This is a genomic window from Bacillus kalamii (genome assembly GCF_047238185.1).
Classification (GTDB): domain Bacteria; phylum Bacillota; class Bacilli; order Bacillales; family DSM-1321; genus Bacillus_AD.
In genome coordinates, this window is the sequence record NZ_JBDFMI010000006.1 from 607501 (window position 1) to 665171 (window position 57671).

57 protein-coding genes, 2 tRNA genes and 3 rRNA genes (2 of these 62 only partly in view) are annotated in these 57671 nt (G+C 42.0%); 58 read left to right on the forward strand and 4 right to left on the reverse strand.

Annotated elements, in window-relative coordinates; all coding sequences use genetic code 11:
• The 3 genes from ABC357_RS20720 to csaA all read left to right on the forward strand — a co-directional run.
• Positions 1–1252: ribosomal RNA gene (locus tag ABC357_RS20720) — 23S ribosomal RNA — on the forward strand; it begins 1684 nt to the left of the window's first position.
• 64 nt (positions 1253–1316) lie between these two features.
• A 5S ribosomal RNA gene (rrf, locus tag ABC357_RS20725) occupies positions 1317–1432 on the forward strand.
• Positions 1433–1645: 213 nt separating this feature from the next.
• The gene (gene csaA, locus ABC357_RS20730; protein WP_412889461.1) at positions 1646–1975 is read left to right on the forward strand and encodes a chaperone CsaA; all 330 of its coding nucleotides are present in this window, start codon (positions 1646–1648) and stop codon (positions 1973–1975) included.
• Between the two features lie 79 nt (positions 1976–2054).
• On the opposite strand, the gene ABC357_RS20735 is transcribed toward csaA, so the two are convergent.
• On the reverse strand, positions 2055–2249 hold the full coding sequence (locus tag ABC357_RS20735) for a sigma factor G inhibitor Gin (protein WP_412889462.1): 195 nt from the start codon (positions 2247–2249) through the stop codon (positions 2055–2057).
• 182 nt (positions 2250–2431) lie between these two features.
• Here ABC357_RS20735 and ABC357_RS20740 point away from each other — a divergent pair, with 182 nt between their 5' ends.
• The 10 genes from ABC357_RS20740 to rsmI all read left to right on the forward strand — a co-directional run bounded on the left by ABC357_RS20740 (position 2432) and on the right by rsmI (position 9683).
• Positions 2432–3883: an aminotransferase class I/II-fold pyridoxal phosphate-dependent enzyme gene (locus ABC357_RS20740; RefSeq protein WP_412889463.1), complete on the forward strand. Its 1452-nt coding sequence runs from the start codon at positions 2432–2434 to the stop codon at positions 3881–3883.
• Positions 3884–3940: 57 nt separating this feature from the next.
• The gene (gene tmk / locus ABC357_RS20745) at positions 3941–4582 is read left to right on the forward strand and encodes a dTMP kinase (RefSeq protein ID WP_412889464.1); all 642 of its coding nucleotides are present in this window, start codon (positions 3941–3943) and stop codon (positions 4580–4582) included.
• 75 nt (positions 4583–4657) lie between these two features.
• Positions 4658–4987 carry a cyclic-di-AMP receptor gene (locus tag ABC357_RS20750; RefSeq protein ID WP_412889465.1) on the forward strand — a complete coding sequence of 110 codons (330 nt, stop codon included), beginning with the start codon at positions 4658–4660 and terminating at the stop codon, positions 4985–4987.
• Between the two features lie 20 nt (positions 4988–5007).
• Complete coding sequence (locus ABC357_RS20755; RefSeq protein WP_412889466.1) at positions 5008–5448, forward strand: YaaR family protein; 441 nt, start codon at positions 5008–5010, stop codon at positions 5446–5448.
• A 17-nt stretch (positions 5449–5465) separates the two neighbouring features.
• Positions 5466–6473: a DNA polymerase III subunit delta' gene (gene holB, locus ABC357_RS20760; protein WP_412889467.1), complete on the forward strand. Its 1008-nt coding sequence runs from the start codon at positions 5466–5468 to the stop codon at positions 6471–6473.
• Positions 6466–7296: a PSP1 domain-containing protein gene (locus ABC357_RS20765; RefSeq protein WP_412889468.1), complete on the forward strand. Its 831-nt coding sequence runs from the start codon at positions 6466–6468 to the stop codon at positions 7294–7296. The genes holB and ABC357_RS20765 overlap by 8 nt, the downstream gene beginning before the upstream one ends.
• A gap of 14 nt (positions 7297–7310) precedes the next feature.
• Positions 7311–7682, forward strand: a complete 372-nt coding sequence (yabA, locus tag ABC357_RS20770) for a DNA replication initiation control protein YabA (RefSeq protein WP_412889469.1) — start codon at positions 7311–7313, stop codon at positions 7680–7682.
• A 108-nt stretch (positions 7683–7790) separates the two neighbouring features.
• Complete coding sequence (locus ABC357_RS20775; RefSeq protein ID WP_412889470.1) at positions 7791–8528, forward strand: tRNA1(Val) (adenine(37)-N6)-methyltransferase; 738 nt, start codon at positions 7791–7793, stop codon at positions 8526–8528.
• Positions 8518–8796: a GIY-YIG nuclease family protein gene (locus ABC357_RS20780; protein WP_412889471.1), complete on the forward strand. Its 279-nt coding sequence runs from the start codon at positions 8518–8520 to the stop codon at positions 8794–8796. The genes ABC357_RS20775 and ABC357_RS20780 overlap by 11 nt, the downstream gene beginning before the upstream one ends.
• Positions 8797–8801: 5 nt before the next feature.
• Complete coding sequence (rsmI, locus tag ABC357_RS20785; protein ID WP_412889472.1) at positions 8802–9683, forward strand: 16S rRNA (cytidine(1402)-2'-O)-methyltransferase; 882 nt, start codon at positions 8802–8804, stop codon at positions 9681–9683.
• 52 nt (positions 9684–9735) lie between these two features.
• Here rsmI and abrB read toward each other — a convergent pair whose 3' ends face one another.
• On the reverse strand, positions 9736–10020 hold the full coding sequence (gene abrB, locus ABC357_RS20790; RefSeq protein ID WP_412889473.1) for a transition state genes transcriptional regulator AbrB: 285 nt from the start codon (positions 10018–10020) through the stop codon (positions 9736–9738).
• 579 nt (positions 10021–10599) lie between these two features.
• Between abrB and metG the strand changes: the two genes are divergently transcribed.
• The 25 genes from metG (at position 10600) to ABC357_RS20915 (ending at position 35587) form a co-directional block, all read left to right on the forward strand.
• A complete protein-coding gene (gene metG / locus ABC357_RS20795) occupies positions 10600–12594 on the forward strand; it encodes a methionine--tRNA ligase (RefSeq protein ID WP_412890087.1) in 1995 nt (664 codons plus the stop codon).
• Between the two features lie 238 nt (positions 12595–12832).
• Entirely contained in the window at positions 12833–13600 is a 768-nt protein-coding gene (locus ABC357_RS20800; RefSeq protein ID WP_412889474.1) for a TatD family hydrolase, read from the forward strand.
• A gap of 228 nt (positions 13601–13828) precedes the next feature.
• Positions 13829–15034 (forward strand): ubiquitin-like domain-containing protein, encoded by a 1206-nt coding sequence (locus ABC357_RS20805; protein ID WP_412890088.1) that lies wholly within the window; start codon positions 13829–13831, stop codon positions 15032–15034.
• A gap of 119 nt (positions 15035–15153) precedes the next feature.
• The gene (rnmV, locus tag ABC357_RS20810; protein ID WP_412889475.1) at positions 15154–15714 is read left to right on the forward strand and encodes a ribonuclease M5; all 561 of its coding nucleotides are present in this window, start codon (positions 15154–15156) and stop codon (positions 15712–15714) included.
• On the forward strand, positions 15707–16597 hold the full coding sequence (rsmA, locus tag ABC357_RS20815) for a 16S rRNA (adenine(1518)-N(6)/adenine(1519)-N(6))-dimethyltransferase RsmA (RefSeq protein WP_412889476.1): 891 nt from the start codon (positions 15707–15709) through the stop codon (positions 16595–16597). Before rnmV ends, rsmA begins: the two co-directional genes overlap by 8 nt.
• Before the next feature lie 324 nt (positions 16598–16921).
• Complete coding sequence (gene yabG, locus ABC357_RS20820; RefSeq protein ID WP_412889477.1) at positions 16922–17806, forward strand: sporulation peptidase YabG; 885 nt, start codon at positions 16922–16924, stop codon at positions 17804–17806.
• 201 nt (positions 17807–18007) lie between these two features.
• Positions 18008–18277: a biofilm formation stimulator Veg gene (gene veg / locus ABC357_RS20825; RefSeq protein WP_412889478.1), complete on the forward strand. Its 270-nt coding sequence runs from the start codon at positions 18008–18010 to the stop codon at positions 18275–18277.
• A 124-nt stretch (positions 18278–18401) separates the two neighbouring features.
• Positions 18402–18557, forward strand: a complete 156-nt coding sequence (locus ABC357_RS20830) for a small, acid-soluble spore protein, alpha/beta type (RefSeq protein ID WP_412890089.1) — start codon at positions 18402–18404, stop codon at positions 18555–18557.
• Between the two features lie 260 nt (positions 18558–18817).
• On the forward strand, positions 18818–19687 hold the full coding sequence (ispE, locus tag ABC357_RS20835) for a 4-(cytidine 5'-diphospho)-2-C-methyl-D-erythritol kinase (protein ID WP_412889479.1): 870 nt from the start codon (positions 18818–18820) through the stop codon (positions 19685–19687).
• Positions 19688–19743: 56 nt separating this feature from the next.
• The gene (gene purR / locus ABC357_RS20840) at positions 19744–20571 is read left to right on the forward strand and encodes a pur operon repressor (RefSeq protein WP_412889480.1); all 828 of its coding nucleotides are present in this window, start codon (positions 19744–19746) and stop codon (positions 20569–20571) included.
• Positions 20572–20830: 259 nt separating this feature from the next.
• Positions 20831–21133, forward strand: coding sequence for a septation regulator SpoVG (gene spoVG / locus ABC357_RS20845; protein WP_050613568.1), 303 nt, complete (start codon positions 20831–20833; stop codon positions 21131–21133).
• A 273-nt stretch (positions 21134–21406) separates the two neighbouring features.
• On the forward strand, positions 21407–22780 hold the full coding sequence (gene glmU, locus ABC357_RS20850; protein ID WP_412889481.1) for a bifunctional UDP-N-acetylglucosamine diphosphorylase/glucosamine-1-phosphate N-acetyltransferase GlmU: 1374 nt from the start codon (positions 21407–21409) through the stop codon (positions 22778–22780).
• Between the two features lie 16 nt (positions 22781–22796).
• Positions 22797–23750, forward strand: coding sequence for a ribose-phosphate diphosphokinase (locus ABC357_RS20855; protein WP_412889482.1), 954 nt, complete (start codon positions 22797–22799; stop codon positions 23748–23750).
• A gap of 156 nt (positions 23751–23906) precedes the next feature.
• Positions 23907–24503, forward strand: a complete 597-nt coding sequence (locus ABC357_RS20860) for a 50S ribosomal protein L25/general stress protein Ctc (protein ID WP_412889483.1) — start codon at positions 23907–23909, stop codon at positions 24501–24503.
• Positions 24504–24690: 187 nt separating this feature from the next.
• Positions 24691–25248 carry an aminoacyl-tRNA hydrolase gene (pth, locus tag ABC357_RS20865; RefSeq protein ID WP_412889484.1) on the forward strand — a complete coding sequence of 186 codons (558 nt, stop codon included), beginning with the start codon at positions 24691–24693 and terminating at the stop codon, positions 25246–25248.
• A gap of 78 nt (positions 25249–25326) precedes the next feature.
• The gene (locus tag ABC357_RS20870) at positions 25327–25557 is read left to right on the forward strand and encodes an anti-sigma-F factor Fin (RefSeq protein WP_412889485.1); all 231 of its coding nucleotides are present in this window, start codon (positions 25327–25329) and stop codon (positions 25555–25557) included.
• Positions 25558–25828: 271 nt separating this feature from the next.
• The gene (gene mfd, locus ABC357_RS20875) at positions 25829–29362 is read left to right on the forward strand and encodes a transcription-repair coupling factor (RefSeq protein ID WP_412889486.1); all 3534 of its coding nucleotides are present in this window, start codon (positions 25829–25831) and stop codon (positions 29360–29362) included.
• Positions 29363–29554: 192 nt separating this feature from the next.
• The gene (gene spoVT / locus ABC357_RS20880; protein ID WP_412889487.1) at positions 29555–30091 is read left to right on the forward strand and encodes a stage V sporulation protein T; all 537 of its coding nucleotides are present in this window, start codon (positions 29555–29557) and stop codon (positions 30089–30091) included.
• Between the two features lie 166 nt (positions 30092–30257).
• The gene (locus ABC357_RS20885; RefSeq protein ID WP_412889488.1) at positions 30258–31865 is read left to right on the forward strand and encodes a putative polysaccharide biosynthesis protein; all 1608 of its coding nucleotides are present in this window, start codon (positions 30258–30260) and stop codon (positions 31863–31865) included.
• 9 nt (positions 31866–31874) lie between these two features.
• A complete protein-coding gene (gene yabN / locus ABC357_RS20890; RefSeq protein ID WP_412889489.1) occupies positions 31875–33335 on the forward strand; it encodes a bifunctional methyltransferase/pyrophosphohydrolase YabN in 1461 nt (486 codons plus the stop codon).
• 14 nt (positions 33336–33349) lie between these two features.
• Positions 33350–33619 (forward strand): RNA-binding S4 domain-containing protein, encoded by a 270-nt coding sequence (locus ABC357_RS20895; RefSeq protein ID WP_412889490.1) that lies wholly within the window; start codon positions 33350–33352, stop codon positions 33617–33619.
• Positions 33620–33702: 83 nt separating this feature from the next.
• Positions 33703–34020, forward strand: coding sequence for a sporulation protein YabP (gene yabP, locus ABC357_RS20900; RefSeq protein ID WP_412889491.1), 318 nt, complete (start codon positions 33703–33705; stop codon positions 34018–34020).
• Positions 34017–34664 (forward strand): spore cortex biosynthesis protein YabQ, encoded by a 648-nt coding sequence (gene yabQ / locus ABC357_RS20905; protein WP_412889492.1) that lies wholly within the window; start codon positions 34017–34019, stop codon positions 34662–34664. The genes yabP and yabQ overlap by 4 nt, the downstream gene beginning before the upstream one ends.
• Before the next feature lie 6 nt (positions 34665–34670).
• Positions 34671–35057: an FtsB family cell division protein gene (locus ABC357_RS20910; RefSeq protein WP_412889493.1), complete on the forward strand. Its 387-nt coding sequence runs from the start codon at positions 34671–34673 to the stop codon at positions 35055–35057.
• An 80-nt stretch (positions 35058–35137) separates the two neighbouring features.
• Positions 35138–35587 carry a S1 domain-containing RNA-binding protein gene (locus ABC357_RS20915; protein ID WP_412889494.1) on the forward strand — a complete coding sequence of 150 codons (450 nt, stop codon included), beginning with the start codon at positions 35138–35140 and terminating at the stop codon, positions 35585–35587.
• A 568-nt stretch (positions 35588–36155) separates the two neighbouring features.
• Here ABC357_RS20915 and ABC357_RS20920 read toward each other — a convergent pair.
• Positions 36156–36227 (reverse strand) — tRNA-Glu (locus tag ABC357_RS20920).
• A 12-nt stretch (positions 36228–36239) separates the two neighbouring features.
• Positions 36240–36316 (reverse strand) — tRNA-Met (locus ABC357_RS20925).
• A 357-nt stretch (positions 36317–36673) separates the two neighbouring features.
• Between ABC357_RS20925 and spoIIE the strand changes: the two genes are divergently transcribed.
• The 20 genes from spoIIE to ABC357_RS21025 all read left to right on the forward strand — a co-directional run.
• Positions 36674–39148 carry a stage II sporulation protein E gene (gene spoIIE, locus ABC357_RS20930; RefSeq protein ID WP_412889495.1) on the forward strand — a complete coding sequence of 825 codons (2475 nt, stop codon included), beginning with the start codon at positions 36674–36676 and terminating at the stop codon, positions 39146–39148.
• Between the two features lie 4 nt (positions 39149–39152).
• Positions 39153–39950, forward strand: coding sequence for a vWA domain-containing protein (locus ABC357_RS20935; protein WP_412890090.1), 798 nt, complete (start codon positions 39153–39155; stop codon positions 39948–39950).
• Positions 39916–40887, forward strand: coding sequence for a protein kinase domain-containing protein (locus tag ABC357_RS20940; RefSeq protein WP_412889496.1), 972 nt, complete (start codon positions 39916–39918; stop codon positions 40885–40887). Before ABC357_RS20935 ends, ABC357_RS20940 begins: the two co-directional genes overlap by 35 nt.
• A 169-nt stretch (positions 40888–41056) precedes the next feature.
• Complete coding sequence (gene tilS / locus ABC357_RS20945) at positions 41057–42430, forward strand: tRNA lysidine(34) synthetase TilS (protein ID WP_412889497.1); 1374 nt, start codon at positions 41057–41059, stop codon at positions 42428–42430.
• A 30-nt stretch (positions 42431–42460) separates the two neighbouring features.
• A complete protein-coding gene (gene hpt / locus ABC357_RS20950) occupies positions 42461–43006 on the forward strand; it encodes a hypoxanthine phosphoribosyltransferase (protein WP_412889498.1) in 546 nt (181 codons plus the stop codon).
• Positions 43007–43118: 112 nt separating this feature from the next.
• Positions 43119–45173: an ATP-dependent zinc metalloprotease FtsH gene (gene ftsH, locus ABC357_RS20955; RefSeq protein WP_412889499.1), complete on the forward strand. Its 2055-nt coding sequence runs from the start codon at positions 43119–43121 to the stop codon at positions 45171–45173.
• A gap of 211 nt (positions 45174–45384) precedes the next feature.
• Positions 45385–46170 (forward strand): type III pantothenate kinase, encoded by a 786-nt coding sequence (locus ABC357_RS20960; protein ID WP_412889500.1) that lies wholly within the window; start codon positions 45385–45387, stop codon positions 46168–46170.
• Between the two features lie 19 nt (positions 46171–46189).
• Positions 46190–47068, forward strand: a complete 879-nt coding sequence (hslO, locus tag ABC357_RS20965; RefSeq protein ID WP_412889501.1) for an Hsp33 family molecular chaperone HslO — start codon at positions 46190–46192, stop codon at positions 47066–47068.
• A gap of 44 nt (positions 47069–47112) precedes the next feature.
• Positions 47113–47973 (forward strand): peptidyl-prolyl cis-trans isomerase, encoded by an 861-nt coding sequence (locus ABC357_RS20970; protein WP_412890091.1) that lies wholly within the window; start codon positions 47113–47115, stop codon positions 47971–47973.
• A gap of 205 nt (positions 47974–48178) precedes the next feature.
• Positions 48179–49102, forward strand: a complete 924-nt coding sequence (gene cysK / locus ABC357_RS20975; protein WP_412889502.1) for a cysteine synthase A — start codon at positions 48179–48181, stop codon at positions 49100–49102.
• A gap of 205 nt (positions 49103–49307) precedes the next feature.
• Positions 49308–50744 carry an anthranilate synthase component I family protein gene (locus tag ABC357_RS20980; RefSeq protein ID WP_412890092.1) on the forward strand — a complete coding sequence of 479 codons (1437 nt, stop codon included), beginning with the start codon at positions 49308–49310 and terminating at the stop codon, positions 50742–50744.
• Positions 50725–51321 carry an aminodeoxychorismate/anthranilate synthase component II gene (pabA, locus tag ABC357_RS20985; RefSeq protein ID WP_412889503.1) on the forward strand — a complete coding sequence of 199 codons (597 nt, stop codon included), beginning with the start codon at positions 50725–50727 and terminating at the stop codon, positions 51319–51321. The genes ABC357_RS20980 and pabA overlap by 20 nt, the downstream gene beginning before the upstream one ends.
• Positions 51318–52181, forward strand: coding sequence for an aminodeoxychorismate lyase (pabC, locus tag ABC357_RS20990; protein ID WP_412889504.1), 864 nt, complete (start codon positions 51318–51320; stop codon positions 52179–52181). Before pabA ends, pabC begins: the two co-directional genes overlap by 4 nt.
• 4 nt (positions 52182–52185) lie before the next feature.
• Entirely contained in the window at positions 52186–53043 is an 858-nt protein-coding gene (gene folP / locus ABC357_RS20995; RefSeq protein ID WP_412889505.1) for a dihydropteroate synthase, read from the forward strand.
• Positions 53036–53398, forward strand: coding sequence for a dihydroneopterin aldolase (gene folB / locus ABC357_RS21000; RefSeq protein WP_412889506.1), 363 nt, complete (start codon positions 53036–53038; stop codon positions 53396–53398). The genes folP and folB overlap by 8 nt, the downstream gene beginning before the upstream one ends.
• A complete protein-coding gene (folK, locus tag ABC357_RS21005; protein ID WP_412889507.1) occupies positions 53398–53925 on the forward strand; it encodes a 2-amino-4-hydroxy-6-hydroxymethyldihydropteridine diphosphokinase in 528 nt (175 codons plus the stop codon). The genes folB and folK overlap by 1 nt, the downstream gene beginning before the upstream one ends.
• A complete protein-coding gene (locus ABC357_RS21010) occupies positions 53877–54089 on the forward strand; it encodes a helix-turn-helix domain-containing protein (RefSeq protein ID WP_412889508.1) in 213 nt (70 codons plus the stop codon). The genes folK and ABC357_RS21010 overlap by 49 nt, the downstream gene beginning before the upstream one ends.
• Positions 54090–54147: 58 nt before the next feature.
• Positions 54148–55152 (forward strand): tRNA dihydrouridine synthase DusB, encoded by a 1005-nt coding sequence (gene dusB / locus ABC357_RS21015; protein ID WP_412889509.1) that lies wholly within the window; start codon positions 54148–54150, stop codon positions 55150–55152.
• Positions 55153–55378: 226 nt separating this feature from the next.
• On the forward strand, positions 55379–56863 hold the full coding sequence (gene lysS, locus ABC357_RS21020; protein WP_412889510.1) for a lysine--tRNA ligase: 1485 nt from the start codon (positions 55379–55381) through the stop codon (positions 56861–56863).
• Between the two features lie 649 nt (positions 56864–57512).
• Positions 57513–57671, forward strand: a 16S ribosomal RNA gene (locus ABC357_RS21025); it runs 1392 nt beyond the window's last position.

Below are 57671 nucleotides of genomic sequence, written 5' to 3' on the forward strand. Positions count from 1 at the left end.
GAATCCTAAGGTGTGCGAGAGAACTCTCGTTAAGGAACTCGGCAAAATGACCCCGTAACTTCGGGAGAAGGGGTGCTCTGGTAGGGTGCAAGCCCGAGAGAGCCGCAGTGAATAGGCCCAGGCGACTGTTTAGCAAAAACACAGGTCTCTGCGAAGCCGCAAGGCGAAGTATAGGGGCTGACGCCTGCCCGGTGCTGGAAGGTTAAGAGGAGAGGTTAGCGCAAGCGAAGCTTTGAATCGAAGCCCCAGTAAACGGCGGCCGTAACTATAACGGTCCTAAGGTAGCGAAATTCCTTGTCGGGTAAGTTCCGACCCGCACGAAAGGCGTAACGATCTGGGCACTGTCTCAACGAGAGACTCGGTGAAATTATAGTACCTGTGAAGATGCAGGTTACCCGCGACAGGACGGAAAGACCCCGTGGAGCTTTACTGCAGCCTGATATTGAATTTTGGTACAGCTTGTACAGGATAGGTAGGAGCCTTTGAAGCCGGAGCGCTAGCTTCGGTGGAGGCGTCGGTGGGATACTACCCTGGTTGTATTGAAATTCTAACCCGCACCCCTTATCGGGGTGGGAGACAGTGTCAGGCGGGCAGTTTGACTGGGGCGGTCGCCTCCTAAAATGTAACGGAGGCGCCCAAAGGTTCCCTCAGAATGGTTGGAAATCATTCGTAGAGTGCAAAGGCATAAGGGAGCTTGACTGCGAGACCTACAAGTCGAGCAGGGACGAAAGTCGGGCTTAGTGATCCGGTGGTTCCGCATGGAAGGGCCATCGCTCAACGGATAAAAGCTACCCCGGGGATAACAGGCTTATCTCCCCCAAGAGTCCACATCGACGGGGAGGTTTGGCACCTCGATGTCGGCTCATCGCATCCTGGGGCTGTAGTCGGTCCCAAGGGTTGGGCTGTTCGCCCATTAAAGCGGTACGCGAGCTGGGTTCAGAACGTCGTGAGACAGTTCGGTCCCTATCCGTCGCGGGCGCAGGAAATTTGAGAGGAGCTGTCCTTAGTACGAGAGGACCGGGATGGACGCACCTCTGGTGTACCAGTTGTCTTGCCAAAGGCATCGCTGGGTAGCTATGTGCGGACGGGATAAGTGCTGAAAGCATCTAAGCATGAAGCCCCCCTCAAGATGAGATTTCCCATAGCGTCAAGCTAGTAAGACCCCTGAGAGATGATCAGGTTGATAGGTTCGAGATGGAAGTGTGGCGACACATGGAGTTGACGGATACTAATCGGTCGAGGACTTAACCAAATTGTTGTTTGATTTACTTTTGACTCTGTTATCTAGTTTTGAAGGAATAACATTCCTTTATATGTCTGGTAATGATGGCGAAGAGGCCACACCCGTTCCCATTCCGAACACGGAAGTTAAGCTCTTCAGCGCCGATGGTAGTTGGGGGTTTCCCCCTGTGAGAGTAGGACGTTGCCAGGCAACACAAAGATCAGCGATTGCGCTGGTCTTTTTTTGTTGTTTGGGACATGTAAAACTTGTCCTTTAAGTAAAGCCCTTCTTAAGCCTGTCGAGGATAAGCTTAAGAAGGGCTTTAGGCTATCAACGATATTTAGACAGTAAAATGATTGCATTCCTTTTAAGCGTACAAAAAATACTGTAAAATATCGTAAGAAAAGGAGGCGTATTCCTAGAATGGCTACAATAGAAGACTTCATGAAATTGGATATACGAGTAGGTACAATAGTGGAAGCTGCCGTCTTTCCTGAAGCAAGAGTGCCTGCCATTAAATTGGAAATAGATTTTGGAGACTTTGGAGTTAAACGTTCCTCAGCACAAATTACTAAGAGATATGAGCCTAAGGCACTTATTGGCCGGCAGGTTGCAGCTGTTATCAATTTTCCTCCAAGGAGAATAGCTGGATTTAAATCAGAAGTGCTTGTGCTTGGCGGCATCCCTGGAGAAGGGGACGTAGTATTGCTGAATTTGGATACCTCTGTACCGAATGGAACTCCCATTGGGTAGATACATTACTGAAAAGGATCGTTGCCGGATAATGAACAGACAAAAAATCCCCTGGGTGACCAACAGGGGATTTGCTCAATTATGTGAAGCTTTGTGTATGAGTCACACTCTTTAACTTTTCTAAGTAATATTTATACATGGGGTCAGATGTTTCTGCTGCTAAAATGCCGTTTTCGCACTCATCGCATATGAACGATGTATACAGAAAAAAACCTTGTTTCTTTTCTTCTTCGCATATGATGCAATGTTGAAGAGATTTACCTTTTCTTTTCACAACTCTCCACCTCCATGCTTCTATTCTGTCCATTTCCGAAAAACGAATACACTATTTTGAATAATTAGTCACGTTGAGTTTCCTAAGTATATGTAGCAGCTTCCTTATTTGTGTATGTCTACAATCAACTTAAATTTGATAAACTGTATAGAGATTGAAAAGTAAAGGAAGATGGAAACGGAATGAATCAAGAAAATACACCCCTTTTTGATGGCTTGAAGCAATTTATTGCAAAGCAGCCGATATCTTATCATGTACCCGGCCATAAGAATGGATTGCTGTATGAACATATAGGTGAGGGTATATTCAACGCTTTATTGCAGATGGATGCAACTGAAGTGGAAGGATTGGATGATTTGCATGAGGCTGAAGGAATTATCGAGGAGGCACAGCAGCTTTTAAGCAAAGCATACAATTCAGCTAAAAGTTATTTTTTGGTGAATGGTTCAACAGTCGGGAATTTGGCTATGATTCTTGGTGTTTGCCGGGAGGGCGATACTGTTCTAGTTCAACGGAATTGCCATAAGTCTATTATGAATGCCCTGGCCTTGGTTAAAGCAAAGCCGATATTTTTGAAACCATATTTAAATGAAAAATGGGGAATTGCAGAGGGCGTACCATATAATACAATACAAAAAGCAATTAAGCAGCATCCAGATGCGAAAGCAGTTATTTTAACCTATCCTACCTATTATGGAACTGGAGAAGATATAACGGAGCATATAGCACTTGCCCATGAAAAAGGCATACAAGTATTGGTGGATGAAGCACATGGAGCCCATTTTATTGCGGGAGCCCCCTTTCCCAGAAGCAGCCTTACGATGGGTGCAGATTATGTTGTCCACTCTGCGCACAAAACATTGCCTGCTATGACAATGGGTTCTTATTTACATATGGGGAAGTATAGCCGTGAAAGGGAGCGTGTGCACCATTACCTTCAAATGCTGCAAAGCAGCAGCCCCTCATACCCGATTATGGCTTCACTTGATTTGGCCAGATCCTACATTGCCACTTATTCTAAAAAAGATGCGCAGTACATTGCTGAAATGTCCGCTATTTTCAAGCGGAATTTAAACCAGATTGAATGCATTGCTGTACTTGAAAATACATCTGGTATTAACGATTGTTTAAAAATGGCCATTATGACAGATGGCACTTTTACAGGATTAGCCCTACAGGAAGAGCTGGCTACGTTAGGAGTCTATACAGAATTGGCAGATGTCCATAAAGTCTTGTTCATATTGCCTTTATTGAAGAAGGGGCAGCATTATCCATTTGAACAGACCGTTCAAATCGTCTCAAAAGCAGTCGAACAACTAAAAGAAAAAGAAAATAAACTAGCGGATGAAGCATTCGGATTGGGCGATTATAGCGCTGAAATAGTTTCCTTATCCATCGGCTTCTCTGACATGGAGTCATGCACAAAAGAAATGGTTCCTTTGGCAGCCGCAGCTGGCCGGATAGCGGCAGAAACGATTACTCCATACCCTCCCGGTATCCCTTTATTGTTGAATGGTGAAACGATATCAGAGGGCCATGTTGGGAAGATACAGTCTTTGATTAAGGCGAAGGCACGGTTTCACGGATTTATGGATCCAGAGAAAAAAAGAATAAGAGTATATGGTAAAATGTAAGTCAACGCTATATAAAAATAAACATATAATTGAAATAGATAAATTGGAGGCTCATGCATGAATCGCGGAATATTTATTACAGCTGAAGGTCCTGATGGAGCAGGGAAAACAACCATTTTAAACATGCTATTCCAAAAGTTGAAAGACAGCGGAAAGAAAGTGATGCTTACACGTGAACCAGGCGGGATTGCGATAGCGGAGCAAATACGTGAAGTACTGCTTAATACAGAGAATATAGCAATGGATGAACGGACGGAAGCGCTTCTATATGCTGCTGCAAGAAGACAGCATCTTGTGGAAAAAGTTTTGCCCGCACTGAAAGAAGGTTATATAGTATTATGCGATCGCTTCGTAGATAGTTCTCTTGCTTATCAAGGCTATGCAAGAGGCCTTGGCATGGATGAGGTTCTCAGAATCAATCAATTTGCGATAGAGGATATGATGCCTGATGCTACTCTCTATTTTGATTTAACGCCTGAAGAAGGGCTTAAACGGATTGAGTCGAATAGTAATAGAGAAGTGAACCGGCTGGATGCGGAAGACCTTGCTTTTCATAAAAAAGTCCGTGAAGGCTATCTGAAGCTGGTTGAACAGTTTCCTGAGAGAATCGTGGTGATCGATGCATCGCAAGGCATTCCGGAAGTGCTCGGCGAAACCGAGAAAATGATTGAAAAGATTTGTGAACAAAAGGGTAAATAAGGAATTGAAAGAAAATTCTTTAAGGTGTTGTTATAATAAAGAAAGATAGAAAATAACTCTAGGAGGAAGATTGCCATGAAAATGATTATTGCGGTAGTACAGGATAAGGACAGCAACCGTTTGTCATCAGCTTTAGTAGAGCATAATTTTCGGGCAACAAAGCTGGCAACAACAGGAGGTTTCCTGAAATCGGGAAATACGACGTTCATGATCGGTACCGAAGAGATTAGGGTTAATAAGGCTCTCCAAGTTATTAAGGACAATTGCCAATCAAGGGAACAATTTGTAGCCCCAATATCTCCAATGGGAGGAAATGCAGATTCCTATGTTCCATATCCAGTGGAGGTTCAAGTGGGGGGAGCAACCGTATTTGTCCTTCCAGTCGAACAGTTTCATCAATTTTAATGCAAGAATGAGGGTTCAGTATGAAAATAAATCAAGATCTTCCTATTAAGATGGATCAGTTTAATAAAGAGCCTAAAACTGCCAATCAAGGAAAAGCATCCTTTTCTGGCGTCTATCAAAAGCATGAACAAAAAATGCAATTCGCTGCTTTAAATAAACTTCTTGGCGATATTGAAGGTGCAGGGGAACGGCTCGGGCGTTCTCGCACATTCAAAGATTTGGCTAAGTATAAGAGCCTAGTGAAAAAATTTGTGAAAGAGGCCGTGGAATACGGCATGAATTTACAGCAATCACAAAGCTGGAATCAATATGGGCAAAGCCGTCCATTAAAAACCGTACAGACCATCGATGATAAATTGGTTGAATTGACGGAAGACGTAATGAATCAAGAAAAAGATACCTTGTCTATCCTTGGACAGGTTGGAGAAATTAAAGGACTATTGATTAATTTATATACTTAAGGTAGTGATGGAACGTTATGATGAACACATGGAATGAGCTAAATGAAATACAGCCGCTTGCCTGCAGGATGCTTCAAAACAGTATCCTGAAAAGGCGCGTTGCCCATGCATATCTTTTTGAGGGAGAACGGGCGACCGGAAAAAAAGAGGCAGCCGTTTTATTGGCAAAGAGCCTATATTGTGAACAACCTATAGAAGGCATCCAACCGTGCAACCAATGTGCGAATTGCCGTAGAATCGAAAGCGGAAATCATCCAGATGTTCATATGATCGAACCCGATGGTTTATCTATCAAGAAGGAGCAAATTCAGTACCTTCAAGATGAGTTCTCCAAAAAGGGAGTAGAATCATCACGAAAATTCTATGTTCTTTCAGATGCTGAGAAAATGACGGTCCAAGCTGCAAACAGTTTATTGAAGTTTCTCGAAGAACCATTATCTGAAACGATCGCTATCCTTATAACGGAACAACCGCAACGGATTCTTCCCACTATATTGTCAAGATGCCAGGACATCTCCTTCCAATCGCTTCCTTCCCATCTGCTCGTAAAGAAACTCAGGGAAGAAGGGGCGGAACTTCAGAGCGCCTTGATCGCCTCTCAATTGACCAACAGTTTTGAGGAAGCAAAGGAAATATGTTTTGATGATTGGTTTGCACAAGCTCAGCGAAAAGTGTTAAAATTATATGAAGTACTAAGCCAGGACTACCTGAAAGCACTTATTGACCTTCAGGATGAATGGTTTGGTTTTTTTAAAGAGAAAGATCAGGTTGACCGTGGGTTAGACTTATTACTTCTTATCTATAAGGATTTACTATATATACAGTTAGGCAACGAGGATGCTGTCGTATTCAAGTCTAAGCAATCTGAATTAGAGAGATATGCCCTTCAAAGCCAACAAAGAAAAATTGCCGGGCATATGGAGGCAATTCTTGAGGCGAAAAGAAGACTCATGTCTAATACAAATCCACAACTAGTTATGGAGCAACTAGTGTTGAATTTGCAGGAGGGATCATCCTTTGTTTGATGTAGTAGGAGTCCGCTTTAAGAAAGCGGGTAAAATATACTATTTCGATCCGGGAGATTTCGAAATTCCAAAGGATGAATTTGTAATCGTCGAGACAGCTCGGGGTATCGAATTTGGAAGAGTAGTCATTGCCCGGAAACAAGTAGAAGAAAATGATGTTGTATTGCCGTTGAAGAAAGTTCTGCGCATCGCTGATCCAAAAGATCGCCTAATTGTCGAAGAAAACAAAAAAGCTGCAGCGGAAGCTTATGAAGTGTGCGGCCAAAAAGTGGATGAACATGAATTGGATATGAAACTGATTGATGTTGAATACACATTTGACCGAAATAAAGTCATTTTTTATTTTACAGCCGACGGCCGGGTAGACTTCCGTGAGTTGGTGAAGGATTTGGCCGCTATATTCCGTACGCGGATTGAACTGCGGCAAATAGGGGTCCGAGATGAAGCGAAGATGCTTGGGGGAATAGGGCCTTGCGGAAGAATGCTTTGTTGTTCAACCTACCTTGGGGACTTTGAACCTGTTTCCATCAAGATGGCCAAGGATCAAAATTTATCATTGAACCCAACGAAAATCTCAGGTTTATGCGGCAGATTGATGTGCTGTTTAAAATATGAAAATGATGAATATGAAACAGCAAAAGAACAGCTTCCTGATCTTGGAGAAATGATAAAAACTCCGAATGGAACAGGCAAGGTAGTAGGGCTTAATATTCTAGAAAGAGTACTCCAAGTTGAATTTACTGATCCAGCAAGAGTTCTCGAATTCACTTTGGAAGAAATTCTAAAAGAAGGAGCCGTTTCTATTCAAGCCACAGATTACTGAGGTGGTGAGAGCACATGGATAAGAAAGAAATATTTGATTCTGTCAGCAGCATGGAGGCACAAATCGGTCAATTGTATCAGCAACTGGGTGAATTAAAGGACCATGTTGCTGAGATATTGGAAGAGAACAATTTGCTTACGGTTGAGAATGAACATCTCAGACGCCGTTTGGACCAGCATCTTGCCGATAAGAAACAGAGCATGAATGGTAAAAAGAAAAAGATACAAAATGAATCTAAAGAAGATAAAGGATATGATATCGGCGAAGGTTATGATAACCTTGCCCGCCTTTACCAGGAAGGTTTCCATATTTGCAATTTGCATTTTGGGAGTCCCCGCAAAGAAGGCGACTGTCTATTCTGTCTATCTTTCCTGAATAAAAAATAAAGCCTTCCCTTCATTTGGAAGGTTTTTTTATGGCAGTCAGCCAAATATATGAGTATAAAAAGAGGTTATCCTCTGCTAAGTTAGATCGAAATTGAGGTGCACAGTAGCGTGTTATTACAAGGTGACGAACGATTAGATTATCTTCTTGCTGAAGATTTACGCATAATACAAAGCCCATCGGTATTTTCCTTTTCTTTGGATGCTATCCTGCTGGCCAGATTTGTTTCAGTTCCGATTGTAAAGGGAGATCTGGTTGATTTATGTTCAGGCAATGGAGTTATTCCGTTGATGCTGACTACAAGGACAAGGGGAAAAATTATCGGGGTGGAAATACAGGAACGATTGCATGATATGGCTATCCGAAGCATTGAGTATAATCATTTGAGTGGACAAATAAATATGATACATGGAGACCTGAAGGAAATCGTAAAGGAAATCGGCCATTCGAAATACGATGTGGTCACATGCAACCCTCCTTATTTCCCTACTCCAAAGAAAGACGAGCATAATCGAAATGAGCATTATGCGATTGCCCGACATGAAATCATGTGCAACTTGGAAGATGTCGTTAAGGCTAGCAGCCAATTATTGAAGCAGGGCGGGAAAGCGGCATTTGTCCATAGACCCGGCAGATTAATGGATATACTAACATTAATGAGGAAATATCGGCTTGAGCCCAAACGGTTGCAATTTGTTTATCCTAGCGCTGGAAAAGAAGCGAATACAATTCTAGTGGAAGGGATCAAGGATGGGAATCCTGACCTGAAAGTATTGCCGCCATTTGTTGTTTATAATGAGCAACAAGAATATACAGAGGAAGCAAGAAGGATTTTATATGGCGAATGAACATGTCATGTACGTATTGGAGTGTATTGATGGTACGTATTATACGGGCTATACTAATGACCTCACTCGCAGGGTTCAAATGCATAACGAAGGTAAAGGTGCAAAATATACAAGAGGGCGAACGCCCGTTACACTTCGGTATTCTGTAGTTTATGGGACGAAAGAAGAAGCAATGAAGGCGGAGTACCGTTTTAAACAGCTTCCCCGCAAGAAAAAGGAAGCCATTATGAGACATGCTTTACATATAAAAGAAGAAGGAGGGCTATAAAACATATGTGGCAACAACAGAGTTTTGCCCTTGAAGGCAAAGAAGCAATCCTATATTTAGTGCCGACACCCATCGGCAATTTAGAAGACATGACCTATCGGGCAATAAGGATTTTAAAAGAAGCGGATGTCATTGCAGCTGAAGACACGCGCAATACGAAGAAACTATGCAATTATTTCGGAATTGACACTCCGATTATCAGTTATCATGAACATAATAAAGAGTATAGCGGCAAGCAAGTAGTGGACAGGCTGCTTGGAGGCCAAACAGTCGCTTTAGTCAGCGACGCCGGAATGCCGGCCATTTCCGACCCTGGATTTGAGCTGGTACTGGATGCTCTCAAAGAAAGGGTTACTGTAGTTCCTTTGCCTGGGGCGAATGCAGCAACGACTGCCCTCATCGCTTCTGGTATACAAACACAGCCTTTTTACTTTTATGGTTTTTTGGATAGAAGCCCGAAAGTGAAGAAGAAGCAATTGGAACAATTAAAAACCGTTTGTGCGACTGTCATTTTATATGAATCGCCACATCGTTTGAAAGAAACGCTATCCGTTATACAAACGATTGTCGGAGGACATCGCCAGATTGTTTTATGCCGTGAACTGACAAAGAAATTTGAAGAATTCATAAGGGGAACAATTGATGAAGCTTGCCAGTGGGCAAAGGAGAATGAAGTCCGCGGCGAATTCTGCTTGGTTCTTGAAGGGGCCTCCGAATCTGATATAGCTGAAGAAGAAAATCAGTGGTGGGAAGGTTTAAGCATTGTGGAGCATGTAGATACCTATATGAACGAAAAAGGTATGTCGAATAAAGAAGCTATGAAAGAAGCAGCAAAAGATAGACAATTACATAAACGAGATGTCTATCACGCATATCACATTGAATAGTAATTCACAAAAAAAGAAACAGGTTCTTAAAGATCCTGTTTCTTTTTTTTGCTTATTTAGCTGTTTCGATATGGTCTTGGATTTCTTTAAGAAGTTGCTCAGCGCCTTCTTTGCTTAAAATCAATTTACCGTCAGCTAATGTCATGTTATTGTCGGATACTTCACCAGTAATTTGACAAGTCATGTTAGGTTTGTATTTTTTAAGGATGATGCGCTCGTCATCAACGTAAATTTCTAGAGCGTCCTTTTCTGCAATACCTAGCGTACGGCGAAGTTCAATAGGAATAACTACACGACCAAGTTCATCAACTTTACGAACGATACCTGTAGATTTCATTATGTAACTGCCCCTCTCATTATTAATTGGAATGGGATATAATTTTCGTCATTATTCGACAAAATTTTTATAATAAATTAATAATACCAGCCATTCCCAAATTCGTCAATCTTTTTGTTAAAAACCATAAAAATTTAAATAATTCCTTTAATAACAAGGTTTTACATGCAATTGGATTATAATTCCTTATATGTGGAAGGCGATTATTTATATTTGGAAGGGTGAAAGTATTTTATATTTCGACGGCATTCGACAAATTCCTGTCTATAGTGGAAGGAGTAAATTGAAGTAAGTTGAAAAAATGAAGAAAAAAGGATATTTTTACTAATTATACTACCTTAAGACCAGCTATGCAAAATGGACGCTTGAAGAATATATGAGCAGGATTTATAACGGAAATATTTGATAGACGGAGTATATAGGATACAGGAATGTGGCAATGCTTTGATTATAATGAGAATGGTCCTGCACCATCTGTAGATAGGGAATCTTTTAAGGTGAATTCGCACATTTTCTTGATATAATGTAAGTACGTATTCAACCATTTGGAACGAAAAAGGATATTTGTCATACCCATGGATGCAGCAGTATCCCATCAGGTATGAAGAGGAGGAACTTATGAAAGATAAGAACACATTTTATATTACAACGCCGATTTATTATCCAAGCGGCAATTTGCATATCGGCCATGCGTATACAACGGTTGCAGGAGATGCAATGGCTCGCTATAAACGCATGAGAGGTTTCGATGTTATGTATTTGACCGGTACGGATGAGCATGGTCAAAAAATACAGAGAAAAGCAGAAGAAGAGGGAATTACTCCTCAGGCATATGTCGATAATATTGTATCTGGCATCAAAGATTTATGGAAGAAACTCGATATATCCTACGATGATTTTATCCGGACAACACAGCCGCGGCATAAAGAGATTGTTGAGAAAATTTTTGCCCAGCTGTTGGAACAAGGAGATATCTACTTGGATGAATATGAAGGTTGGTATTGTACACCTTGTGAATCCTTCTTTACAGACCGCCAAGTCGAAAATGGAAACTGCCCTGATTGCGGACGCCCGGTTGAACGCGTAAAGGAAGAATCCTATTTCTTTAAGATGAGCAAATATGTTGATCGCTTATTGAAGTTTTATGAAGAAAACCCAGACTTTATTCAACCAGAATCACGCAAAAATGAAATGATCAATAACTTTATTAAGCCTGGTTTAGAAGATTTGGCTGTATCACGGACAACATTTGATTGGGGAGTTCCTGTTCCAGGAAATCCAAAGCACGTCATCTATGTTTGGATCGATGCTTTATCTAATTATATTACAGCACTTGGCTATGGCACTGCCCATGATGAAAAATATCAAAAATACTGGCCTGCAGATGTGCATTTAGTAGGAAAAGAGATCGTCCGTTTCCATACCATCTATTGGCCTATCATGTTAATGGCTTTGGATTTACCCCTTCCTAAAAAAGTATTTGCCCACGGCTGGCTGTTGATGAAAGACGGTAAGATGTCCAAATCTAAAGGGAATGTGGTGGATCCTGTTACATTGATCGATCGGTACGGATTAGATTCACTTCGCTACTATCTATTGCGTGAAGTTCCTTTTGGCTCAGATGGCGTGTTTACACCAGAAGGATTTGTCGAAAGAATTAATTTCGATTTAGCGAATGATTTGGGTAATCTTCTGAATCGGACAGTAGCTATGATCCAAAAATATTTCGATGGAACTATTCCTGCTTACAAAGGCTCTGAAAATGAATTTGAAAAACAATTGCTTCAAGTAAATAAAGAAACAGTAACCAAATATGAAGAGGCAATGGAGAAAATGGAGTTTTCTGTAGCTCTATCAAGCATTTGGCAGCTGGTGAGCAGAACCAATAAATTTATTGATGAGACTCAACCTTGGGTACTGGCGAAAGAGGATAAAAAAGATGAACTAGGAAGTGTAATGGCCCATCTTGCTGAGTCTTTACGCCGAACGGCTGTCTTATTAAAGCCATTCTTGACAAAGGCGCCCGCAAGCATTTTCCAACAATTGCAAATCACTAACGATGACTTGCAATCATGGGATAGTCTGGAAACTTTTGGCTCCATTCCTGCAGGAACAAAGGTATTGAAAGGCGAACCTATTTTCCCTAGATTAGATGTAGAAGCAGAAGTGGAATTCATTAAAGAAAAGATGCAAGCAAGCGCTGCTCCGGTCGAGGAGAAGAAGGAAGCCATTGCTGAGAAAGAAGAAACTGAAGAAATTACAATTGATGATTTCATGAAAGTAGACCTTCGTGTAGCTGAAGTACTGGAAGTTGAACCAGTGAAAAAGGCGGACAAACTATTAAAGTTGCAATTGGATTTAGGATATGAAAGACGACAAGTGGTTTCAGGCATTGCGCAATACTATAAACCGGAAGAATTGGTAGGCAGAAAAGTAATCTGCGTAACAAACTTAAAACCGGTCAAGTTAAGAGGGGAATTGTCACAAGGCATGATCCTTGCTGGAAGCTTGGATGGCACACTTTCATTAGCCACCATTGCCGAATCCCTGCCAAATGGTTCAAAAGTAAAATAATTCGCTTAATAAAGGAACGTTTCACGTGAAACGCTCCTTTATTTTCTATATTTGCGCACTTTTCCTGAGAAATAAATAGAGAAAAAAGCCGATTTATTAATAATAGAAGAAACTCGGAAATCTGTTTGCAACATTAAGTAATCTATTTGTTCTATTTTTGTAATATAAATGTTACTTAAATGTGAGACATGAAATCTTTTTTCCATAATAAACTAATGCTAGAAAGGACGATTCACAAATGCTTATAGACACACATGTACACCTGAATGCAGAACAATACAATGAAGATTTAACAGAAGTCATCGAGAGAGCAAAGGAACAAGGGGTCGACAAAATGGTTGTTGTCGGGTTCGATGCTGAAACAATCAAGAGGGCAATCGAACTAGTGGAAGAATATCCTTTCTTGTATGCGAGCGTAGGCTGGCATCCGGTAGATGCAATCGATATGACCGAGGAAGATCTTAAATGGTTAGAGGAACTGGCATCTCACCCAAAAGTTGTGGCTTTAGGAGAGATGGGATTGGATTACCATTGGGATAAGTCTCCAAAGGATATTCAGAAGGAGGTATTCAGAAAGCAGATTGCATTGGCAAAGCGCGTGAATTTGCCGATTATTATCCATAATCGGGAAGCTACCCAGGACATTGTGAATATTCTGAAAGAGGAAGGGGCGGATGAAGTCGGCGGAATCATGCATTGCTTCAGCGGCAGTGAAGAAATTGCAGAGGAATGCATGAAAATGAATTTTTACATTTCTTTCGGGGGGCCGGTCACCTTCAAAAATGCCAGAAATGTAAAAGAGGTTGCTGCACAAATACCGCTTGACCGATTGTTGGTAGAAACCGATTGCCCGTATTTAACACCGCATCCATACAGAGGCAAACGAAATGAACCTGGCTATGTAAAGTTGGTTGCGGAAGAGATCGCTTCTCTTAAGGGTCTTCCATTCGAGGAAATTGCTGCAGCCACGACGGAAAATGCAAAAAAATTATTCGGCATAGATTGATAAAGAAAGCTGTCGAATGCAGATGGTGTATGTCTATTTTAGAGCGATTCATCAAGCATTCTACAGCTTTTTTTTCGAAGTATCAGTCTTCTTGTCGAGATACATTTCTTTTCAAAAACGTGGTTGCTATGCATAATAGGAAATACGTTTGGTGAGACAGACTTATTTGACAGCATCTGCCGAAGTCTATATAATCACCGGAGAGAAAGGAGGTTTTTTGTCATCGTGATGAAAACCTTAAAAAATAACACAGCCAAAATATTCAAACGAAGGAGTATGGCTGTATATATTACGAGTTTAATAGTGTTCCTGGCAGCAACTGGAGTACTATTATACGAGGGGACCAAGAAGACGGTCACTCTTACCTTGGATGGTGAGAAAAAAGTCGTCAACACACATGCATCCACTGTTGGAGATCTATTCGATCAATTAGACTTAACTGTAAACAAGCATGATTATATACATCCAGAGAAGAATTCCAAAATTAGTGATGATCTTCGTGTTACATGGAAATCCGCTAAAGAAATTTCCTTGAATCAAGATGGGGAAAAACAGACTGTTTGGACGACATCGGACACTGTGGGAGACTTTTTGAAAGAACAGAACATAGAGATTAATGCGAACGATAAATTATCCCATGCCGGCTCAACCAATATAAAAAATAATATCGAAATAGCCATTAATAAAGCATTTACATTACAACTGGTTGATGGGGGCAATGCAAAAAAGGTGTGGTCAACTTCGACTACGGTCGCTGACTTTTTAAAGAAACAAGGAATTGCTTTAGAGCCGTTAGACCGTGTTGAACCATCATTATACGATTCTGTGAAACCTAACAGCAGCGTAAATGTTGTGAGAGTGAAAAAGGTCACCGATGTAGTGGAAGAACCAATTAATTACAATGTTGTCTCTAAGAAGGACGGAACTTTGCCGAAAGGAAACCAAAAGGTTGTCTCTGAAGGAAAAGAAGGCGTTGCATCTAATGAGTACGCAGTATTCATAGAGAATGGCAAAGAAGTTAAGAGGACCTTAGTTGCAAAAAAAGTAGTGCGGGAAAAACAGGATAAAGTTGTAGCGGTAGGCACAAAAGCAGCAGTGAGCGCTTCAACTTCTTCAGGAAACACATCGTATACCGGCGGAGGCGGACAGGAAATGGTAGTGAATGCAACTGCCTATACAGCCGGCTGCAATGGATGTTCAGGGCTTACAGCTACCGGCTATGACCTGAGAAGCAATCCAAACGCTAAAGTTATAGCCGTTGACCCGAGTGTAATACCTCTTGGTACGAAAGTCTTCGTTGAAGGATATGGATATGCAATTGCTGCCGATACTGGAGGGGCGATTCGCGGAAACAAAATAGATGTATTTTTCTCGAGTAAATCAAAGGCTTATCAATGGGGAAAAAGGTCAGTAAAGATACGAGTCATTCGTTAAGAAAGAAGGCAGGGGAGAAATCCTCTGCTTTTTTTGTTAAAGTGGACAGTATCATGTAAAATGATTCTATATATTAGACGAAGCAGCATTAGAAAAGGTTGCAGGATTCCGGAGGAATTATGAAAATCAAAGAAATAATTGTTGTTGAAGGAAAAGATGATACGACAGCCATAAAGCGTGCTCTGGATGCTGATACGATTGAAACAAATGGTTCGGCAATAGGAGATGCTGTTATAGAAAAAATCCGCCTTGCACAGGAAAAACGGGGGGTTATCATTTTTACAGACCCAGATTATCCTGGTGAACGGATTCGAAGCATTGTTTCCGGGAAAGTTAGCGGATGTAAGCATGCCTTTCTCCCGAAAGCAGAAGCAAGGCCTAAGAACGGAAAGGGCATTGGGGTGGAGCATGCATCGCCAGCAGCAATAAGGGAAGCATTAAGCGAGGCCCAAACGGTAGATGAAGACTTCGAGGAGGTCATTTCACCTGAAGATCTTATGCTATGCGGATTGATCGGCGGCACTGGCTCGAAAGAAAGAAGAGAGAAGCTGGGCATTAAACTGCGAATCGGCTATGCTAACGGAAAGCAGTTGTACAATCGCTTAAATATGTTTCAAATAAGCAAGCAGGCTTTTATGGAAGCCGTCAATGAAATAAACCAGGAGGAACACCATGCATAAAGATATTGCTACACCCATCCGAACGAAAATGATTCTGGAGAAGTACGGCTTTTCGTTCAAGAAAAGTCTTGGCCAGAATTTCCTGATCGATACGAATATTCTTCAACGGATTATCGATTTTGCAGAATTGGATGCAGAGACGAGCGGCGCCATTGAAATCGGGCCCGGGATCGGAGCGTTGACTGAGCAGCTCGCGAAAAACAGTAAAAAGGTTGTGGCTTTTGAAATAGACCAGCGATTATTGCCTATCCTAGCTGATACATTGTCCCCTTATGAACATGTGAAAATTATCCACGAGGATGTTTTGAAGGCGAATGTAGCAGAAGTTATGCAACAGGAATTCACGGGGCTTGATGACGTGATGGTTGTTGCCAATTTGCCGTATTATGTGACTACGCCGATCATCATGAAGCTTCTCGAAGAAAGACTGCCTATCAGAGGGATTGTCTGCATGCTTCAAAAAGAAGTGGCTGACAGAATTGCGGCAAAGCCGGGTACGAAGGAGTATGGATCACTTTCGATTGCAATCCAGTACTATACGAAAGCTGAAACTGTCATGATTGTCCCTAAGACAGTGTTCATTCCGCAACCAAATGTAGATTCGGCGGTTATTCGCCTGACTAAAAGGGACAAACCATTAGTCGAAGTGAAGGATGAAGATTTCTTCTTTACAGTAACTAGAGCCAGCTTTGCACAGAGAAGAAAAACGATCCAAAACAACCTGACCAGCGGTTTGCCGAACGGCAAGGAAAAGAAACCGTTACTATTGGCTGCGCTAGAGCGGGCAGGAATCGACCCACAGCGGCGGGGCGAAACATTATCGATCGAAGAGTTCGGGCGTTTGAGTGATGAACTGTTTGAGGATTTCAAAGCCAATAATTAAAAATGAGAGAGGCGGTCCTTTTGGGGAACGCCTTTTTTAAGTTTGTTTTCTTAAACGTTGTTGTTTCGGATGGGCTGGCATACTGCTCCAGGAAGCTTGCAATCTGTGGGGCAGGGGATAACCTTCCGCAATGCCTTTTGCCAACTGGTCCAATGTGCTAAGAACCTTTTCTAATAACCATCATTGATATAAATAATGGCTGCCTTATATCGCGTGTAGACAGTCGAGCGCTGGGACACCTCACATCTTTCCGGCTGCCAGCATAGGTTAAAAAAGAAAGAAATAGAGACGAAGACATATGCTTTGTCACGAGGTGAAGGAACCATGGATATTGCTGTCCGGGATATAGTCGGGCGAAAGAAATACGGTTGTGACCTATTGTTTCGCGTCATTCAGACAAAAGAGCAAGATGGCGAGCGGGTGGCTATCTTATTTGGAGAGGATTTCAGACTGGCGGCAGATGCCCCGTTTGATGACCTTGTGAAAATAGGTTCTTTGGAAAGAAATGAGTACCAGCGGCAGAACGAATCGGTGGAAATGAGGTCATTGGCGTTATTTTCACAGGAATTGGAACTGCTTGAACAAAAGCGTAAATTTGAGGTGAGCTCAGGATACAGGCAGCAAGGCGACTTTTTTCAAATGCCTGGAAGAGTCCTACATTTAGATGGTGACCCGGCTTACTTGAAGAAGTGTATGGCTATCTATGAAAAAATCGGTGTTCCGGTAACAGGCCTCTACTGCAATGAAAAAGAGATGCCAATGCGTATTTCTTCTCTGCTCGATGCCTACAGGCCTGATATATTGGTGATTACAGGGCACGATGCTTATACCAAGGCCAAAGGAAAAGTGATGGACATTCAAGCTTACCGGCATTCTTGGCACTTCGTTCAGACGGTTAAAGAGGCAAGGAGGAAAATCCCCCAATTAGATCAATTGGTCATCTTTGCAGGTGCATGCCAATCCCATTTTGAATCATTGATTGGTGCAGGCGCTAATTTTGCCAGTTCTCCTTCGAGGGTGAACATCCATGCTTTAGACCCTGTTTATATTGTAGCTAAAATCTGTTTTACGCCTTTTAGCGAACGGATACATGTTTGGGATGCCCTGCGCAATACGATTACTGGTGAAAAAGGGGTGGGCGGCATTGATACGATGGGGGTTTTAAGGACAGGAATGCCGTTCAACCAACTGAATGAGGATCAGTTATAAGAGACGCTCTTCGAAAGGGGTCTCTTTTTTCTTTTCATAAGTTGACATAATTACCGCTAAACTGGGCATGATACAAAATATCATATAAAATTTATTTAAAACCATTGACAAACAAAATTACATATTGATATAATTTTATATTTTGTTTGACGGTTTGTCCCGATATGTGATATACTACACTTAGTGAGGTGGACCGAAAAAATGCCAAAAACTTTAGCTGATATTAAACATGCCCTTGATTCCAATCTTGGAAAAAGGCTCCTTTTAAAAGCGAACGGTGGTAGAAGAAAAACGGTAGAGCGTTTAGGAACGCTAGCAGAAACTTATCCGTCTGTTTTCGTCATTGAGCTTGATCAAGATGAGAACGCATTCGAAAGAGTCTCCTACAGCTATGCAGATGTACTTACAGAAACTGTACAATTAACCTTTTTTGATGAAGCAGCAGGAAAGGTAGCTTTAAGCGGACAGTAAACAATTTGTTTACTGTCTTTTTTCTTGTGCCGTGGCTTTTACATAACAGCTTCATTTTATGCCCATACTAAAGCTGTTGCGGCATGAAAAAAGGAGATGTTTGCTTTTGGCTAGAAGAGGCATCATGTCAGAACAGTTTAAGACTGAACTGGCAAAAGAACTGGGCTTTTATGATGTTGTCCAAAAGGAAGGTTGGGGAGGCATTAAATCTAGGGATGCCGGCAATATGGTGAAAAGGGCGATTGAAATAGCCCAACAGAATCTGGCGAATAAGAATTAACCCTCTGCTTTTATAACAAATAGACCAATTCATTCCGCAACGGGACCGAAGCATTCGCTTCGGCCCTTTTTTCATTGGGGAGTGCACGGTAAAATTGAATGTTTGACAGCGCAGATTGGGGCAATAATACAGGATATATATTCATTCAATCGAGGAAAGCCCGCTCTTTCAATAAGGGGCTTTAAAAAACACCACTTTCAAAAGATAGATATGGTAAAATAGGACAAGAACTTTTAAGAACGTAAAGTAGGTGGATCAAAGTGAAGTTAATGGAAAAGGCACCGGCAAAAATTAACCTTGCTCTAGATGTCCTTTTTAAAAGACCAGATCAATTCCATGAAGTGGAGATGATTATGACCACAGTCGACTTGGCTGATCGAATAGAGCTGGAAGAACTTAAACATAATAGCATCAAAATTTTCTCCCATAATCGGTATGTGCCTGATGACGATCGGAATCTAGCCTATCAGGCAGCCTTATTGCTGAAACAAAGATTCGGCATTAATCAGGGAGTCGGAATAAACATTGAAAAAAATATCCCGGTTGCGGCAGGCCTTGCCGGAGGAAGCAGTGATGCGGCAGCCACATTAAGAGGGTTAAATAGATTATGGAAATTGGGGCTAAGCTTGGATGAGCTAGCCGAAATCGGTTCGGAGATTGGTTCGGATGTTTCGTTTTGCGTGTATGGGGGGACAGCCTTGGCTACAGGGCGCGGTGAAAAGATCCAGCATCTTGCAAGCCCGCCTAAATGCTGGGTAGTCCTTGCGAAGCCAACTATGGGGGTATCTACTGCGGATGTCTATAAGCGCCTTGATTTAAAAAAGGTCCAGCATCCGAATATTCCTCTCATGGTGGAGGCTATTGAGAAACGGGATTATCGCATGGTATGCGACCATGTTGGCAATGTCCTTGAGAGTGTGACGCTGCCGATGTATCCCGAGGTTTCCCATATTAAGAGCCAAATGGAAAAGTTCGGGGCGGATGCTGTCCTAATGAGTGGAAGCGGCCCGACTGTATTCGGTCTGGTTGAGCATGATTCACGCCTGCACCGGGTTTATAACGGTTTGCGAGGATTCTGTGAACAGGTTCATGCGGTCCGATTGCTTGGAGAGCAGTATAGTCTTGAATAAATACGTATATTAGAGTACGATTATAATAATAATATTCGGAATTAGGAGGAGTGACGTTGAAATTTCGTAGAAGTGAACGGCTTGTTGATATGACTAACTATTTGTTAGAACATCCAAGTCAGCTTGTCCCACTCACTTTCTTTGCAGAAAGGTATGGTTCGGCCAAATCTTCCATCAGTGAAGATCTGACGATTATTAAGGAAACCTTCGAGCAGCGGGGGATCGGTTCTTTAATAACCGTACCGGGTGCAGCTGGCGGTGTAAAATATATCGTTCGATCGAATAAGGAAGAAGCAGTTCAATTTATAGAAGAAATGTGTGAAATTATGGCTAAGCCTGACCGATTGCTTCCTGGAGGATATTTGTATATGAATGATATCCTTGGCAATCCACAGGTAATGAAAAAGGTTGGCCGCCTAATCGCTTCTGCTTATGCAGACAGTCAAATTGATGTCATTATGACTATGGCGACTAAGGGAATTCCAATTGCCTATGCCGTTGCAGCCCATTTGAATGTCCCAGTCGTTATTGTAAGGAGAGATAATAAAGTCACGGAAGGCCCGACTGTAAGCATCAACTACATTTCTGGTTCATCCAAGCGCATACAGACAATGCTGTTATCAAAGAGAAGCCTTGCTGTCGGATCACGTGTCCTTGTAGTCGATGATTTCATGAAAGCAGGCGGTACGCTTCATGGAATGACCAGTTTGTTAGAGGAGTTCAATGCAACGGTATCCGGGATTGCTGTTTTTATTGAGTCGGATGATACGGAAGAACGATTAGTGGATAACTATTTATCTCTTCTGAAGCTGGCAGAAGTAGATGTGAAAGATAAAGTAATTACTGTTTCGGAGGGCAATTATTTCGAGCAGTTAAATCAATAATGGATGCTTATCCATATAAGAAAAGTGTTTCTACTTGTAGAGGCGCTTTTTTTTGCCCTAAAAATATTGCTTATTTTTAGAAATGAAGCGCATTTGATGGTAAAATAGGATAATACTTCCTCAAAGGGAGTAATTTTCAGTCAAACTGCCAATTATTTGAAAAAATAAGAAAAATTTTTACAACTTTAGAAGGATTATGAATACGTACTGTTGAATATTGTATTCTAAAGTTTTTTATTAATTAAAGGTGGTGTACAAGATGGAAGTAACAGACGTAAGATTACGCAGAGTCAACACAGATGGCCGAATGAGAGCGATTGCATCCATAACACTTGATAATGAATTTGTTGTGCATGACATTCGAGTAATTGATGGAAACAATGGTTTGTTTGTAGCAATGCCAAGTAAGAGAACGCCAGACGGCGAGTTCCGTGACATTGCACACCCTATTAATTCTTCTACTAGAGGAAAGATTCAAGATTCAGTGTTAGCCGAATATCATCGTCTTGGTGAGGTTGAAGGATTAGAAGCAGTTGAGCTGGAAGAAGCAGGAGCTTCCTAATTCCACCAATCTACCAAAACAAAACAACAGGAGCCTACTTACTTTTTGGTAAGGCTCTTTTTCTTTGCCTACATATCCTCCATCTAACCCCCCCTTATTTCTGCATGCCACCCCCCTTACTGCCAAAATTGTCCGTTAAATTTTTACAATCCGCGATAAATGAAGGTGGATTCTTGAAAACATCAGTTATTTAAGATATATTTTATAAGGATAATTGTGAAAGTAATTTGTAAATATTTGAAAATATAGTGTGTGAAAGCTGGGAGGTACGTCATGAGTAATCGTTACGCCATTGTTTTGGCAGCTGGCCAAGGTACGAGAATGAAGTCCAAGCTGTATAAAGTCCTTCATTCAGTATGCGGAAAACCGATGGTCAAACATGTGTTAGATCATGTTTCTTCATTGAATGTCAAAGAAATTGTGACTATCGTCGGACACGGCGCCGAAACTGTCCAAGCTGAGTTGGGGAATGTTACCGGCTTTGCGTTGCAAGAGGAACAACTAGGTACAGCCCATGCTGTCATGCAGGCTGAAGAATTACTGAACGGAAAACAAGGAACAACACTTGTTATTTGTGGGGATACCCCTTTAATCAAAGCGGAAACGATGCAGGCCCTTATTGAGCAGCATGAAGAATTAGGTGCAAAAGCATCAGTATTGACCGCTTCTATAGAAGATCCTACTGGTTATGGCCGCCTTATCCGCAATGAACAAGGGTTTGTAGAGAAAATTGTTGAGCATAAGGATGCAACCGAAGTTGAGCGTGAAGTAAAGGAAATCAACACTGGTACGTATTGCTTCGATAATGAAGCATTGTTTAACGCATTAAAAAAAGTTTCGAACGACAATGTGCAAGGGGAATATTACTTGCCGGATGTCATAGAAATATTGAAATCTGAGGGAGAAACCGTTACCGCATACCAAACGGAGGATTTTGAGGAAACACTTGGAGTGAATGACCGTGTCGCTTTGGCACAAGCGGAGGCGATTATGCGCGAGCGAATCAACCTTGCCCATATGAGAAACGGTGTGACACTGATTGATCCTAAGAATACATACATCGAAAATGATGTCGTAATCGGACAGGATACCATTGTTTACCCTGGCACTATCATTAAAAGCGGAAGCAAAATCGGTTCCGAGTGCATAATCGGCCCTCATTCTGAGATTGTTAACTGCGAAATAGGGGACTCTACTGTTATACGGCAATCCATCGCTCATGATAGTGTGATTGGTTCAGATGTAGCGGTTGGACCGTTTGCTCATATTAGACCTCAATCTCAATTAAGTGATAAAGTAAAAGTAGGAAACTTTGTCGAAATCAAAAAGACATCCATTGGCGAAGGAAGCAAGGCATCCCATCTGAGCTATTTGGGGGATGCTGAGATTGGCGCCGGAGTCAATGTTGGATGCGGCTCCATTACAGTTAATTATGACGGGAAAAATAAATTCCTGACTAAAATCGGCGATGGTGTTTTTGTAGGTTGCAACTCCAATTTGATTGCACCTGTAAGCGTCGGTGAAGGAGCTTATATCGCAGCAGGCTCTACAATCACTGATGATGTGCCAGGCAATGCCATGGCTATTGCACGTTCACGCCAAACGAATAAAGAGAATTACGCTAGTAAATTAAATTTTAATAAATAAACAATGGAGGTTCATCATGTCAAATCAGTATCTTGATCCGAATTTAAAGGTGTTCTCACTGAATTCAAATCGAGGATTAGCAGAAGAAATCGCAAAATGTATCGGGGTTGAATTAGGGAAGTGTTCAGTCACTCATTTTAGCGATGGGGAAGTTCAGATCAACATTGAAGAAAGTATCCGCGGATGTGATGTATTCGTTATCCAATCAACAAGCCAGCCTGTTAATGAACATTTGATGGAGCTTCTAATCATGATTGATGCTTTAAAACGTGCATCTGCTAAAACAATTAACGTTGTTATGCCATACTACGGTTATGCGAGACAAGACCGTAAAGCGCGTGCCCGTGAACCGATCACTGCCAAACTTGTAGCAAACCTATTGGAAACTGCTGGAGCGTACCGAGTTATCTCACTAGATCTACATGCACCACAAATTCAAGGATTCTTTGATATACTGATTGACCACTTAATGGGTGTTCCTATCCTATCTGATTATTTCGAAAAGAAAAACCTGGATGATATCGTCATTGTTTCTCCGGACCATGGTGGTGTGACGCGTGCCCGTAAGATGGCAGACCGTCTTAAAGCGCCTATCGCAATCATTGATAAACGCCGACCTAGACCTAATGTTGCGGAAGTAATGAATATCGTCGGCAATATTGAAGGCAAAACAGCGATCCTGATCGATGATATCATTGATACTGCCGGTACAATCACATTGGCAGCCAATGCATTGGTTGAAAATGGCGCATCAGAGGTGTATGCATGCTGTACACACCCTGTTCTTTCAGGCCCTGCAATCGAGCGGATTCAAAACTCACAAATCAAGGAATTGGTTGTGACGAATTCAATTGCTCTTCCTGAAGAAAAGAAAATTGATAAAGTAGTTGAATTATCGGTGGCTCCATTGCTGGCTGAAGCAATTGTCAGAGTATATGAAGACCAATCTGTAAGTACACTTTTCGGTTAATAAAAAAAGATCTGCCCCTATGGCAGATCTTTTTTGGTACAAGCATCTGTTATTCTTTTCTTTCATTTTGACAATAAGTGTTTTAAACCTGCCCAATAAAGGGAAGTGCAATAGTATACCATATTCTATACTATTATCAGAAAGGTGTGTCTGGCTATGAGTCAAACATTAAAAGCAAAAGAAAGAAAAGAATTAAAACATTCGAATGTGACGGCTATTCGGGGGAAAGGAAATATTCCTGCGGTTGTTTATGGCGGTAAAGTAGATAGTACACCTATCGAGGTAAACGAGTTGGAATTGATTAAAACCATTCAGGATAATGGACGGAACGGCGTCATTGAATTGGATCTGGAAGGAAAAACACAAAATGTTATGCTGACAGACTATCAGTACGACCATCTAAAAAATGTTTTTATCCATGCCGATTTTCTGGCTGTTAACTTAAGCAAAAAAATTGACGCCGATATATCCATCGTCCTTGAAGGAGAAGCAAAAGGTGTCAAAGAAGAAGGCGGCGTGCTTCAACAAGTTCTCCATGAAATATCTGTGAGTGCAAGACCGAATGATTTGCCTGAAAACGTTGTTGTAGACATTTCTGGTTTAGCAATCGGTGATACGATTACAATCGGCGATATCCGGAAGACTATTTCTGCGGATGTTAATAATGAAGATGATGAAGTGATTGCATCTGTACTTGCACCTCGTTTAGAGCCGGAAACGGAAGATGAAGAGGCTGAAGAAGCGGAAGTGTAATCTCTTAAGAGTGAATCAAGCCATAAAATGTATAATCGTGCTATAATGGGAAAGACGTAACTTTTTTACAGGTTACGTCTTTGTTTCTATCGAGAGAAAGAACCATTCATTGGTATAACTGCCAATGGGTTTGCCATAAACTAAGTAAATAGCCTATTTAATGGATCACTTGGAGTGAATAGAATTTATGAAATTGATAGTAGGATTAGGAAATCCAGGCAAAGATTATGAAAGAACACGCCATAATATCGGCTTTGAAGTCATTGATGAGCTTTCGAAGCGTTGGAATATAACGCTTAGCGAAACGAAGCATAAAGGATTATACGGAGCGGGATATGTGAATGGCCAAAAAGTTATTCTTTTGAAACCATTAACGTATATGAATTTATCCGGCGAAAGTATTCGTGCAGTCATGGATTATTTCAAAATCGATATGGATGACATTGTCATCTTATATGATGATTTGGATTTGGGAGTCGGAAAAATCCGCCTTCGCCAAAAAGGCAGCGCGGGCGGCCACAATGGCATTAAGTCAACGATAGCCCATCTAGGCACACAAGAATTCAACCGTATCCGGATCGGAATCGGACGCCCTCAAAATGGCATGAGCATCACGAACTATGTCCTGGGGCGATTTCTGCCAGAAGAATGGGCCGATTTAGCTCCGGTCATCGACCATTCGGCCAAAGCATGCGAAGCTTTTTTGGAAAAACCTTTTTTACAGGTTATGAATTCGTATAATTAATAATATGGATGAGAATGAATAAAGAACCCCTAAAGAAGCCCATACTATTCATAAAAGACTTTAAAGGGGTTCAAGGGCATGAATATCTATTATTATTGCAGGCATTGCCAAACAACCGTAGGTTCCCTTCCGTTAGAGCATGTGGACCTTGAACAGCTTGGCTTGTCTGTGTTGTCAGATTCTGATCAAAACCTTTTGCTCAGTTCTGATGGCCAAGGACATTTGTATGTGTCTATAACATGTGAGCATTGTGAGGAGTCATTCCTCTCAAATCCTGCTTTGCACGGTTATGATTATATTATTCAATAAGTAAGGGCTTTGGATTTTTTCCAAAGCATTTTTCCGTTTGGAATAGAAGGGAAGCGGGCGGCGATTGGGATCCATGGACTTTCAGTGCAAGGCATCCGCCATAATAATCGCCGCTTGAATGCTGCGATACTGTAGCCATTAGTAAATGATCGAGCATCGGCCGTTTCATGAGCCGGCGTGGAGGTAAGTGCAGGAAGGAACTTTCTGTCTAATGCTAAGACATGCCGGCTATAAAGGCGTTCTATGCTTTTGTTATAGGGGGAAATCAGATATGAATGCATTAAACCAGGTCTTACTGCAAAGTGAAGATATGCAATCCATATTGAACGGACTGGATGAGGGCTTGCACGAACAATTGGTAGCCGGATTATCCGGATCTTCAAGGGCGATGTTTATTTCATCTGTCTATCAAAAAACACATCGTCCCATACTTGTAGTCACATATAATTTATTGCAGGCCCAAAAGCTGTATGAGGATTTGACTACATTCATTTCCGAGGATGAAGTGCTTTTATATCCGGCCAATGAACTGATTGCGGCTGAGTTGAGCGTTGCCAGCCCAGAATTGAAATCGCAGCGGATTCAAGCGTTGAATTATTGGTCGCTGAACTGTAAAGGAATTGTTATTGTTCCTATGGGCGGTTTCCGTAAATTGCTGCCGCCTAAAGAATTGTGGAAGAAATACCAATTATCCTTCAAAGTAGGCGACGAAATCAATTTAGAGGCTATTATTAATGATTTTGTCAGGATGGGTTATATAAGAACAGAAATGATTTCCGCCCCAGGCGAATTCAGCCTGCGAGGAGGGATTATCGATATTTTCCCGCTGACTGAAAATGACCCATTCCGTTTGGAGCTGTTTGATACAGAGATTGATTCAATCAGGACATTTTCAATAGAGACGCAAAAATCGCTTCAAAGGATTGAAGAAGCATTAATCGGCCCTGCTTCTGAGATGATATTAGAACCGGAGCATATATCGCGGATGACCGATTTATTGGACGATGGCCTGAAGAATAGCTTAAATAAAGTTAAAAATGAAAAAACAAAGAACAGTATGCTGCAAAATATTGGTGCAGATATTGAAAAATTGAAATCCGGCATCCGGCTTGATGATATCTTTAAATATATTTCCCTCGCATATGGGCAGCCAGCAAGTTTAATAGATTATTTACCGGAAAGCGGATTGGTTTTTCTTGATGAAATAAGCCGTATACAAGAGATAGCGACTAATTTAGAGAAGGAAGAACTGGAATGGTTCACCAGTTTATTGAGTGAGGGCGAAATGATCCATGATGCCAAGCTGGCATTTTCATTCCAGGAATTAATTACGTCTTCCAAAAAGAAATTAATCTATTTATCACTATTTTTGAGACATGTCCCTCATACAAATCCGCAAAATATCATTAATGTTACATGCAAGCAGATGCAGAATTTCCACGGTCAGATGAACGTATTCAAGACAGAAGTTGAACGGTGGAAGAAAAGTAAATTTTCTGTAGTCATTCTTGGTCCTGATGAAGATCGGATGACCAAGCTGCGCCGTGTATTGGATGATTATGAGGTAGAAGCAGCCGAGCTTGATGAATCAAGCAAAATCCTCATCGGCAAAATCCAAATTGCAAAAGGGAATCTGCATGCCGGATTTGAATTGCCGATGCAGAAGCTGGCCGTCATTACGGAGCAAGAGTTATTCAATAAGAAAACGAAAAAAGTATCACGCAGGCAGAAAATTTCTAATGCTGAACGCATCAAGAGTTACTCGGAGCTGAAGGTTGGCGATTATGTAGTTCACGTCAATCATGGTATCGGGAAATATCTAGGGATTGAGACACTCGACATTAATGGTGTCCATAAAGATTACCTGAATGTTCGCTATCAAGGCTCAGACCAACTGTATGTCCCTGTCGACCAGATTGACCTTGTCCAAAAGTATGTGGCTTCGGAAGGAAAAGAACCAAAGCTCTATAAGCTGGGCGGCAGCGATTGGAAGCGGGTTAAAAGCAAAGTACAATCATCTGTCCAGGATATTGCGGATGACCTCATTAAATTGTATGCCGAAAGGGAAGCGACGAAAGGGTATGCATTCTCTCCTGACGGCGATTTGCAGCGTGAATTTGAGATGGCTTTTGCCTATAAGGAAACGGAAGATCAGCTTCGGTCAATTGAAGAGATTAAAAAAGATATGGAACGGGAAAGACCAATGGACCGACTCCTATGCGGCGATGTCGGTTATGGGAAAACAGAGGTGGCAATCCGGGCTGCTTTTAAAGCGATTGCGGATGGCAAACAGGTAGCATTCCTTGTGCCGACGACCATTTTGGCGCAACAGCACTATGATACGATGCGAGAACGCTTTCAGGATTACCCGATTACTATTGGCCTTTTGAACCGTTTTAAGACGAAAAAACAGCAGACAGAAACGTTGAAAGGACTGAAAGCAGGTACAGTAGACCTAATCGTTGGAACGCACCGTTTGCTTTCAAAGGATATTCAATATAGAGATCTTGGCATGCTTATTATTGATGAGGAACAACGATTTGGCGTGACTCATAAAGAAAAAATTAAGCAGTTGAAGGCAAATATCGATGTTTTGACATTAACAGCGACGCCAATTCCGAGAACGCTGCATATGTCGATGCTGGGGGTAAGGGATTTGTCTGTCATTGAAACACCTCCTGAAAATCGATTCCCTGTACAAACCTATGTCATGGAGTATAATGGCGTACTGGCTAGGGAAGCGATCGAGCGTGAGCTGGCTAGGGACGGGCAGGTTTACTTCCTATACAACCGGGTAGAAGATATAGCAAGAAAAGCAGAAGAAATTTCCATTTTAGTCCCCGATGCCAGAGTTGCATATGCCCATGGGAGAATGACCGAGCAGGAATTGGAAACAGTCATGATAGGCTTCCTTGAAGGAGAATATGATGTGCTTGTCTCAACGACCATCATCGAAACAGGTGTTGATATTCCGAATGTGAATACAATCATTGTCCATGATGCCGATAAGATGGGTCTGTCGCAATTGTATCAGCTTCGCGGCCGGGTAGGGCGTTCGAATCGAGTGGCCTATGCATACTTCACCTACCGGAAGGATAAAGTACTGACAGAAGTGGCTGAGCGCCGTTTGCAGGCGATTAAGGAATTCACCGAACTTGGATCAGGATTTAAGATTGCGATGAGGGATTTATCCATCAGGGGCGCGGGGAACCTTTTAGGTGCGGAACAGCATGGATTTATTGACTCCGTCGGTTTTGACCTTTATTCGCAAATGCTTAAGGAAGCGATTGATGAACGGATGAAGACATCGCCTGAAGAGCATCGTCAGCAGCAAGTGGAGATTGACGTCCAGCTTGATGCGTACATCCCTGATGCCTATATAGCGGATGGGCATCAAAAAATTGAAATGTATAAACGATTCCGCGGTGTTACATCTACTGAGGAAATCGAAGAGTTGAAAGAAGAACTGGTCGACCGCTATGGCGATTATCCAATCGAAGTCGAGTACTTACTGACTGTGGCTTCTATTAAAGTGCATGCTTTCCAAGCCCAAGTGGAATCCATCAAGCAAAATAAGCAGGATATCACTATTCTCATGACAGACGAAGTAAGCAGCAATATAGATGGTTCCAAAGTATTCCAATTAACGAGTAAAGTGGAACGGCGAGCAGGTTTAGGAATGGAAGGGCACCGGTTGAAAATTACGCTGCCTATCCGGAATGTCGACAGTAAACAATGGCTGGAAACGTTGAAAAACCTTGTCAAGGGACTCAAAGATGTAAAAAAGGATAAAGTTAACCAGTAATATTAAATTATGGTTGCAGTGAGAACAAATTCATGTTGAAATATAGATAGGATAAAATATATTAAGAAAATATTTTATCCTCGTGTATAGAACTTAGTGCTTACAAAAATACTAAGTTTACTGAGGTTATGGATGCTTATACTAATAATGGTATTATAACCAAAACAATAGCAGAAAGTGAGGCAACATAAGATGAAAGCAACTGGTATAGTACGTCGTATAGATGATTTAGGACGAGTTGTCATCCCTAAAGAGATCCGTAGAACTCTTCGTATCCGCGAAGGAGATCCGTTGGAAATTTTTGTTGATCGCGACGGAGAAGTTATTTTGAAAAAATATTCACCTATTTCTGAACTAAGCGATTTTGCAAAGGAATATGCAGAAGCCCTATTCGATAGCCTTGGTAACCCAGTCCTAATCTGTGATAGAGATACATACATCACTGTGGCTGGCGGTTCTAAGAAAGACTATTTGAACAGAAGCATTTCCGATTTGCTTGAAAGCATTATGGAAGACCGTAACCCAACGTTAGAAACGCAAAAAGCACAAATTTCTTTAGTGGATGGTTTTACTGAAGAAATTCAATCTTATACAATCGCTCCGATCGTAGCGAATGGAGATCCGATTGGTGCTGTTGTGATTTTCTCTAAAGAAGGCACACTTGGCGAAGTGGAACGCAAAGCTGTTGAAACTGCAGCAGGATTCCTGGCTCGCCAAATGGAATCTTAATATCAGATTCAGTGGAAAGGACGGCGATTGCTGTCCTTTTTGTTATATACCGGCATTAACTTGTCGGCTATTGGCGTGTTTCGCCGGGCTATTGCCCGGGCGGAAAAAGGGGATATGGTATAATACAGGCGAAAGTTTCCTTATAAGGAAAGGAGTCGATCGTTCCTTGAAAAGAGCGCATGACCTTTCCAAAACATTTTTGCGCGGGGCCTTTATTCTCACATTTGCGGCTATTGTAGTGAAACTGCTGAGTGCCGTATACAGAGTGCCGTATCAAAATATTGTTGGAGATGTCGGATTTTATATTTATCAGCAGGTGTATCCGTTCTATTCGCTTGCACTTGTGCTGTCTACATATGGTTTTCCAGTTATTATTTCTAAGCTGTTGGCTGAGAGCAATGTGAAGCAAAGCCGATATTCCAGGTCTGAAGTTGCGCTTGCATCATGGATTTCAACCGGTCTAATCAGTTTGTTGTTGTTTCTTGTTTTTTACTTGGGATCAGACTGGATTGCCACATTGATGAATGATCTGCAGCTAAGCACATCAATCAAATGGATTTCTTATACGTTCTTGCTTATTCCTTTTATCTCCATTCTAAAAGGAGTTTTTCAAAGTGAAGGAGAAATGGTTCCTACTGCTGTTTCCCAAGTAACTGAACAATCCGTTCGGGTAGGGCTTATTTTGGTGGTCGCCTATGTGTATTACCAATATGGCTTAAGTTTATATGAAGTAGCGCAAGGCGCTTTTTTAGGCTCTCTTGCCGGCAGCGCAGTCAGCTGTATGATTTTAGTTTGGTATTACGTAAAGAAGCGGTCGCTTAAGGCAGGAACCGGATTGAAAACATCCCTTTCCACAATGCTTCCTTTAGTCAAAATGATAACAGGCCAAGGGCTGTTATTCGCAGTCAGTTCGTTGATTTTAGTTTTTATCCAATTTTTGGATGCTCTTATTCTTTATCCGGAATTGATTTCCTCAGGAGTGGAAAGCCTGGACGCTAAGCAGCTGAAAGGGATCTATGACCGTGGGCAGCCGCTGCTCCATCTTGGCACTTCGGCGATCATCACCCTCTCATTGACAGTGGTTCCGCTCATATCGAAATATAAGCAGTTAAATGAAAAAGAAGAGGTATGGTACTATAGTGAGCTCACTTTTCGCTTGAGCCTGATGCTTGGCACTGCAGCGGCCATCGGTTTGTTTTGGATTGTGAAACCTGTTAATATTGCGTTATTTACTGATGCCAGCGGCAGTATGGAGCTTTCGGTGCTCGTCTTATCTATTTTGTTTTGTTCCATTGTCATGACAGGGATGTTCGTTTTGCAAAGTCTTGGAAAAGCCTATTATTCAGTTATGGTCCTATTGGGGGGGCTTGTAGTCAAAGCAGCCCTGATGTTTATTCTAATTCCCTCCAAAGGCATATTGGGGGCGGCTATTTCGACAACTGCGGCATTCATCGCAATGGCCGTCAGCTTGCTGATTCTGTTAGGCCGTCTGTATCGGCGCCCGTTGCTAAGTAAACGGACAATCATGCTGACTGCATTGGCCACATTAGGGATGTCTGCCGTTTTGGCGGTGGAATTAGCTTTGTTTCATATGATTGGCGATAGCTGGCCGTATGGACGAATCGGTTCATTAGTCCAGGCTATTGTGTCAGTGGTCACTGGAGCCGCTGTCTATCTGCTCATTATTATCAGGGGTAGACTATTGACGGAAACGGAATTAGGCTTATTGCCGCTAGGAAGTAAATTAACTTATTTTTTGCCAAAAAAGAAGTAGGAGATCAATATGAAAAATACTATAGAGATTATGGGACTTGGCGCCGGAGATCTAAATCAAATTTCGCTCGGCGTTTATAAAAAATTACAGAAAGCGGGTGCTTGTTGGACGAGAACACTTGACCACCCGGTAATCGAATCATTGCAAAGGGAAGGAATCCAATTCCGCAGCTTTGATTCGGTATATGAAAAATATGATACGTTTCCAGAAGTGTATGAAGAGATAAGCGAGACACTATTGGAGCTGGCGAAGGCTGAGGATGTAATCTATACAGTGCCGGGGCATCCGATGGTGGCTGAGATGACCGTTCAGCTATTATTGGAAAAAGGCGGACAATCAGGTGTAGAAATAAAAATTGAAGGAGGTCAAAGCTTTCTGGATCCTTTATTCCAAGCTGTTCGTGTCGATCCGATCGATGGCTTTCAGTTATTGGATGGAACGGCTCTCCGTAAAGAGGACGTACAAATGAAACAGCATTTGATTATCGGCCAGGTATATGATTCCTTTATTGCATCTGATGTCAAACTGACCCTTATGGAAAAATACGATGACGAATATCAGGTTGCGCTTGTGACAGCTGCGGGGAGCGAGAAAGAAGAGGTTAAGTGGGTTCCTCTTTTTGAATTAGACCGGGAAGCATCACTTAGCAATTTGACATCCGTCTATGTTCCTCCAGTTCAAGATGAAAAAATGATGCGGAAGGAATTCGCTAGGCTCAGAAGCATTATTGCAGATTTGCGCGGTCCCGGCGGCTGCCCGTGGGATCAAAAACAAACGCACGAAAGCTTGAAGAAATATTTGCTGGAAGAGGCATATGAGCTTTTAGATGCAATAGATCAAGACGATGTAGATGCCATGATAGGCGAACTGGGCGATGTTCTGCTGCAGGTGCTATTGCATGCTCAAATTGCCGAAGATGACGGGATGTTCAGTATAGAAGACGTTATTCAAACATTATCGGATAAAATGATCCGCAGGCATCCTCATGTATTTGGAAATGTCCTAGTTTCGGGAGTCGATGATGTGAAAACAAACTGGGATGCCATAAAAAAAACGGAAGCGGGGTCAACTGACACTGATACCTCTATTCTGGCAGGCGTTGAACAATCCCTTCCGCAATTGCTGATTGCTTATGAATATCAAAAGAAAGCTTCGAAAGCCGGGTTTGATTGGAATGAAGCGGAACCGGCCTGGGAAAAAGTGAAGGAAGAATTGGAAGAATTCCATGAAGAGGCAATAAAGAAAGGCTCGAAAACGGATCTGCAGCTGGAATATGGAGACATCCTTTTTTCTTTGGTCAATATAGCCAGATTCTACGATATTTATCCAGAGGAAGCGCTGTTCCAGGCAAACCGTAAATTCGTGCGCCGATTCCAATATATTGAAAACCATATTCAAAAGCCCATTAATGAGTATACATTAGAGCAATTGGACGCTTTATGGAACGAAGCGAAGTTTAAAGGACTATAAAAGGGGGAATAACCATGAGATTGGATAAATTCTTAAAAGTATCGCGTTTAATCAAGAGAAGAACGCTAGCAAAAGAAGTGGCGGATAAAGGGCGTATCAGTGTGAATGGCCAACCTGCCAAAGCAAGCACGAATGTCAAAGTCGGCGATGAATTATTCATACAATTCGGCCAGAAGCTGGTGACAGTCCGGATCGATAAACTTCAGGAAACTGTAAGAAAAGAAGAAGCAGCCGATATGTATAGTGTTGTAAAGGAAGAAAAGATCAAGCAAGAAGAATTCTAAACAGCAGCAGAGACTGGTGCTGTTCTAAAACTCGTCCACGCCTCATACACTTCTACAAAAAAGGGTGTACAGGAGGCCGGAGGATGAATAACCAATTCAATAATGAATACTCAGATCCGAATAAGGCGCGCAATCATGTCCCTGAACATGATGTAGTCATGCGAGGCAGAAAATTGCTCGAAATAACCGGTGTCAAGCAGGTTGAGAGCTTTGACAACGAGGAGTTCCTGTTAGAAACCAGTATGGGTTTCCTTGCAATAAAAGGCGAAAATCTGCAAATGAAAAACCTGGATGTTGACAGTGGGATTGTTTCCATTAAAGGGAAGATATTTGATCTTATCTATGTGGATGAGCCATCAGGGGATAAAGCCAAAGGTTTTTTTGGCAAGTTATTTAAATGACACTCACAACGCAATTTTATACATTGTGGTCCATGATCGCCATGGGCATGTGCTTCGGCGCTTCGTTGGATACATACCAACTATTTCTTAAAAGGCCTAAGCGCAGCCGCATAACGGTATTTATACATGACGTGTTATTCTGGCTCATCCAGGCCATAGCGGTATTTTATATATTGTTGCTCGTTAATCAGGGCGAGCTGCGCTTTTATGCATTCCTGGCGTTGGTATGCGGCTTTGCCGCCTACCAGGCGCTTATGAAAAAAGTGTACATGCTCTTGCTGAATGGATTCATTGAAGTGGTTAAGGCAGCTTACCGATTAATAAAGAAAACCATTTTCATGTTGGTTATCCAGCCGATTATTTGGATTTTGCTGGCGGCTGCCGCTTTAATAAAAAGTGTATGGAAAATACTTTTCTCTTTATTCCGCACCTTTTTGCGGATGGCCTGGTTCATTATAAGAGTAGTATTTGCACCGATTGTGTGGATTTTGAGGCTAATATGTAAATTATTGCCGAAATCGTTCACTAACCAAGTCCTTTCGTTATATAATCATTGTAAAGGTTTTTACGTGCGGGCAAAGAAATATATAAAGAGAGTCCTCAGTGAGTGGAAGACTCGGAAAAACAATCATAAAAAGGAGTGAAGTGGAATGGGGAGCCTGAAAGAAAGGAAAGTGGCTAAGATACAATCTGAGTTTGTTGATCGTGCAGAGAATAGCCAGAAGCTAAAAACGAAGAAGAAGCGTGGACTTTTTCGTCGGCTCGCCGTTTTTGCAATCGGTGTTTGCATTCTTTCAGCTTTCTCTATTGCGACTTTATTCGGCCAATCCGCAACAATTGAAAAGAAGACAGCTGAAAAACAAAAAGTTGAAAAAAAATTATCTGGCTTAAAAAAGGATAAGCAGTCTCTGGAAGAAGAGATCGTCAAACTGAATGATGATGATTACATCGCTAAAATAGCAAGACGTGATTACTACCTGTCCCAAAAAGGTGAAGTCATTTTAAATCTTCCAAAAAAGAAAGATACAAGTGACTAATATTGACACTGTTTTTTCACTTTCGTTATAATATAAACTAAGTATGATTTTTTTCATTTTTAAGGAGGAACATTTTTTTTATGTCAATCGAAGTAGGCAGCAAGTTACAAGGGAAAGTAACAGGCATTACTAAATTTGGGGCGTTCGTTGAATTGTCTGAGGGTACCACTGGTCTTGTCCATATTAGTGAGGTTGCCGATAATTATGTGAAGGATATTAACGATCACTTAAAAGTCGGAGATCAAGTAGAAGTAAAGGTTATTAATGTAGAGAAAGACGGAAAGATTGGCCTTTCTATAAAAAAAGCGAAAGATCGTCCTGAGCAATCTTATCAACCGCGCCCACAACGCCATGGTAGAGGAGACAATCGTTCAAGAGACAATCGTAACCGCGATAATTCAAGAGGTCCTGTGAAGGAAAACTTTGAGCAGAAGATGGCTCGTTTCCTTAAGGATAGTGAAGACCGTTTGTCGACTCTTAAACGTAGCACGGAAACAAAAAGAGGAGGCCGTGGCGGCCGTCGTGGCTAATACTTGCTGCTGAGGATATAGATGTCCGTTTTTCCTTTGAATCTATATAGAAGTAGTACGATCAATAGACAAGCATCAATGCCTTGTCTATTTTTTTGTTCTATCCTACATGTTAAGGAGTCCATTTAACAATGGGCGAGAAGAGCACACAAGATTCCTTTTTTAGCAGAGAAACAGGCAGAAAAGGAATGGTGTGCTCTTGCATTTTGAAGGGGGCATGAAAAAGGAATAGTGATGAAATCAGCAATAAATGAGTAAATGTTCTAAAAATACCATAAAAGGAGATACGCTTGTTTGTGCGGGAAACGTTTTTGAGAAGAGACATAACAGCTGGCTATAATTGATCCGATAATTGGGGATGCACTGATATTTTGCCGATAAAAGGGAAGAAATTAGTAAGGGAGTACCGTATAAAAGAGGATGAAAGGTTCGCTTTCTGATATAAATGGGTTAAGCCTGTTTTAAATGGGCTATTTTTTAGATTAAAGGAGTAGAGAGATGGTCTTTATTCCAACAACTGAAAAGAAACAAAAAAACCACCAGACTGTTCTGATGGTTTTTTTATTGATGACCCGTACGGGATTCGAACCCGTGTTACCGCCGTGAAAGGGCGGTGTCTTAACCGCTTGACCAACGGGCCAAATGAATAATATGGTAGCGGCGGAGGGGATCGAACCCCCGACCTCACGGGTATGAACCGTACGCTCTAGCCAGCTGAGCTACACCGCCATATGTTGTTTGCTCTGTTTGAGCACAAGTTATATCTTACATAGCTATTTATCTTTTGTCAACGACTAGATGAAAAAAATAAATTTTCGGATTTTTTGCCGTAAGCTGGCAAGAAAAACATGTTCAAAAAAATATGCATGTGTTTTTCCTGTATGGATAGCTAAAATTCTCCCTTTCTCTTAATAGCCCCATACCATCGGGCTTTCATAAGGCTTCTCATCTTGTACATAATTGCCTTAATATACGGAATCGCGTCGAACATTTCTCTTTTCGGGTTTCTACATTACGACAAAAAAAAAGGACAAGCCTCTCTATAATAAAAAACATGAAAGAGACAAATCGATTAGGAGTGAGGAAATGGAAAAGGCTGAACAAAATGTATTGGAACCGACAAGTGAATTACAACTGAGGTATGCAGGAGAGCATGCAAAGAAGTGGATGTCGACCTTGCGGAAAAAAACGGAGGATCTTTTATTTCAACGCGGACTGTTCCTGAGTGTTATCGGGTTTCTTCTCGGACGGGCGCTTATTCTATCACAGCTTGCCCCGTTTGCTCTGCCATTCTTCGCTTCTGTATATTTGTTGCGGAGAAACAAAGCGCCTTACGCACTAATTGGCCTTTTGGCAGGTTCGGCTACTATCCATATGATGAATAGTGTCAGCATTTTCGCCGGAGCCATTATTTTCATGCTGCTGTATAAGGCAAGGGAGCCTTCACTCACTAATCAGTTCAAGCTGGCATCGTTCTATGTATTCCTCTCGTTGGGGATGACCAACACAGCTATCCAATACGCAGAAAACCGGCATCTTGTTCCATATGACGGAATGATGATTGTTATTGAGGCTGGGCTGGCTGCTATCCTTACTCTTATATTCATGCAATGCATACCACTCATTTCATTTAAGAAACGAACTAGATCCCTTAAAACGGAAGAAGTAGTCAGTGTAATCATTCTACTTGCTTCGATTATGACCGGAACAATTGGCTGGTCCTTATATGGTGTTTCCTTTGAACATATTATTTCCCGTTATTTAGTCCTTGTGTTTTCATTGGCAGGAGGAGCTGCTATCGGATCTACTGTTGGCGTAGTGACGGGATTGATATTCAGCCTTGCAAGCGTTGCGACACTTTTTCAGATGAGTTTATTGGCTTTTTCGGGCTTGCTCGGAGGCCTTTTGAAGGACGGAAAAAAAATAGGTGCGGCCCTCGGACTGTTAATCGCAACAGTCTTGATCGGCCTATATGGGGAAGGAAGCAGCAATTTATTAATCACTGTGTATGAATCGGTAGGCGCTATCTGCCTGTTTATGCTGACGCCATCTGCCTTGATCGAAAAGGTAGCCAAACATATTCCGGGCACACTTGAGTATTCCAATGAGCAGCAAAAATATATGAGAAAGATGAGGGATGTTACTGCACAGCGGGTCGCACAATTTTCAAATGTATTCGAAGCCTTGTCGGACAGTTTCAAGCAAATGGATGATTGGAACAAGGACGACGATGAAGTGAGAGAATTTGATTTTTTCCTCAGTAATGTGACAGAGAAAACATGCCAAATGTGTTCACGAAAAGAGCATTGCTGGGCAAAGAATTTCCAATATACGTACGATAGCATGCAAACCATTGCCAACGAGCTAAGTGCCAATGATATGCAGCTTTCATCCAAAACGGAAAGGGAGTGGGTTAAGCATTGTCCGACTAGGAATAAAAAAGTAGTGGATGCCATAGGGCAAGAGTTATCTGTTTACCATGCGAACCAAAAATTGAAGAAGCAAGTGAAGGACAGCCGCCGATTGGTTGCAGACCAATTGAAGGGGGTTTCTGAAGTGATGTACGATTTCGCCAAGGAAATCCAACGTGAGCGCAAAAACCATTATGTCCAAGAAGAACAAATTTTGGAGGCGATATCCGATTTTGGCATCCAACTGGGGAGTGTTGAAATCTATAATCTGGAGACTGGAAATGTAGATATTGATATGAAATTGCCTTATTACCAGGACAGGGGGGAATGTGAAAAAATAATAGCACCGATTTTATCGGATATTTTAGGGGAAACAATTATTGTTGCTGTGGAGGATTGCGAGACCGAAAATGGATCGTGCTTTGCGAATTTTAGGTCTGCACAACGCTTTACAGTAGTAACCGGCAGCGCCCATGCTGCAAAAGGGGGAGGTTTGGTATCCGGAGATAGTTATACGACGATGGAATTGGGTGCAGGGAAATATGCCTTGGCCATCAGTGATGGAATGGGCAATGGGGAAAGGGCCCACATTGAAAGTACAGAGACATTGATGCTTCTGCAAAAGATCCTATTATCCGGTATTGAAGAAAAGATTGCTATTAAATCAGTCAACTCTATTCTTTCTTTGCGGACTACAGATGAAATTTTTTCGACACTTGATTTAGCCATGGTTGATTTGCACGATGCAAAGGCTAAATTTCTAAAGATATGTTCTACACCTAGCTTTGTCAAACGGGGCGACCGTGTATTCAAAATAGAATCAAGCAATCTGCCAATCGGTTTTATGGAAGATTTGGATGTAGACGTTGTTTGCGAGCAGCTGAAGGCGGAGGATTTATTGATCATGATGAGTGATGGGATTTTGGAAGGGCTGGAAAGTGTACAGAATCCGGAGTTTTGGATGAAACGAAAAATAAAAGAGATGCAAACGGACGATCCGCAGGCCATTGCCGATTGCATTCTGGAGGAGGTTATTAGATCAACTGGTTATATCAATGACGATATGACTGTAGTAGTGGCGAAAATCAAGCATAATACGCCGAGGTGGTCGGCCATACCGGTTTCATCTCTCCGCAAAAAAGCGCAGTAAGGGTATAGCGCTTTTCTTTTTTGGCGATGATGGTACTAAACAAAGCCAGGAAAGGGAGATCGCCATGAAACCCAGTACATTAAAGCAAATCCTATTAATTACCGATGGTTGCTCCAACCAAGGGCAAGATCCGGCGGCAATGGCTGCTCTTGCAAGAGAACAAGGCATTACTGTCAATGTAATCGGCGTAGTGGAGAATGACCAGATTGATGAACAGGGACTGAAGGAAATAGAAGCTATAGCAGCTTCAGGAGGCGGCGTGAGCCAGGTTGTATATGCCCAGTCCCTTTCGCAAACAGTACAGATGGTGACAAGGAAAGCGATGACAACTACCATTCAGGGAGTCGTCAATCAAGAATTAAAGCAAATTTTAGGGCGTAATACATCCATCGAAGACCTTTCGCCTGATAAACGCGGGGAAGTGATCGAAGTGGTGGATGAATTGAGTGAAATATCGGCCTTGGAAGTGTTGGTGCTTGTTGATACAAGTGCGAGCATGAAGCATAAGCTTCCTACAGTGAAAGAATCATTAATTGATCTGTCTATTTCTTTAAATGCAAGAATAGGCGAAAACAAATTCTCCGTTTTTATATTTCCCGGGAAAAAGAATGATGTCGAAAAACTGCTGGATTGGACGCCGAAGCTCGACTCTTTATCGAAGGTGTTTACCAAGTTGACGCCTAGAGGCATTACGCCCACCGGTCCGGCTTTGAGCGAAGCAGTCCGCTATTTCGGCAAAAAAAGGTCCCTAAGGAGATTGCTTTCCAATGATGATGAATCATTCTATGAAGAATCAATGTAGAGTAGCTCCTGGCTCGACGATTCAAGGCAAATGGAACAAGCATGAATATACGATCTACAGGGAATTAGGCGCAGGAGCAAATGGAGTTGTTTATTTAGCGGACTTTAACGGGACGAAGGTTGCTCTGAAATTAAGCGATAATCATGCGGGGATTGCATCAGAAATGAATGTCTTGAAATCTTTTTCCAAGGTCCAAGGGTTTTCCCTCGGGCCTTATTTATTACACGGAGATGATTGGGTCAAGAAGGGGGGGACGATTCCTTTTTATGTAATGGAATATATTCATGGTGAGGAGCTGCTGCCCTTTGTCGAAAAAAGGGGGAAGGATTGGATGGAGGCCTTGCTATTGCAGCTTCTGACCAATCTGGAGCATCTTCACGCATCCGGTTGGGTATTTGGCGATTTGAAGCCGGAGAACCTACTGGTCACTTTTCCCGCGCACCGAATCCGATGTGTGGATGTCGGGGGGACAACACCTGTAGGAAGGTCTATTAAAGAATTCACAGAGTTCTTTGACCGCGGTTATTGGGGAATGGGTTCGCGCAGAGCGGAGCCTTCATATGACTTGTTCGCTGTAGCCATGATCTTTATCAATGCGTACTTTCCGGACCGGTTTTCAAAGCAACAAGGAAAGCCAAATCAATTGGAAAAAGCGATAACCGAAACGGCTGGGCTGCGGGAATATAAACTGGTCCTTTTAAGGGCTTTGGCAGGAAAATATCAAGGCGCTGCAGAGATGAGGGCTGAATTATTGGATACAATCCAAAAAAGAACAGATGGCAAGCATAGCCCATCCCCGCAAAGCCAGGGTACAACTGGGAAAAGAACGACGAGACAGAGAAAGAAAAAAAGAACCGGCTTTGCGGAAACACTATTTCTGCTGTTGGTGATCTGCTGTTTGTATGGACTGTATATATACAGTCACATGATCGGCTAGCAGTAAAAATGGAAAAGAAGGAGAGTGTGAAAAACCTTCAGGTTTCAATATCTTGAATTTTTTTCTTTTCTTTTGGAAAAAGTGATTCTATACAGTAAAATAAATGGTAGAAAGAAAAGGATAGCCATAAGCTTTAAAGAGTGGCTTATATGGGTAAAGGGAGTTTGTCATGTTAAAACATAAGGCACTGTATAGCATCAAGAAGCACCAGTTGTTCAGTCAAGGTGAAAGTGTCCTGGTTGGAGTATCTGGAGGTCCAGATTCGCTGGCTTTACTGCATTTCATGGACAGCATCCGGGACCAATACGGATTGCGGCTCAGGGTGGCCCATGTCGACCATATGTTCCGCGGGGACCAATCATTTGGGGATTACCTCTTTGTAAAAGATGCATGTGAATCTTTCGGTATTCCGTTTGACGGCGCCCGGATCGATGTCACGGCATATCTGAAGGAAACGGGCAAGAGTTCACAGATAGGCGCACGTGAATGCAGGTATAATCATTTTGAAAGCATCATGAAACAGCACAATATACATAAATTAGTATTGGGCCATCACGGCGACGATCAAATGGAAACGATGCTTATGCGATTGACAAGAGGCGCGACAGGGAGTGCCAGGGCAGGGATAGCGAGCAAAAGGGATTTTCCCGGGTATACGATTGTACGCCCATTCTTATGGGCAAGCAGGGATGAAATCGAGTCTTATTGCCGCGAGAACAGCCTTGAACCTAGATGGGATGAAAGCAATGATAAGCTGGTATATACCAGAAATCGATTCCGCCATCAAGTGCTGCCTTTCCTGAAAAAAGAAAACCCGAAAGCCAATGAACACTTTCAACTTTTCAGTGAAGAATTATTAGAGGATGAGGCCTTTTTGCTGTCTTTGGCAGAAGAAAAACTAGATTCATTCTGGGTGAAGGGACAGAACGAATCAAAGATTGAAATTCCTGCTTTTATACAAATGTCAAAGCCTTTACAAAGAAGAGCTATTCAACTAATATTAAACTATCTTTATTTTGAAAGACTTGAAGAACTATCCGCAACTCATATTGAATCAGTGATTAACCTTTTTTACCATTCTCACCCATCCGGTGAAATACATTTGCCAGCAAATCTAAAAGTCAAGAAATCGTATGATTGGTGTACTTTTTCATTTGGAGAGCAAGTGGTTGAGCCATATTCCTTCACTTTACATATCCCAGGAGAATTAATACTTCCGAATGGATGTACGATCCAAGCCCATAATTGGTATGAGGGGGCTGGCCAGGGAAACGACTCTTTTACGTTGGATCCACAACGAACTCATTTTCCCTTGACTGTCCGCACCAGAAAAAATGGCGATCGTATTAAATTGAAAGGCTTAAATGGAACGAAAAAGGTAAAAGATATCTTTATTGATCAAAAAATCCCTTTGGCTGAAAGGGCGAATTGGCCACTGGTGGTTGATGATAATCAAGAAATCCTTTGGATTCCTGGTTTAAAGAAATCATTTCAAGAGGCCGCAGAGGGAAATAAGTCTTTCATAACGTTAAAATATGTGTAGAATTCGTTCTTCTAGGAGGAAAGCAGTATAATGAGCTTGCACAATGAAATTGAAGAAGTGCTAATTAGTGAAGAAGAGATCCAAAAGAAAATTCGTGAGTTAGGCCAAGAATTAACGGAAGAATACCAAGATAAGTTTCCGTTGGCAATCGGCGTTTTAAAAGGGGCTATGCCTTTCATGGCCGATTTGTTCAAAAGAGTCGATACCCATCTGGAAATGGACTTCATGGATGTTTCTAGCTACGGAAACTCCACAGTATCATCAGGCGAAGTAAAAATTATCAAGGATTTAAACACGTCTGTAGAGGGTAGAGATATACTGATTGTCGAAGATATCATCGATAGTGGTTTAACATTAAGCTATTTAGTGGAACTATTCCGTTATAGAAAAGCTAAAAGTATTAAAATTGTTACATTGCTTGATAAGCCTACTGGAAGAAAGAGCGATATTAAAGCCGATTATGTTGGTTTCATCGTTCCGGATGCTTTTGTGGTGGGATATGGTCTGGACTTTGCGGAAAGATACCGCAACCTGCCATATATCGGTGTTTTAAAGCCGGAAATATACCAAAACTAAGCTGATGGAAATTATATAAATGTACAGTCTGAAATGTATGTAAATTAATTGAAACATAATGATTTACTATGGTACTATTTTACTTATTCGTGACTGTGGGAGGAGGTAAGGAATGAATCGGATCTTCCGTAATACCATTTTCTATTTATTGATCCTTTTGGTCATTATTGGTATTGTGAGTCTTTTCACCAACAATAATGAAGCTGATAAAGATATAAGCCAAAATCAATTCATCAATTACTTGAATGAAGGCAAAGTTAAGAATTTCACCTTACAGCCTGAGAGCGGCGTCTATTCAGTCCAAGGACAATTAAAGGATGCTAAAAAAGGTGAGGTTTTCTCTTCTTTCGTTGTTAACAGCGATTCAACAATGAAAGATATCCATGATGCTGTCGATAAAACCGGCGCTGAAATGAAAGTTCTGAAGGCGAAGGAAACAAGCGGCTGGGTTACATTCCTGACAGGGATTATTCCATTCATCATCATGTTTGTCCTCTTCTTCTTCTTACTGAACCAAGCTCAAGGCGGCGGAGGCCGTGTGATGAACTTCGGTAAGAGTAAAGCTAAGCTATACGATGACCAGAAGAAGAAAGTCCGTTTCCCGGATGTTGCCGGAGCGGATGAAGAAAAGCAAGAGCTTGTTGAAGTGGTTGAGTTCCTGAAGGACCCTCGCAAGTTTGCCGAAGTCGGCGCGCGCATTCCTAAAGGCGTGCTTTTAGTGGGACCTCCAGGTACCGGTAAAACATTATTGGCTAGAGCTGTTGCTGGTGAAGCGGGTGTACCTTTCTTCTCCATCTCAGGTTCTGACTTCGTTGAGATGTTTGTCGGTGTGGGTGCATCACGTGTTCGTGATTTGTTTGAAAATGCGAAGAAAAATGCGCCTTGTATCATTTTCATTGATGAAATTGATGCTGTTGGCCGTCAGCGTGGAGCTGGATTAGGCGGAGGCCACGATGAGCGTGAGCAAACCCTGAACCAGTTGCTTGTTGAAATGGATGGTTTCGGAGTGAACGAAGGAATCATTATCATTGCTGCGACAAATAGACCTGACATCTTGGATCCAGCCTTGCTGCGCCCAGGACGTTTCGATAGACAAATCACAGTAGGACGTCCGGATGTCAAAGGCCGTGAAGCTGTATTGCAAGTCCATGCACGCAATAAGCCGCTGGATGATACCGTCGATCTTAAAGCAATCGCTACAAGAACGCCTGGTTTCTCTGGGGCCGATTTAGAAAATCTATTGAATGAAGCCGCTCTTGTGGCCGCTCGTCAAAATAAGAAAAAAATTGATATGGCTGATATTGACGAGGCGACGGACCGTGTTATTGCGGGACCTGCCAAGAAGAATCGTGTCATTTCCAAAAAAGAACGAAATATTGTAGCTTTCCATGAAGCGGGCCATACGGTTATCGGTATGGTGCTTGATGAGGCTGAAGTAGTCCATAAGGTTACAATTGTTCCGCGTGGCCAAGCTGGCGGATATGCAGTAATGCTACCGAAGGAAGACCGTTTCTTCATGACAAAACCGGAGTTATTGGACAAAATTGTCGGATTGCTCGGCGGCCGCGTTGCTGAAGAAATTGTATTCGGTGAAGTAAGTACCGGTGCACATAATGACTTCCAGCGTGCGACAGCTATTGCACGAAGCATGGTAACTGAATATGGCATGAGCGATAAGCTTGGACCACTGCAATTCGGTTCAACTCAAGGCGGCCAAGTATTCCTAGGCCGTGACTTCAATAATGAACAGAATTATTCTGATGCTATCGCTTATGACATTGACCTTGAAGTGCAACGTTTCATTAAGGAATCTTATGAAAGAGCTAAGACAATTCTTACTGAAAACCGCGCTAAGCTTGACTTGATTGCCACAACATTGCTTGATGTGGAAACATTGGATGCCGATCAAATTAAAGGGCTTTTCGAAAATGGCAAATTGCCGGAACGGAAATACCAAACGTTGAATGGTAAACTTGACTCTGATGATGGCGATATCAAAGTGAATATCGGCAAGAAGGATGAAGGAAAAGAGGCGGTTAATCCTCCATTGGATGAACAGTCAGCTCCTGAGATCAATGAAAAACGTGAAGATCAGGAAACACCTTCTATTCCAGAGGGCAATATGCAAGATAAGCCGAACGGATTTCCAACTGATAGAAAAGAATAATCTGTAGGTTAAATAAAACCGGTCCCTGTTACAGGGACCGGTTTTTCGTAGCTTCATTGTATGCATCCCCCGAAAAAAACAAAAAAGTGTAACGTTACAAACTCATGCAACTAAGCAAAATAAGGTATGCGGGATTTCAAAATTTCGGTAAAGACATGAGTATGGTATGATGTGAAGGTGCAAAGATGAATTCGTAAAAAGTGGTGAGAAAATGATTTTAGTATTGGATGTCGGCAACACAAATACAGTGATAGGCGTGTACGAGCAAGATGAGTTAAAATACCATTGGCGCATCGAAACAAGCCGCCGTAAAACAGAAGATGAATATGGAATGACCATTAAACTTTTGCTTGAGCATGCAGATTTACATTTTTCTCATATTGATGGAATTATTATATCTTCCGTAGTTCCTCCCATCATGCCGGTACTTGAACGGATGTGCGAACTATATTTTAAACGGACTCCTATTATTGTAGGACCTGGAATCAAGACAGGATTAAACATTAAGTATGATAACCCTAAAGAAGTCGGAGCGGACAGAATTGTCAATGCTGTTGCAGCGATCCACCAATATGGCGGACCATTGATTATCGTCGATTTTGGCACTGCGACGACCTATTGCTATATAAATGAAAAGAAACAATATATGGGAGGAGCTATTGCGCCAGGTATTGGAATTTCGACTGAAGCCCTTTATTCACAGGCGTCGAAGCTTCCCCGCATAGAATTAAGCAAACCGGACTCCATTGTCGGCAAATCGACTATTGGTGCTATGCAATCCGGTATTCTATATGGATATGTAGGACAGGTTGAAGGAATTGTATCAAGAATGAAGGCACAAAGTATAGAAGAGCCAAAAGTAATCGCTACAGGAGGACTATCGTCCCTTATTGCGAGTGAGGCCGATATCATCGATGTGGTCGATCCGTATTTAACATTGACCGGGTTGCGCCTCATTTACCAAAGAAACAAAGAACATGGAGCAAAACATATATAAGAACAGGAGAATGAATTACATGAAAGATTATTTAGTAAAAGCACTTGGATATAATGGGCAAGTCAGAGCATATGCGGTCTCGACAACGGAAACAGTCGGCGAAGCACAACGACGCCATTATACTTGGCCTACCGCTTCAGCAGCTCTTGGACGCTCTATGACTGCTGGTGTTATGATGGGTGCCATGCTGAAAGGCGATGACAAATTAACCATAAAAATTGAAGGCGGCGGCCCAATCGGCACTATTTTAGTTGATAGTAATGCCAAGGGGGAAGTGCGCGGCTATGTGACGAATCCGCAAACTCATTTTGATTTGAATGAACATGGCAAATTGGATGTACGGAGAGCAGTGGGGACAGACGGTATGCTTACTGTTGTGAAGGATATAGGTTTGCGGGATTATTTCACAGGGCAAACGCCTATCATTTCAGGTGAGCTTGGTGATGATTTCACTTATTATTTAGTTACTTCAGAGCAAGTCCCTTCCTCTGTCGGAGTAGGAGTTCTAGTGAATCCAGACAATACTATCCAAGCAGCTGGAGGGTTCATCCTGCAATTGCTTCCAGGTGCAGAAGAGGAAACAATATCTGCTATTGAAGACCGTTTGAAAACAATCCGGCCTATTTCTACTTTAATAAAAGAAGGTCTAACCCCTGAAGGCATTCTGGAAGAATTGCTAGGGGAAGGAAATGTGCAGATTCTTGAAACAATGCCAGTAGGTTTCGTTTGTCAATGCTCAAAAGACAGAATTGAAAATGCGCTGATCAGTTTGGGCAAGGATGAGATACGCCATATTATCGAAGAAGATGGACATGCGGAAGCTAATTGCCACTTCTGTAATGAAAAGTACCATTTTACTAAGGAGGAGCTTGAACAATTAGAAAAAGACGCCCAGTAAGACGGAGTGCCATTCCGTTTTCAAAAAAAACGTTACTTATAATCATTGCAGTGCTAGTGATTCTAAATATCGTAACGCTTCTTTTAGCTAACAGACCTTTTTCATCTGGCCAAGCTGGCTCCTCTAGGGAAGAAATCGCATCTGTCGGTAATGTGTCTATTACGAGGGAACAACTGTGGAGAGAGTTAGAGAAACGGTACGGTCAAGAAACTTTATCGCATCTTATTGATAATGAAGTGGTGAAACAGACGGCAAAAGATCTGAATGTATCTGTTTCTGAGGATGAATTAAAAACAGAACTGGTTTTTATTAAAACTCTATATGGATCGTATGATCAAAGCGCCGCACAAAACGAAGGGGCTTGGGAACAGCAGATTAGAAACCGCATTTTGCTTGAAAAGCTATTAGTCCATGATGTGAAGGTGAAGGAAGAAAGGGCAAGGCAGCAATACGACCAAAACCCTGAAGCTTATAAAATTCCGACAACTTATCATCTTTCACATATAGTGGTCGATACGAAAAAACAAGCGAAGCAAGTGGTTGAAGAACTGAAAGAGGGCGCTTCATTCAGCGCTTTAGCCAAAGAGAAATCAACAGATGATGCCTCTGTTTCTACGGGTGGAGATATCGGTTATCTTTCTAAAAAACAAACCCGCTATGCTGCACGCTATATAGAAGAAGCAGCCGAGCTTAAAAAGCATAAATACAGTAAACCATTCAAAGTGAAGGATGGGTACAGCATCATCTACCTAAACGAAAAAATTAAAAAGAAAACCTACCCTTTCAGTGAAGTTAAAGGGATGATTGAAAGGCAGCTGGCTCTTGAAGAAATGTCCGGTTCGCTTACCGCAGACTATTTCTGGAAAGACCGTGATGTTGAGAATAATTATAAGGTAAGTGAATAAAAAAGAAGAATACGTGCTTTTTGCCGTATTCTTCTTTTTTATGATGCAGGGAAAACAGCGGTTTTATATAGGTGCAAACAGGTTAATAAAAGAGAAGAGCGAATTATAATAAAATTGGGCATTTAATGGATTGACAAATCGGAGTGTAAAATGTAAATTGTTTATAAAACCAATAAAAATACTTGGAATTAGGGAGTGGATGGAGATGGCTAAAGTGGCAAATTCAGTAACAGAGCTAGTGGGTCAAACACCAATCGTTAAATTGAATCGTTTGGTTGATGAAAATAGTGCGGATGTCTATTTAAAGCTTGAATACATGAACCCGGGAAGCTCTGTTAAAGATCGGATTGCTCTTGCTATGATTGAGAGTGCCGAAGAAAAAGGACTTTTAAAGCCAGGTGCTACGATTATTGAGCCAACAAGCGGAAATACAGGGATCGGATTAGCGATGGTGGCTGCTGCAAAGGGATATAAGGCTATCTTGACAATGCCCGAGACGATGAGTATGGAACGCAGAAACCTGCTGCGTGCTTATGGGGCAGAAATTGTTTTGACTCCAGGACCGGATGGCATGGGCGGCGCTATCAGAAAAGCAGAGGAATTAGCCAAAGAGCATGGTTATTTCATGCCGCAACAATTCAATAATGAAGCCAATCCTGAAATTCACCGCCATACAACAGGTAAGGAAATAGTATCCCAACTGGATTCTTTGGATGCATTTGTGGCAGGTGTTGGAACCGGCGGTACAATCACTGGCGTGGGCGAGGTATTGCGTGAAGCGTTCCCTGGCATTGAAATAGTGGCAGTGGAACCATCCGATTCTCCTGTCCTATCTGGTGGAAAGCCAGGTCCCCATAAAATTCAAGGAATCGGCGCAGGTTTTGTGCCTAAAGTGTTAAATACAGATGTGTATGACGAAATCATTCAGGTACACAATGAAGAAGCGTTTGAATATGCTCGCCGCGCAGCGAAAGAAGAAGGGATACTGGGTGGAATTTCATCAGGAGCTGCGATATCAGCTGCATTGCAGGTGGCTAAACGTTTAGGGAAAGGCAAAAGCGTATTGGCCATTATTCCGAGCAATGGGGAACGTTATTTAAGTACGCCTCTTTATAATTTTGAAAAATAAGCAAGATCGGATAGAAGGAGCATCCTCCATGAAAGAGGGGTGCTCCTTTTGTTTATGAAGGAATTGATTCGTGTACACAACTTCCTTCCCGAAGAGATAGGCCGTGATAAACAGGTGAAAAATTTTCTATATAAAAGAGGGGTGCTCATAGTACACTAAGGAGAAGAGTGCAGTCTATGTTTTAAAGTAGGAGTGAATGAATGCAATGATGCAACTATACAGCAAGCAAGTGCCGTTTAACCGGGATGCTTTTTTTGCCGCTTATAAAAGGCTATCTAAATGGGAAGAAAACCATGTGCTCCTTGAAAGCGGCCGGGGAGGAAGGTATTCCATCTGTGGGATTTCACCTGCCGCCATACTGGAAGGAACAGATACGGGATTGGAAATTCGTAATCGACAAGGAGAATCGGAGTATCTTTCGGGCGATCCATTATTATTGATGAAAGATTGGATGGGTGCCAGAAAAATGGAGCATAGGAGTGACCTGCCTGACTTTCAGGGAGGGGCTATCGGTTTTATATCATATGATTATGCCCGCTCTATTGAAAAGCTTCCGTCGATGGCTGAGGATGATCTTCGTGTGCCTGCTCTATATTTTATGGTTTTTGATGAGATTGCCGTGTTTGATCACCACTCCCACATTCTTTATTTGATGAAAATTGGGAACGCAAAGGAACAGCCTGCTTGTTTTTCTCGATTGAATGAAATGGAAATGTTATTCACTTCCCATGATGATGAAGAAAGAGTAAGTGATCGAGCGATAGAAGAGAAGGAACGGGAAATTTCGGTTTCCATGACAGAGAAAGCGTTCATTGATGCAGTCAAACGAATACAGGCTTATATTGCAGCAGGTGATTTATTTCAGGTCAATTTGTCTGTCAGACGATCACAACCCCTCATATCACAACCTCTCGACGTCTATGAACAACTGAGAACGATAAACCCCTCCCCTTATATGAGCTATTTGCATAGCCCATCCTTTCAAGTGGCAAGCGGTTCGCCGGAACTGCTGGTTAAAAAGAAAGGCAATCAGGTAAGCACAAGGCCGATCGCTGGCACGAGGTCGCGTGGGATGTCGGCCGAAGAGGATGCACAGTTAGTGAAAGAGTTACTGGAGAACGAGAAAGAACGGGCGGAGCATGTCATGCTGGTTGATTTGGAACGCAATGATCTGGGGCGTGTATGTGCATATGGCACTGTTGAGGTAGATGAATTCATGGCAGTTGAAAAATATTCCCATGTAATGCATATCGTCTCCAATGTAAAAGGGTTGCTGGCGGAACAGTACGATGGATACGATGCAATTAGGGCGGTTTTCCCAGGAGGCACCATTACAGGCGCTCCCAAAGTAAGGACGATGGAAGTGATTGAAGAATTAGAGCCTGTAAGGAGAGGGATTTATACAGGTTCTATAGGATGGATTGGTTTTGATGAGGATTTGGAATTGAATATTGTCATCCGGACACTTTTCGTGAAAGAGGGTGTGGGCCATATACAAGCAGGTGCTGGCGTTGTCGTCGATTCAAAGCCAATCTATGAATATAAGGAAAGCCTCAAGAAAGCTGCTGCTTTATGGAAAGCGGTAGAAATGGCCAATGAACAAGCGGAAGCAGGTGTAGACGATGATTCTGATGATCGATAATTATGATTCCTTTACGTATAATATTGTGCAATACGTCGGAGAAATGGGACAAGAACTCATTGTGAAAAGAAATGATGAAATTACGCTCGAAGAAATCGAGCAAATGCAGCCGGCATACATTATGATTTCACCTGGCCCATGCAGCCCCAATGAAGCGGGAATCAGCCTGGAAGTAATACGTTCATTTGCAGGTGAAATTCCGATTTTCGGCATTTGTCTCGGCCAGCAATCAATCGGCCAATCGTTTGGGGCAAGAGTTGTACAAGCGCCTGAATTGATGCACGGTAAAACCTCAGCGGTCTTTCATGACGGCAGGACTATTTTTGAGGGATTGCCAAGTCCATTTCAGGCAACCAGATACCACTCTTTAATTGTCGACAAAGACACCCTTCCTGAATGCCTAGAGGTATCGGCATGGACTGAGGAAGGGCATATCATGGCCATCAGGCACCGCGAGCTTCCGATAGAAGGAGTCCAATTTCATCCGGAGTCCATTATGACTGAATACGGAAAAGAAATGCTGCATCAATTCTTACTGATGAACAAACGGCAGGATGAGTTTTTGGTGATAGAATGATTATATATGTGAATGGAGAGTACGTCCGGGAAGAGGAAGCCCGAATATCTCCTTTTGATCATGGTTTTTTATATGGAATGGGACTATTCGAAACGATAAGGATGTATAACGGATTTCCTTTTTTACTGAGCGACCATTTAGACCGTTTGCAACAGAGCCTGAAGAGCCTGTATATTGAATTTGACCTCGATTATAAAGAGATAAGGATAATTATCGAGCGGCTTCTTCACTTAAACCAACTGAAGAATGCGCGCATCCGTTTAAATGTAACGGCCGGTGAAGGACCGGTGGGATTGCCTGCTGGGCCGTACAAGTGTGTCAAAGTCATCATTTTCATAAGTTCTCTACCTGAAGCGCAGAAGAACATCGAAGAACGGAGGGCGCGTTTCCTAGAATTAAGGCGTAATTCCCCGGAGGGCCCTTACCGATTGAAATCGCATCATTATGGGAACAATATAGCTGCCAAAATGGAACTTCAGGGGGAAAAGGGAGTAGAAGGGCTTTTTTTGGATAAAGAAGGGGCGGTAGCGGAGGGAATTGCCTCCAATATCTTTTGGGTATCAGAAGGCCGCTTGTTTACACCGGACCTTGAGACTGGCATTTTACCAGGAATTACGAGACAATTTATCAAGTTACTGGCAGCTAAAAAAGGCATACCGTTTGAAGAAGGAATATATCCTGCAAATACGCTTCGGCAAGCGTCAGAAGTATTTCTGACCAATTCAATACAAGAAATAGTGGCTATTAAACAAATAGAGGGAATCGGTGTTTATAAAGGAAGTGCAGGACCGGTCGCGCAACAATTATTTCAGTCTTATCAAAGGAATAGGGAAAAATTGCTTTCGGTCAATCAACTATAGATAAATGGGTGAGGAAGAATTGGCGAATAGACAAAAAATGATACAGTGCGGAAAATATAGTTTAGATTTTAGCAAGAAGACATTGATCATGGGTATCTTGAACATCACTCCCGATTCTTTTTCGGATGGCGGTTCTTTTTTCGATATTGAAAAAGCAGTGGAGCATGCCAGACAGTTAGTGATGGATGGAGCGGATATCATTGATATCGGCGGAGAATCAACAAGGCCCGGCGCGGCAGTTGTTTCGGCTGAAGAAGAAATGGAAAGGGTCATTCCTGTCATCAAGGCGATAACGGATGAAATAGATGTCCCTATTTCAATCGATACATACAAAGCGGATGTTGCCAGAGAAGCGATCCATGCTGGTGCGCACATTATCAATGATGTTTGGGGCGGCAAAGCAGATGAAAGAATGTACGTGACGGCAGCTGAATTGGATGTTCCTTACATTCTTATGCATAATCGAGATCATTTGGATTATCAGCACTTTATCCGGGATAGTTTTACAGATTTGTATGAATGCATTCTTGCGGCAAAGAAAGCAGGCGTTCAGGATGAGAAAATTATTCTTGACCCGGGCATCGGCTTTGCGAAAAATTTGGATATGAATTTGGATATGATGGGCAATCTGAACCATCTTGTGGCATTAGGGTATCCTGTGTTGCTGGGAACATCCAAAAAATCTATGATCGGGGCTATTCTGGATCTTCCTCCTGATGAGAGAGTGGAAGGGACGATTGCTACTGTTTGTTTTGGAATCCAGCAAGGGTGCCAAATAATGAGGGTGCATAATGTTAAGGAAGTATCGAGGGCGGCAAAGGTAATGGATGCCCTTTTGACTGGGGGTAAAATAAATGGATAAAATATATGTGAATCAGATGGAGTTTTACGGATATCACGGGGTGTTGCCTGAGGAAACGAAGTTAGGGCAGCGTTTCAAGGTAGACCTAACTGTTGAATTGGATGTATCGGCTGCAGGAAAAAATGATGATTTAAACCGTTCCGTCAATTATGCAGAATTATTTGAGGTAACGCGTGAAATTGTTGAAGGGAAACCATATCAATTGATTGAAGCAGTAGCTGAACGGATAGCAGAAGCTGTACTGGATTCGTTTGAATTGATCGAATGGTGCACGGTCAAACTAATAAAACCTGATCCGCCGATTCCAGGGCATTATACATCAGTGGCAGTTGAGATTAAAAGGGGCAGGGTATAATGAAAAATACAGCCTACTTATCTTTAGGGTCTAATTTGGATGATCGATTAACGTATTTAAGGGAAGCGGTTGAACTTCTCCAGAAAGATGGGGAAATTGCTGTAGATTCCGTATCCTCCCTTTATGAAACAGATCCAGTTGGATACACCGACCAAGGGAATTTTTTGAATATCGTGGTGAAGCTGTATACAGATTACACCGCGGAGGATTTATTGGCCGTATGTATGGATATAGAGCAGCAATTAGGAAGAAAAAGGGTAATCAGATGGGGACCTCGGACAATTGACCTTGACATTTTACTCTATAATCAAGACAATATTGATTCAGACGACCTTTCTGTTCCACATCCCCGAATGCATGAGAGAGCTTTTGTCCTCATTCCGCTTTTGGAAATAGAACCATACATCAAGCTTCCAGCGATGGAAGAATCATTACGAGAGATGTTGGAACGTATACCTGATAAAGAAGGAGTACGATTATGGAAGCGGAAAAGTGGGGAAGACGCATTCGTGCATTTAGAAAATTAAAAGGGTACACACAGGATGGGCTGGCGAAACGATTGCTTGTTTCCGTTTCATTGCTAGGCGAGATTGAAAGAGGAAACCGGATGCCGACACAGCAATTTTTGCAGGAAGTGGCAGCAGCATTGGATGTTTCGCTAGAGGAATTACAGCCTCCTAAAGAAGAGTAAGCAGAGCGAGGATTGGGATAGAGGTACATGAACCAGCTCAACACAGGAGGAAAAATTCATGTTCAAAATAGGGAATGTAGATATTAAAAACCGCGTTGTATTGGCGCCTATGGCGGGCATTTGCAATTCTGCCTTCAGGCTGACCGTGAAAGAATTCGGCGCGGGACTTGTTTGTGCAGAGATGATCAGTGATAAAGGGATCGTTCTTAAAAATAAAAAATCGATGAATATGCTTTATATAGATGAAAGAGAAAAACCATTAAGCCTTCAAATCTTTGGAGGAGAGAAGAAATCATTGGTGGAAGCAGCCCAATTTGTCGATAAGAATTCGATAGCTGATATTATTGATATTAATATGGGATGCCCTGTACCGAAAATTACTAAAGTGGATGCAGGAGCGAAATGGCTGCTGGATCCTAATAAAATCTATGATATGGTTGCCGCTGTTGTGGATGCGGTAGACAAACCTGTAACGGTTAAAATGCGTATGGGTTGGGATGAGGACCATATATATGCAGTTGAGAATGCACGTGCAGTAGAAAGGGCAGGCGGGCAAGCCGTTTCCTTGCATGGAAGAACGCGCGTACAGTTGTACACAGGAACGTCTAATTGGGATATCATCCGTGAAGTGAAGGAAGCGGTCAATATTCCGATCATCGGAAATGGCGATGTCCTAACACCTCAAGATGCCGAAAGAATGCTGGCGGAAACAGGCTGTGACGGAGTTATGATCGGAAGAGCAGCACTCGGAAATCCATGGATGATATATCGCACAGTTAAATACCTGGAAACAGGGGAACTGGTAGATGAGCCGTCGCCCCGCGAGAAAATCGATGTCTGCGTTCTTCATTTGGACCGTCTAATCCATCTGAAGGATGAATACATTGCCGTTCGTGAAATGAGAAAGCATGCTTCTTATTATCTGAAGGGCATAAAAGGAAATGCGAAAGTGCGGGATCAAATCAACGAGTGTAACACTCGGGCAGAAATGGTAGCCGTATTGGAAACACTGTTGGAAGAAACAGAAAAGCAAGCAGTCATGAAGAAGATCCAGGCAGTATGATGGTTTGACTTTCCGATTGTCATTTTTTATAATACAACTTATTGAAAAGCTGCCAGTTGACCTGGCAGTTTTTTTCATAGTATGGAAGGATGGTCATCCTTAATAAATAGAATGGATGTGTGAAAAAAGATGTTTTCCCGTCCTTCTTTGTGTACAATAAGTAAAGATAATCAAGTTCGTTTATGAGCTGACATATATAAGAACAGAGAAAGTGGAGTGAGTAAGGATGAGTCATGAAGAATTAAACGATCAATTGTTGGTCAGACGCGAAAAAATGCAGAACATGATCGATGCAGGTAAAGATCCGTTCGGCACGCGTTATGAACGTACGCATCTGGCGCAGGAAATTTTGGATACATACGGTAACCAATCGAAAGAAGCGCTAGAAGAAAGCAAGCCTGAAGTCACAATTGCAGGCCGTATTATGACTAAGCGCGGCAAAGGGAAAGCTGGATTTGCGCATATTCAGGATTTATCAGGACAAATCCAAATTTATGTACGTAAGGATGAAATCGGCGAAGAAGCATATGAAGATTTCAAACATGCGGATCTTGGTGATATTGTTGGTATTAAAGGGACTGTCTTTATTACAAATGTAGGGGAACTGTCTGTTAAGGCAAAGGAATTCACTTTCCTGACAAAAGCATTGCGCCCTCTTCCTGATAAATTCCATGGCTTGAAAGATGTAGAGGAACGCTACCGTAAACGCTATGTAGATTTAATCATGAGTGAAGAAAGCAAGAGAACATTTGTTGCGAGAAGCAAAATTATTCAATCAATGCGCCGTTATTTGGATAGCAAGGGATACCTTGAGGTTGAAACGCCGATGATGCATACAATTGCAGGAGGAGCAGCTGCACGCCCGTTCGTGACGCACCATAATGCGCTTGATATGACATTGTACATGCGTATAGCAATTGAATTGCATCTGAAACGATTGATTGTGGGCGGCTTGGAAAAAGTATATGAAATCGGCCGTGTTTTCCGTAATGAGGGGACATCGACAAGACATAATCCTGAGTTCACAATGATTGAATTATATGAAGCGTATGCAGATTATAACGATATTATGGATCTAACAGAAAGCCTTATTGCCCATGTAACGGAAGAAGTACATGGAAAGACAGTCATCCAGTATGGAGAGTATGAAGTCGACTTGACTCCTAAATGGAAAAGAATCCATATTGTTGATGCGATCAAAGAACAAACAGGTGTGGATTTCTGGAAACATATGACGAAAGAAGAAGCACAGGCGGTTGCGAAAGAGCACGGCATTGAGGTAGCTCCTCATATGGAATTCGGACATGTGGTAAACGAATTTTTCGAACAAAAAGTAGAAGAAACGCTTATTCAACCTACTTTTATTTATGGTCATCCAGTTGAGATTTCGCCACTGGCCAAGAAAAATCCGGAAGATCCCCGATTTACAGATCGTTTTGAACTGTTTATTGTAGGCCGTGAACACGCAAATGCATTCACTGAGTTGAATGACCCAATCGACCAAAAACAACGATTTGAAGCTCAATTAAAAGAAAAAGAACAAGGAAACGATGAAGCGCATGAAATGGATGAAGACTTTATCGAGGCATTGGAATATGGTTTACCGCCTACCGGCGGCTTAGGAATTGGTGTGGACCGCCTGGTTATGCTATTGACGAATTCACCATCAATCCGCGATGTACTGTTATTCCCTTATATGAGACAACGGTAAGTATTTGTGAAATAAGAGGCAACTAAGTGGAAACACCCCAAACGTTAAATTTTCAATCTAATGTTTGGGGTGTTTTATTTATGGATAAATAGAGAGAAGGAAAAAAGAAAAATGCAGATACATTAAAAAGCCATGCGCCAAATAGAGGGAGTAAGATCTTTTTAAGGTGGAGCAACATCTTTTCGAGTATTTCTGTTCGGATAGTTTAGTAATAGAAAAAATAGTGATGAGGGGTAACAAAGTTTTAGGTCGCTATGTATTTTTTGATTTTTACATCTTTATTATTCTGGAAAACTTTTTTATAAAAACTATTGCACCCCTTAATAAATGATGGTATATTTATATCTGTTGTTAAGAACGACAGCCGAAATGCTTGATATGATTGAAAAACAAGCAAAAAAAGTTGTTGACACTTGATCAACCGGATGGTATGATAATAAAGTCGCTTACGAGTGACTGGAAAACATAGTTTAAAAAAGTTTTTAAAAAGTTGTTGACAAGCAATTTGATTGATGATATAATCTAAAAGCTGTCTACAGCAAATAATGTTCTTTGAAAACTAAACAAGACAACACGTCAACGTTAATTCTAAACGAAGTTCCAACAGAGTTGGAACAAACAAGTTTTATTTTATGAGCAAGTCAAACACTTATTGGAGAGTTTGATCCTGGCTCAGGACGAACGCTGGCGGCGTGCCTAATACATGCAAGTCGAGCGGACAGAAGGGAGCTTGCTCCCGGAAGTCAGCGGCGGACGGGTGAGTAACACGTGGGCAACCTGCCTATAAGACTGGGATAACTCCGGGAAA

Excerpts from the sequence above, each read along its gene's own strand:
- ABC357_RS20755 (WP_412889466.1), top strand. The coding sequence starts at position 5,008 with ATGAAAATAAATCAAGATCTTCCTATTAAGATGGATCAGTTTAATAAA.
- ABC357_RS20830 (WP_412890089.1), top strand. The coding sequence starts at position 18,402 with ATGTCAGAACAGTTTAAGACTGAACTGGCAAAAGAACTGGGCTTTTAT.
- dusB (WP_412889509.1), top strand. The coding sequence starts at position 54,148 with ATGTTCAAAATAGGGAATGTAGATATTAAAAACCGCGTTGTATTGGCG.
- ABC357_RS21010 (WP_412889508.1), top strand. The coding sequence starts at position 53,877 with ATGGAAGCGGAAAAGTGGGGAAGACGCATTCGTGCATTTAGAAAATTA.
- ABC357_RS20915 (WP_412889494.1), top strand. The coding sequence starts at position 35,138 with ATGTCAATCGAAGTAGGCAGCAAGTTACAAGGGAAAGTAACAGGCATT.
- ABC357_RS20800 (WP_412889474.1), top strand. The coding sequence starts at position 12,833 with ATGCTTATAGACACACATGTACACCTGAATGCAGAACAATACAATGAA.
- spoVT (WP_412889487.1), top strand. The coding sequence starts at position 29,555 with ATGAAAGCAACTGGTATAGTACGTCGTATAGATGATTTAGGACGAGTT.
- ABC357_RS20780 (WP_412889471.1), top strand. The coding sequence starts at position 8,518 with ATGGCGAATGAACATGTCATGTACGTATTGGAGTGTATTGATGGTACG.
- hpt (WP_412889498.1), top strand. The coding sequence starts at position 42,461 with ATGAGCTTGCACAATGAAATTGAAGAAGTGCTAATTAGTGAAGAAGAG.
- yabP (WP_412889491.1), top strand. The coding sequence starts at position 33,703 with ATGAATAACCAATTCAATAATGAATACTCAGATCCGAATAAGGCGCGC.
- pabA (WP_412889503.1), top strand. The coding sequence starts at position 50,725 with ATGATTCTGATGATCGATAATTATGATTCCTTTACGTATAATATTGTG.
- ABC357_RS20870 (WP_412889485.1), top strand. The coding sequence starts at position 25,327 with ATGAATATCTATTATTATTGCAGGCATTGCCAAACAACCGTAGGTTCC.
- yabN (WP_412889489.1), top strand. The coding sequence starts at position 31,875 with ATGAAAAATACTATAGAGATTATGGGACTTGGCGCCGGAGATCTAAAT.
- spoIIE (WP_412889495.1), top strand. The coding sequence starts at position 36,674 with ATGGAAAAGGCTGAACAAAATGTATTGGAACCGACAAGTGAATTACAA.
- glmU (WP_412889481.1), top strand. The coding sequence starts at position 21,407 with ATGAGTAATCGTTACGCCATTGTTTTGGCAGCTGGCCAAGGTACGAGA.
- yabG (WP_412889477.1), top strand. The coding sequence starts at position 16,922 with ATGGATATTGCTGTCCGGGATATAGTCGGGCGAAAGAAATACGGTTGT.
- folP (WP_412889505.1), top strand. The coding sequence starts at position 52,186 with ATGGGTGAGGAAGAATTGGCGAATAGACAAAAAATGATACAGTGCGGA.
- tmk (WP_412889464.1), top strand. The coding sequence starts at position 3,941 with ATGAATCGCGGAATATTTATTACAGCTGAAGGTCCTGATGGAGCAGGG.
- ABC357_RS20980 (WP_412890092.1), top strand. The coding sequence starts at position 49,308 with ATGATGCAACTATACAGCAAGCAAGTGCCGTTTAACCGGGATGCTTTT.
- ABC357_RS20860 (WP_412889483.1), top strand. The coding sequence starts at position 23,907 with ATGAGTCAAACATTAAAAGCAAAAGAAAGAAAAGAATTAAAACATTCG.
- ABC357_RS20805 (WP_412890088.1), top strand. The coding sequence starts at position 13,829 with ATGAAAACCTTAAAAAATAACACAGCCAAAATATTCAAACGAAGGAGT.
- csaA (WP_412889461.1), top strand. The coding sequence starts at position 1,646 with ATGGCTACAATAGAAGACTTCATGAAATTGGATATACGAGTAGGTACA.
- ABC357_RS20940 (WP_412889496.1), top strand. The coding sequence starts at position 39,916 with ATGATGATGAATCATTCTATGAAGAATCAATGTAGAGTAGCTCCTGGC.
- ABC357_RS20740 (WP_412889463.1), top strand. The coding sequence starts at position 2,432 with ATGAATCAAGAAAATACACCCCTTTTTGATGGCTTGAAGCAATTTATT.
- ABC357_RS20960 (WP_412889500.1), top strand. The coding sequence starts at position 45,385 with ATGATTTTAGTATTGGATGTCGGCAACACAAATACAGTGATAGGCGTG.
- pth (WP_412889484.1), top strand. The coding sequence starts at position 24,691 with ATGAAATTGATAGTAGGATTAGGAAATCCAGGCAAAGATTATGAAAGA.
- spoVG (WP_050613568.1), top strand. The coding sequence starts at position 20,831 with ATGGAAGTAACAGACGTAAGATTACGCAGAGTCAACACAGATGGCCGA.
- ABC357_RS20910 (WP_412889493.1), top strand. The coding sequence starts at position 34,671 with ATGGGGAGCCTGAAAGAAAGGAAAGTGGCTAAGATACAATCTGAGTTT.
- lysS (WP_412889510.1), top strand. The coding sequence starts at position 55,379 with ATGAGTCATGAAGAATTAAACGATCAATTGTTGGTCAGACGCGAAAAA.
- mfd (WP_412889486.1), top strand. The coding sequence starts at position 25,829 with ATGAATGCATTAAACCAGGTCTTACTGCAAAGTGAAGATATGCAATCC.
- holB (WP_412889467.1), top strand. The coding sequence starts at position 5,466 with ATGATGAACACATGGAATGAGCTAAATGAAATACAGCCGCTTGCCTGC.
- ABC357_RS20895 (WP_412889490.1), top strand. The coding sequence starts at position 33,350 with ATGAGATTGGATAAATTCTTAAAAGTATCGCGTTTAATCAAGAGAAGA.
- rsmI (WP_412889472.1), top strand. The coding sequence starts at position 8,802 with ATGTGGCAACAACAGAGTTTTGCCCTTGAAGGCAAAGAAGCAATCCTA.
- folK (WP_412889507.1), top strand. The coding sequence starts at position 53,398 with ATGAAAAATACAGCCTACTTATCTTTAGGGTCTAATTTGGATGATCGA.
- ABC357_RS20855 (WP_412889482.1), top strand. The coding sequence starts at position 22,797 with ATGTCAAATCAGTATCTTGATCCGAATTTAAAGGTGTTCTCACTGAAT.
- rnmV (WP_412889475.1), top strand. The coding sequence starts at position 15,154 with ATGAAAATCAAAGAAATAATTGTTGTTGAAGGAAAAGATGATACGACA.
- tilS (WP_412889497.1), top strand. The coding sequence starts at position 41,057 with ATGTTAAAACATAAGGCACTGTATAGCATCAAGAAGCACCAGTTGTTC.
- yabQ (WP_412889492.1), top strand. The coding sequence starts at position 34,017 with ATGACACTCACAACGCAATTTTATACATTGTGGTCCATGATCGCCATG.
- yabA (WP_412889469.1), top strand. The coding sequence starts at position 7,311 with ATGGATAAGAAAGAAATATTTGATTCTGTCAGCAGCATGGAGGCACAA.
- ABC357_RS20750 (WP_412889465.1), top strand. The coding sequence starts at position 4,658 with ATGAAAATGATTATTGCGGTAGTACAGGATAAGGACAGCAACCGTTTG.
- cysK (WP_412889502.1), top strand. The coding sequence starts at position 48,179 with ATGGCTAAAGTGGCAAATTCAGTAACAGAGCTAGTGGGTCAAACACCA.
- ftsH (WP_412889499.1), top strand. The coding sequence starts at position 43,119 with ATGAATCGGATCTTCCGTAATACCATTTTCTATTTATTGATCCTTTTG.
- hslO (WP_412889501.1), top strand. The coding sequence starts at position 46,190 with ATGAAAGATTATTTAGTAAAAGCACTTGGATATAATGGGCAAGTCAGA.
- rsmA (WP_412889476.1), top strand. The coding sequence starts at position 15,707 with ATGCATAAAGATATTGCTACACCCATCCGAACGAAAATGATTCTGGAG.
- folB (WP_412889506.1), top strand. The coding sequence starts at position 53,036 with ATGGATAAAATATATGTGAATCAGATGGAGTTTTACGGATATCACGGG.
- veg (WP_412889478.1), top strand. The coding sequence starts at position 18,008 with ATGCCAAAAACTTTAGCTGATATTAAACATGCCCTTGATTCCAATCTT.
- pabC (WP_412889504.1), top strand. The coding sequence starts at position 51,318 with ATGATTATATATGTGAATGGAGAGTACGTCCGGGAAGAGGAAGCCCGA.
- metG (WP_412890087.1), top strand. The coding sequence starts at position 10,600 with ATGCAGCAGTATCCCATCAGGTATGAAGAGGAGGAACTTATGAAAGAT.
- abrB (WP_412889473.1), bottom strand. The coding sequence starts at position 10,020 with ATGAAATCTACAGGTATCGTTCGTAAAGTTGATGAACTTGGTCGTGTA.